The sequence below is a fragment of the Amycolatopsis sp. NPDC003861 genome, from assembly GCF_053605405.1.
This window is the reverse complement of sequence record NZ_JBSGJD010000024.1, coordinates 1-55,055: the sequence shown is the minus strand read 5'-3', so window position 1 is coordinate 55,055 and position 55,055 is coordinate 1. Positions and strand designations below refer to the sequence as shown.

47 protein-coding genes are annotated in these 55,055 nt (G+C 70.6%); 18 read left to right on the top strand and 29 right to left on the bottom strand.

Annotation, left to right across the window (positions count from 1 at the left end; all coding sequences use genetic code 11):
- Together ACWEVN_RS09500 and ACWEVN_RS09495 are read right to left on the bottom strand one after the other, a co-directional pair.
- On the bottom strand, nt 1–1,083 hold a 1,083-nt coding region (locus ACWEVN_RS09500), incomplete at its 3' end, for a TIM barrel protein (RefSeq protein WP_452050899.1).
- Nucleotides 1,073–1,921, bottom strand: coding sequence for a shikimate dehydrogenase (locus tag ACWEVN_RS09495; RefSeq protein WP_452050898.1), 849 nt, complete (start codon nt 1,919–1,921; stop codon nt 1,073–1,075). The genes ACWEVN_RS09495 and ACWEVN_RS09500, both read right to left, overlap by 11 nt.
- 116 nt (nt 1,922–2,037) lie before the next feature.
- On the opposite strand from ACWEVN_RS09495, the gene ACWEVN_RS09490 reads away from it, so the two are divergent.
- Nucleotides 2,038–2,682: a TetR/AcrR family transcriptional regulator gene (locus tag ACWEVN_RS09490; RefSeq protein ID WP_452050897.1), complete on the top strand. Its 645-nt coding sequence runs from the start codon at nt 2,038–2,040 to the stop codon at nt 2,680–2,682.
- A gap of 141 nt (nt 2,683–2,823) precedes the next feature.
- Complete coding sequence (locus ACWEVN_RS09485) at nt 2,824–4,137, top strand: MFS transporter (RefSeq protein WP_452050896.1); 1,314 nt, start codon at nt 2,824–2,826, stop codon at nt 4,135–4,137.
- Here ACWEVN_RS09485 and ACWEVN_RS09480 read toward each other — a convergent pair.
- The 3 genes from ACWEVN_RS09480 to ACWEVN_RS09470 form a co-directional block, all read right to left on the bottom strand.
- Nucleotides 4,134–4,505, bottom strand: a complete 372-nt coding sequence (locus ACWEVN_RS09480) for a hypothetical protein (protein WP_452050895.1) — start codon at nt 4,503–4,505, stop codon at nt 4,134–4,136. The genes ACWEVN_RS09485 and ACWEVN_RS09480 overlap by 4 nt on opposite strands.
- Nucleotides 4,505–5,266, bottom strand: a complete 762-nt coding sequence (locus ACWEVN_RS09475; protein WP_452050894.1) for an FHA domain-containing protein — start codon at nt 5,264–5,266, stop codon at nt 4,505–4,507. The genes ACWEVN_RS09480 and ACWEVN_RS09475 overlap by 1 nt, the downstream gene beginning before the upstream one ends.
- A gap of 123 nt (nt 5,267–5,389) precedes the next feature.
- A complete protein-coding gene (locus tag ACWEVN_RS09470) occupies nt 5,390–6,211 on the bottom strand; it encodes a hypothetical protein (RefSeq protein ID WP_452050893.1) in 822 nt (273 codons plus the stop codon).
- Between the two features lie 15 nt (nt 6,212–6,226).
- Here ACWEVN_RS09470 and ACWEVN_RS09465 point away from each other — a divergent pair, with 15 nt between their 5' ends.
- Nucleotides 6,227–7,012: an SMODS-associated NUDIX domain-containing protein gene (locus ACWEVN_RS09465; RefSeq protein WP_449684596.1), complete on the top strand. Its 786-nt coding sequence runs from the start codon at nt 6,227–6,229 to the stop codon at nt 7,010–7,012.
- Nucleotides 7,009–8,145, top strand: coding sequence for a hypothetical protein (locus ACWEVN_RS09460; RefSeq protein ID WP_452050892.1), 1,137 nt, complete (start codon nt 7,009–7,011; stop codon nt 8,143–8,145). Before ACWEVN_RS09465 ends, ACWEVN_RS09460 begins: the two co-directional genes overlap by 4 nt.
- 5 nt (nt 8,146–8,150) lie before the next feature.
- On the opposite strand, the gene ACWEVN_RS09455 is transcribed toward ACWEVN_RS09460, so the two are convergent.
- The 7 genes from ACWEVN_RS09455 to ACWEVN_RS09425 all read right to left on the bottom strand — a co-directional run bounded on the left by ACWEVN_RS09455 (nt 8,151) and on the right by ACWEVN_RS09425 (nt 18,980).
- The gene (locus ACWEVN_RS09455; protein WP_449684594.1) at nt 8,151–9,404 is read right to left on the bottom strand and encodes a CHAT domain-containing protein; all 1,254 of its coding nucleotides are present in this window, start codon (nt 9,402–9,404) and stop codon (nt 8,151–8,153) included.
- Nucleotides 9,401–9,661 (bottom strand): hypothetical protein, encoded by a 261-nt coding sequence (locus ACWEVN_RS09450; RefSeq protein WP_449684593.1) that lies wholly within the window; start codon nt 9,659–9,661, stop codon nt 9,401–9,403. The genes ACWEVN_RS09455 and ACWEVN_RS09450 overlap by 4 nt, the downstream gene beginning before the upstream one ends.
- Before the next feature lies 1 nt (nt 9,662).
- Nucleotides 9,663–11,558, bottom strand: a complete 1,896-nt coding sequence (locus ACWEVN_RS09445) for a hypothetical protein (protein WP_449684592.1) — start codon at nt 11,556–11,558, stop codon at nt 9,663–9,665.
- 30 nt (nt 11,559–11,588) lie between these two features.
- Complete coding sequence (locus ACWEVN_RS09440) at nt 11,589–13,088, bottom strand: hypothetical protein (RefSeq protein WP_452050891.1); 1,500 nt, start codon at nt 13,086–13,088, stop codon at nt 11,589–11,591.
- A gap of 82 nt (nt 13,089–13,170) precedes the next feature.
- Nucleotides 13,171–13,863 (bottom strand): Crp/Fnr family transcriptional regulator, encoded by a 693-nt coding sequence (locus ACWEVN_RS09435; protein ID WP_449684590.1) that lies wholly within the window; start codon nt 13,861–13,863, stop codon nt 13,171–13,173.
- Between the two features lie 60 nt (nt 13,864–13,923).
- Nucleotides 13,924–14,607: a Crp/Fnr family transcriptional regulator gene (locus ACWEVN_RS09430; protein WP_449684589.1), complete on the bottom strand. Its 684-nt coding sequence runs from the start codon at nt 14,605–14,607 to the stop codon at nt 13,924–13,926.
- A gap of 86 nt (nt 14,608–14,693) precedes the next feature.
- Nucleotides 14,694–18,980: a hypothetical protein gene (locus tag ACWEVN_RS09425; protein WP_452050890.1), complete on the bottom strand. Its 4,287-nt coding sequence runs from the start codon at nt 18,978–18,980 to the stop codon at nt 14,694–14,696.
- On the opposite strand from ACWEVN_RS09425, the gene ACWEVN_RS09420 reads away from it, so the two are divergent.
- The gene (locus ACWEVN_RS09420) at nt 18,961–19,488 is read left to right on the top strand and encodes a hypothetical protein (RefSeq protein ID WP_449684586.1); all 528 of its coding nucleotides are present in this window, start codon (nt 18,961–18,963) and stop codon (nt 19,486–19,488) included. The two genes, ACWEVN_RS09425 and ACWEVN_RS09420, sit on opposite strands and share 20 nt — an antisense overlap.
- A gap of 99 nt (nt 19,489–19,587) precedes the next feature.
- Nucleotides 19,588–22,755 (top strand): CHAT domain-containing protein, encoded by a 3,168-nt coding sequence (locus ACWEVN_RS09415; RefSeq protein WP_452050889.1) that lies wholly within the window; start codon nt 19,588–19,590, stop codon nt 22,753–22,755.
- Nucleotides 22,756–22,768: 13 nt separating this feature from the next.
- Here ACWEVN_RS09415 and ACWEVN_RS09410 read toward each other — a convergent pair whose 3' ends face one another.
- Nucleotides 22,769–24,871, bottom strand: coding sequence for a (Fe-S)-binding protein (locus ACWEVN_RS09410; RefSeq protein WP_452050888.1), 2,103 nt, complete (start codon nt 24,869–24,871; stop codon nt 22,769–22,771).
- Nucleotides 24,872–24,902: 31 nt separating this feature from the next.
- Complete coding sequence (locus ACWEVN_RS09405; protein WP_176169908.1) at nt 24,903–25,319, bottom strand: hypothetical protein; 417 nt, start codon at nt 25,317–25,319, stop codon at nt 24,903–24,905.
- 221 nt (nt 25,320–25,540) lie between these two features.
- On the opposite strand from ACWEVN_RS09405, the gene ACWEVN_RS09400 reads away from it, so the two are divergent.
- A complete protein-coding gene (locus ACWEVN_RS09400; protein WP_452050887.1) occupies nt 25,541–26,203 on the top strand; it encodes a nitroreductase family protein in 663 nt (220 codons plus the stop codon).
- A gap of 5 nt (nt 26,204–26,208) precedes the next feature.
- Here ACWEVN_RS09400 and ACWEVN_RS09395 read toward each other — a convergent pair whose 3' ends face one another.
- From ACWEVN_RS09395 to ACWEVN_RS09385, 3 genes are all read right to left on the bottom strand, one after another.
- Nucleotides 26,209–28,305 (bottom strand): diguanylate cyclase domain-containing protein, encoded by a 2,097-nt coding sequence (locus tag ACWEVN_RS09395; RefSeq protein ID WP_452050886.1) that lies wholly within the window; start codon nt 28,303–28,305, stop codon nt 26,209–26,211.
- A gap of 81 nt (nt 28,306–28,386) precedes the next feature.
- On the bottom strand, nt 28,387–29,478 hold the full coding sequence (locus ACWEVN_RS09390) for an alpha/beta hydrolase (protein ID WP_449684624.1): 1,092 nt from the start codon (nt 29,476–29,478) through the stop codon (nt 28,387–28,389).
- A gap of 78 nt (nt 29,479–29,556) precedes the next feature.
- Entirely contained in the window at nt 29,557–30,888 is a 1,332-nt protein-coding gene (locus tag ACWEVN_RS09385) for a cytochrome P450 (protein WP_452050885.1), read from the bottom strand.
- A 123-nt stretch (nt 30,889–31,011) separates the two neighbouring features.
- Between ACWEVN_RS09385 and ACWEVN_RS09380 the strand changes: the two genes are divergently transcribed.
- Nucleotides 31,012–31,833, top strand: a complete 822-nt coding sequence (locus ACWEVN_RS09380; protein WP_449684579.1) for an SAM-dependent methyltransferase — start codon at nt 31,012–31,014, stop codon at nt 31,831–31,833.
- A gap of 1 nt (nt 31,834) precedes the next feature.
- Here ACWEVN_RS09380 and ACWEVN_RS09375 read toward each other — a convergent pair whose 3' ends face one another.
- Nucleotides 31,835–34,762, bottom strand: coding sequence for a glycoside hydrolase family 3 C-terminal domain-containing protein (locus tag ACWEVN_RS09375; protein WP_452050884.1), 2,928 nt, complete (start codon nt 34,760–34,762; stop codon nt 31,835–31,837).
- A 350-nt stretch (nt 34,763–35,112) separates the two neighbouring features.
- On the opposite strand from ACWEVN_RS09375, the gene ACWEVN_RS09370 reads away from it, so the two are divergent.
- From ACWEVN_RS09370 to ACWEVN_RS09350, 5 genes are read left to right on the top strand one after another with little or no spacing between them, the layout of a single operon-like run.
- On the top strand, nt 35,113–36,120 hold the full coding sequence (locus tag ACWEVN_RS09370) for a LacI family DNA-binding transcriptional regulator (RefSeq protein ID WP_310976287.1): 1,008 nt from the start codon (nt 35,113–35,115) through the stop codon (nt 36,118–36,120).
- A 36-nt stretch (nt 36,121–36,156) separates the two neighbouring features.
- Nucleotides 36,157–37,401 carry a sugar ABC transporter substrate-binding protein gene (locus tag ACWEVN_RS09365; protein WP_452050883.1) on the top strand — a complete coding sequence of 415 codons (1,245 nt, stop codon included), beginning with the start codon at nt 36,157–36,159 and terminating at the stop codon, nt 37,399–37,401.
- Nucleotides 37,398–38,336 carry a carbohydrate ABC transporter permease gene (locus tag ACWEVN_RS09360; RefSeq protein ID WP_452050882.1) on the top strand — a complete coding sequence of 313 codons (939 nt, stop codon included), beginning with the start codon at nt 37,398–37,400 and terminating at the stop codon, nt 38,334–38,336. Before ACWEVN_RS09365 ends, ACWEVN_RS09360 begins: the two co-directional genes overlap by 4 nt.
- Nucleotides 38,333–39,148 carry a carbohydrate ABC transporter permease gene (locus ACWEVN_RS09355; RefSeq protein ID WP_452050881.1) on the top strand — a complete coding sequence of 272 codons (816 nt, stop codon included), beginning with the start codon at nt 38,333–38,335 and terminating at the stop codon, nt 39,146–39,148. The genes ACWEVN_RS09360 and ACWEVN_RS09355 overlap by 4 nt, the downstream gene beginning before the upstream one ends.
- A gap of 20 nt (nt 39,149–39,168) precedes the next feature.
- Complete coding sequence (locus ACWEVN_RS09350) at nt 39,169–41,169, top strand: glycoside hydrolase family 31 protein (RefSeq protein WP_452050880.1); 2,001 nt, start codon at nt 39,169–39,171, stop codon at nt 41,167–41,169.
- Here ACWEVN_RS09350 and ACWEVN_RS09345 read toward each other — a convergent pair whose 3' ends face one another.
- A complete protein-coding gene (locus tag ACWEVN_RS09345) occupies nt 41,170–41,778 on the bottom strand; it encodes a hypothetical protein (RefSeq protein WP_452050879.1) in 609 nt (202 codons plus the stop codon). It lies immediately after the preceding gene.
- A gap of 44 nt (nt 41,779–41,822) precedes the next feature.
- Here ACWEVN_RS09345 and ACWEVN_RS09340 point away from each other — a divergent pair, with 44 nt between their 5' ends.
- Nucleotides 41,823–42,425 (top strand): TetR/AcrR family transcriptional regulator, encoded by a 603-nt coding sequence (locus ACWEVN_RS09340; RefSeq protein ID WP_452050878.1) that lies wholly within the window; start codon nt 41,823–41,825, stop codon nt 42,423–42,425.
- A gap of 22 nt (nt 42,426–42,447) precedes the next feature.
- On the opposite strand, the gene ACWEVN_RS09335 is transcribed toward ACWEVN_RS09340, so the two are convergent.
- Nucleotides 42,448–43,005 (bottom strand): YceI family protein, encoded by a 558-nt coding sequence (locus ACWEVN_RS09335; RefSeq protein ID WP_449684571.1) that lies wholly within the window; start codon nt 43,003–43,005, stop codon nt 42,448–42,450.
- A gap of 107 nt (nt 43,006–43,112) precedes the next feature.
- Here ACWEVN_RS09335 and ACWEVN_RS09330 point away from each other — a divergent pair, with 107 nt between their 5' ends.
- The 3 genes from ACWEVN_RS09330 to ACWEVN_RS09320 all read left to right on the top strand — a co-directional run bounded on the left by ACWEVN_RS09330 (nt 43,113) and on the right by ACWEVN_RS09320 (nt 46,027).
- The gene (locus tag ACWEVN_RS09330) at nt 43,113–43,589 is read left to right on the top strand and encodes a MarR family winged helix-turn-helix transcriptional regulator (protein ID WP_449684570.1); all 477 of its coding nucleotides are present in this window, start codon (nt 43,113–43,115) and stop codon (nt 43,587–43,589) included.
- An 8-nt stretch (nt 43,590–43,597) separates the two neighbouring features.
- A complete protein-coding gene (locus tag ACWEVN_RS09325) occupies nt 43,598–44,581 on the top strand; it encodes a glutathione S-transferase family protein (protein WP_452050877.1) in 984 nt (327 codons plus the stop codon).
- A gap of 315 nt (nt 44,582–44,896) precedes the next feature.
- A complete protein-coding gene (locus tag ACWEVN_RS09320) occupies nt 44,897–46,027 on the top strand; it encodes an epoxide hydrolase family protein (RefSeq protein ID WP_452050876.1) in 1,131 nt (376 codons plus the stop codon).
- Here the strand turns inward: ACWEVN_RS09320 and ACWEVN_RS09315 are convergent.
- A complete protein-coding gene (locus ACWEVN_RS09315) occupies nt 46,024–46,572 on the bottom strand; it encodes an LmrA/YxaF family transcription factor (protein ID WP_449684623.1) in 549 nt (182 codons plus the stop codon). The genes ACWEVN_RS09320 and ACWEVN_RS09315 overlap by 4 nt on opposite strands.
- Complete coding sequence (locus ACWEVN_RS09310; RefSeq protein ID WP_452050900.1) at nt 46,475–47,014, bottom strand: N-acetyltransferase family protein; 540 nt, start codon at nt 47,012–47,014, stop codon at nt 46,475–46,477. Before ACWEVN_RS09310 ends, ACWEVN_RS09315 begins: the two co-directional genes overlap by 98 nt.
- 219 nt (nt 47,015–47,233) lie before the next feature.
- Here ACWEVN_RS09310 and ACWEVN_RS09305 point away from each other — a divergent pair, with 219 nt between their 5' ends.
- Nucleotides 47,234–47,833 (top strand): hypothetical protein, encoded by a 600-nt coding sequence (locus ACWEVN_RS09305; RefSeq protein WP_452050875.1) that lies wholly within the window; start codon nt 47,234–47,236, stop codon nt 47,831–47,833.
- 71 nt (nt 47,834–47,904) lie between these two features.
- Here ACWEVN_RS09305 and groL read toward each other — a convergent pair whose 3' ends face one another.
- The 7 genes from groL to ACWEVN_RS09270 are packed head-to-tail and all read right to left on the bottom strand — an operon-like array spanning nt 47,905 to nt 54,968.
- The gene (gene groL / locus ACWEVN_RS09300; RefSeq protein WP_452050874.1) at nt 47,905–49,596 is read right to left on the bottom strand and encodes a chaperonin GroEL; all 1,692 of its coding nucleotides are present in this window, start codon (nt 49,594–49,596) and stop codon (nt 47,905–47,907) included.
- 10 nt (nt 49,597–49,606) lie between these two features.
- The gene (locus ACWEVN_RS09295) at nt 49,607–50,632 is read right to left on the bottom strand and encodes an NAD(P)-dependent alcohol dehydrogenase (RefSeq protein WP_452050873.1); all 1,026 of its coding nucleotides are present in this window, start codon (nt 50,630–50,632) and stop codon (nt 49,607–49,609) included.
- Nucleotides 50,629–51,324, bottom strand: coding sequence for an iron-sulfur cluster assembly protein (locus ACWEVN_RS09290; protein ID WP_452050872.1), 696 nt, complete (start codon nt 51,322–51,324; stop codon nt 50,629–50,631). The genes ACWEVN_RS09295 and ACWEVN_RS09290 overlap by 4 nt, the downstream gene beginning before the upstream one ends.
- Nucleotides 51,321–52,358, bottom strand: a complete 1,038-nt coding sequence (locus ACWEVN_RS09285; RefSeq protein ID WP_449684563.1) for an amidohydrolase family protein — start codon at nt 52,356–52,358, stop codon at nt 51,321–51,323. The genes ACWEVN_RS09290 and ACWEVN_RS09285 overlap by 4 nt, the downstream gene beginning before the upstream one ends.
- 36 nt (nt 52,359–52,394) lie before the next feature.
- Nucleotides 52,395–52,766 carry a propane 2-monooxygenase effector subunit MimD gene (gene mimD / locus ACWEVN_RS09280; protein ID WP_449684562.1) on the bottom strand — a complete coding sequence of 124 codons (372 nt, stop codon included), beginning with the start codon at nt 52,764–52,766 and terminating at the stop codon, nt 52,395–52,397.
- Nucleotides 52,763–53,932: a ferritin family protein gene (locus ACWEVN_RS09275; protein ID WP_310975743.1), complete on the bottom strand. Its 1,170-nt coding sequence runs from the start codon at nt 53,930–53,932 to the stop codon at nt 52,763–52,765. The genes mimD and ACWEVN_RS09275 overlap by 4 nt, the downstream gene beginning before the upstream one ends.
- Nucleotides 53,933–53,939: 7 nt before the next feature.
- The gene (locus tag ACWEVN_RS09270; RefSeq protein ID WP_449684561.1) at nt 53,940–54,968 is read right to left on the bottom strand and encodes an FAD-binding oxidoreductase; all 1,029 of its coding nucleotides are present in this window, start codon (nt 54,966–54,968) and stop codon (nt 53,940–53,942) included.
- Nucleotides 54,969–55,055 lie beyond the last annotated feature (87 nt).

Sequence of the window (55,055 nt, the reverse complement as noted above, 5' to 3'; positions counted from 1 at the left end):
CTTCCGATCTGCCTCGGCCCGGCGGGCGGAGCGGGCCGGGTCGGTGCTCGCCAGCGCGACCGCCCCGACGGCACCGTGGGCCGCGCCGCCTTCGTTGACCACCACCCGCGCGTCGCCCTGCTCCCACAGCTCGACCGGCTTGGTCCGGTGGACGCCGGTGCGGGCGAACCCGAGCGACGCCAGGATCCGGCCCGCGCCCGGGTCGGTGACGACCTCGGCGAACGCGTGGCCGGTCAGCGCGGGCGCGGCCGGCAGCTCCCGCACGCCGAGGGATTCCTTCAAGGCCAGCAGCGAGCGCAGCGCGTCGACCGCGGCCGGACGCGGGTCGGCCTGGCGGAAGACGTCGTTGAAGACTTCCAGGGACAGCGGCCCGCGGTAGCCCGTGGCGAGGACGTGCCCGGTGAACGCGGTGAGGTCGAAGTCGCCCTGGCCGGGGAAGAGCCGGTGGTGGCGGCTCCACGGCAGGACGTCCATCGGCAGCTTCGGCGCGTCGGCGAGCTGGAGGAAGAAGATCTTGTCGCCGGGGATCGCGCGGATCGGCGCCGGGTCGTGGCCCTTCGACAGGATGTGGAAGCTGTCCAGGCAGACGCCGAGCGCGGGGTGCGCGGCGCGGCGGACGATGCGCCAGGCGTGCTCGTACCCGCTGACGTGCCGGCCCCAGGCCAGGGCTTCGTAGGCGACCCGCAGGCCGCGCGTACCGGCCAGCTCCGCCAGCGCGTGCAGCTGCTCCGCGGCCAGTTCGTCGTCGTCGATCGCCTCCGGCGAGACCGACGAGCAGGCCAGGATCGTGCCGGCACCGAGCTCGGCCATGACGTCGAACTTGCGCGCGGCCCGGCGCAGGTTGGCCGCGTGCTGCGGCGGCGGGACGGCTTCGAAGTCACGGAACGGCTGGTAGAGGTCGACCGAAAGGCCGAGGTCGGCGCACCGCCGGCGGATTTCGGCCGGGCTCGACGGGGAGACCAGCAGGTCGTTCTCGAACAGCTCGACGCCGTCGAACCCGGCCGCCGCGGCCGCGGCGAGCTTGTCCTCCAGGGTGCCGGACAGGCAGACGGTGGCGATGGCGGTGCGCGGTTCAGGCGGCACGGGCGGCCTTCCCTTCCAGGGCGTCGAAGTGGCGCAGCATCCGTGCCGGGTCGGGTTCCGCGCCGGTGAACAGCCGGAACGATTCGGCGGCCTGGAGCACGACCATGCCGCCGCCGTGCAGCACCCGGCAGCCGCGGGCCCGCGCGGCGGCCAGCAGCGCGGTCTCCAGGGGTCGGTAGACGATGTCGGCGACCCACAGCCCCGGGTGCAGCAGCTCGGCCGGCACCGGCGAGCCCGGGTGGGCCGCCATCCCGGTCGGGGTGGCGTGCACGAGACCGTCGGCGCCTTCGAGCGCGGTCAGGTCGCCGGTTCGCGCGCGGCCGGGGCCGAACCGCCGCTCGAGCGCCCCGGCCAGGCGGGCGCTCCGGTCGCCGTCGACGTCGTGGACGGTGAGCCGGCCGGTGCCGAGGGAGAGGAGGGCGTGCGCGACCGCGGCGCCCGCTCCCCCGGCACCGAGCAGGACGACGTCGTCCAGCGGGGCGTCGGGCAGGCCGCGGGTGAGGCTGCGGGCGAACCCGGTGGCGTCGGTGTTGTGGCCGATCGCGCGGTGGTTCCGGAAGACGACGGTGTTGACCGCGCCGAGGGCTCCGGCCTCCGGCGAGAGCTCGTCGAGGTGCGGCAGCACGGCTTGTTTGGCCGGGTGGGTGACGTTGAGGCCGTCGAACCCGGCGAGCCGGGCGGCGGCGAGGACGTCGGCGACCGGGCGGCGCAGGACGTCGAGGTCCAGCAGCCGGTAGACGTAGCGGAGGCCGAGCTCGTCGGCCTCGCGTTCGTGCAGGGCCGGGCTGGCGGACGGCCCGATGCCCGTGCCGACGAGTCCGATCAGGTAGCTGGTCACGCGGCGCCCTCCGGCCATTAATGTACGAACTAGTCCGTTCACGGTAGCGCGGCGTGCGGCCGGGCGGAAGGGCTGGGCTAGAGTGGGGCCCGTCGACCTGCGCGGGAAGGAGCCCGGTGGCCGCACCATCGTCGGAGGCCGAGCGCCAGCGGGACAAGGAGCGGACCCGCGCCGACATCCTCACCGTGGCCACGCGCGAGTTCGCGGACAAGGGCTACACCGGCGCCCGGGTCGACGAGATCGCCGCCCGCACCAGCACCACCAAGCGGATGATCTACTACTACTTCGGCGGCAAGGAAGGGCTCTACATCGCCGTACTGGAGCGCGCGTACTCCGCGCTCCGGGCGCTGGAGCAGCAACTCGACGTCGAGCACCTCGAGCCGGAGGACGCCCTGCGGCAGCTGGCCGCGCTGACCTTCGACCACCACGAGGCGAACCCGGACTTCATCCGGCTGGTCAGCATCGAGAACATCCACCACGCGGAGCACCTGTCGCAGTCGGAGATCCTGGCCGGCCTGGCCGACCCGGCGCTCGGCGGGATCACCCGGATCCTCGAGCGCGGCCGGGCGGCCGGCCTGTTCCGGGAGGACGTCGACGCGCTCGACGTGCACATGGTGATCAGCTCGTTCTGCGTCTTCCGGCTGGCGAACCGCCACACGTTCCAGGCGATCTTCGGCCGCGACATGCTGGACCCGGCCCGCCGCGACCACTACCGCACCATGCTGGGCGACTTGCTGATCGAGTACCTGACGGCTCGCTGAGCCCCCAGCCGCCCACCAGGGAAAAAAGGATCTCTTGACACCCGGCGCCCCGGTCTCGCACTCTTTATTAACTAACTAGACCGTACATTGCTTCCCGCCGCAGTCTGAGCAACGAAGCACGGACGTCAGGAGCACCTCCCCGTGACCGGATCGATGCCCCGCAAGGCGGCGCTGGCCGCCTGGATCGGCAGCGCGCTCGAGTACTACGACTTCTTCATCTACGGCACCGCCGCCGCGCTCGTGTTCGGCAAGGTGTTCTTCCCCGCCTCCTCCCCCGCCACCGGCACCCTCCTGGCCCTGGCCACCTTCGGCGTCGGCTACCTCGCCCGGCCGGTCGGCGCGTTCGTCCTCGGCCACGTCGGCGACCGGTTCGGCCGCAAGCGCGTGCTCGTCTTCACCCTGCTGCTCATGGGCTTCGCGACGTTCTGCGTCGGCTGCCTGCCGACGTACGCGAGTGTCGGCGTGCTCGCCCCGGTGCTGCTGGTCGTTCTCCGGCTGCTGCAAGGCCTTTCCGCGGCCGGCGAGCAGGCCGGCGCGAATTCGATGTCCCTGGAGCACGCCCCCGAACACCGGCGCGCCTACTTCACCAGCTTCACCTTGAGCGGCACGCAGGCCGGCCAGATCCTGGCCACCGCGATCTTCCTGCCGGTCGCCGCACTCCCCCAGGAGGATCTGCTGACCTGGGGCTGGCGGCTGCCGTTCTGGGGCAGCGCGCTCGTCGTGGTCGTCGGCTTCGTGATCCGGCGCAAGCTCGACGAGACGCCGGTGTTCGAACGCACCGAGGTCGCGAAACTGCCGGTCGCACTGCTGTTCCGGCACCACTGGGCGGACGTGCTGCGGGTGGTCGTCGCGGCCACGATCGCCTCGGTCAGCACCATCTTCACTGTCTACGCGCTGAGCTACGCGGTCAACACGATCGGCCTGTCCCGCACCCCGATGCTCTGGGTCGGCGTGCTCGCGAACGTCGTCGCACTGGCGGCGATCCCGCTGCTGGCCGGGCTCGCCGACCGGGTCGGGCGCAAACCGGTGTTCATCACCGGCTGCCTGGCCTGCGGTGTGCTGATCTTCCCGTATCTGTGGTCGATTTCGATCGGCTCGTACGCGCTGCTGTTCGTCCTCGGCATCGTGCTGTTCGGGGTGGCGTACTCCGGGATCAACGGCGTCTGGCCGTCGCTGTACGGCGAGATGTTCAGCGCGCGGGTCCGCCTGTCCGGCATGGCGATCGGCACCCAGATCGGCTTCGCGGTGGCCGGGTTCGCGCCCAGCGTCGTGGCGGCGATCGGGTCCGGCAAGGAGGACTGGCTCGGCGTCGCGATCTTCACCGCGGCGGTGTGCGTGGTCGCGGCACTGGCCGCGGCGACGGCCCGGGAGACCTACCGGGTGCCGACCGCGCAGCTGGGCGGCGTCGCGCCCGCGGCACCGTCCACTGTGGTCGCGTCCGCTGTGGACGGTTAGAAGGGGACGCCGGCCGCGGCGGCGAGAGCCCGCACCGCGGTCCACAACCCGGCGCCGGCGGTCGCGAGGCCGCCGGCGTCCCGGAGCAGATCCCGGGCCCGGCGCACCTTCGCGCCCACGCCGGTTCCGCCGTGCACGACGTCCCGGTCGACCTCGTCGAGGGCGTCGTGCACGGCGTCCTTCGTGGCCGGCGGCAGCCGGGCCGCGTCGAGTTCCGCGCGGACCGACCGCACCAGCGACGCGACCTGCCGCGCGTCGAGGCCCCGGTGGATCTGCTGATGTCCACCGTGGGCGGTGTTGATGTCGCCGTGGACGGCGTTGTTGACCGTCCCGGCCCGGACGTCGCCGTGGAAGTGGATGCCGTCCACTACCGCCTCCTGTTCCGGCGCCGCTCGCGCGCCGCCTTGGCCATGACCAGCCCGATCATCGCCACCACCCCGCCGAGCCCGAAGAGCGCGAAGCCGATCGCCCCGAGCGGCACGCCGTCGAAGACCTCCGGGCCGAGCAGCGGCGGCGGCGCGTCGAACGACCCGGACGAGACCGAATCGGACCCCGCCTTGACGAACCGGAAGATCACCGACGCCCAGATCGCAAACCCGGCCAGCACCATGAGCAACCCGAGCACCATGACCGCGCGGCCGGCGCCCCGCCCGGTGGCCAGTTCCGAGATCAGCTGTCCCTCGGGGGTGCTGAACTCGTATTTGTGGTGCTGGCGGTTGTCGTAGCTGTTGTTGACATCGCGCCCGGCGTTGTTGATGGTCCCCGCGGACACGTCGCCGAACGAGACCCCGCCGGACGACCGCTGCCAGCTCCGCGTCTGCTGCCCACCGCCGTCCCCCTCGGAGTAGACCGCGGCGACCGGGCCGAACTCGAGCCGGTCACCGTGGCGGAGCGGGTGGTCCTGCCGCGGTGCCAGCCGCCGCCCGTTGACCCAGGTCCCGTTCCGCGACCCGGCGTCGGCCACCCAGGTGCCGCGCGCGTCCTGGCGGATCCAGGCGTGCCGCAGCGAAACCTGGTCCGAGGGCAACCGCAGGTCCGCGTCGGGCCCGCGCCCCACCAGCCACGAGCCCCGGCGCACCACCAGGCGCACCCCGGACCCGCCGACCGTCTCGATCCTCGCCCCGGCCATCGGCTCTCCTCCCGCCGCACGGCTCCCTGCCTCTCAAGGAAGAGCCGCGCGGCGGCCGGGGGATATAAGGCGAACGGGTGAACCCGTTCAGACCTTCGGGGCCGGAACTCGAATCCGACGCTTTCAGCCTTCCTGGTACTCGGCCCACGACGGCACCCGGCCGTTCCCGGTCCGGAGGAAGCTGTGCGGCTCCAGCAGGAGCGCCTGGATCCGGGGGAACAGGTGCGTCAGCGGCCCGTGGCAGCGGGGATTCCAGTCCCACAGCCAGTCGACCATGTCGTCCACGGAGTTCAGGACCCGGTCCTCCGGGCCACCACCGTCGAACCGGTCGTGGAACCGCCGAGCCGCATCGTGGTCCCCGAGCTGCCCGAAGTACTCGTCGGCTTTCCCCATCACCATCACGAACACCCGCTCGATCAAGTTGACGACGTTCTCCGGCGTCGCCGGGACGCCCGTCTCGGTCAGCAGGTCCAGGTAGAAGCCGGGGTACAGGATCGGGACGGCCCGGCCACCCGCCGTCGCGAGCTCCGAGGGGAGTCCCACCGGCGGGCGGCGCCGGGCCAGCTTCTCGATCGCCTCCCCGACCGAGTATGCGACGCCGGGGCGCTGGAACTTGACCACGGTCCCCGGACCCTCGACCACGAGGTGGAACGACCCCGTGCCGCTCGGGCGCACGTCGACGTCCCGGATCTCCTCCGGCACGACCGTGCGATCCAGCACCCGGCCACCCTTCCGCGTGACAAGCAAACGGCGGTCGGTCACCACGAGGGTGTGCGTCGCCGTGAAGTCCTCCACAGCGATCAGCCGGACGGTCTCACCGTCCTCGAGGTACAACCGGATGTCCTGCTCGCCCTTGGCGACCATCCGGCGGTGGTGCGACGCGTCATCGGCCAACGCGGCACGGAAGTCCTCCGACAACGATTCTCCGCCTCCGAAGAGTCCCACGACCATTCTCCTTCCTTGGACAAGCCGGGCAAACCACTGATCAGTCGATGTTTCGGCGGGAGCTGTTACGATCACGTGGTTACGATTCCGGACGACGAGAGGGCTGTGATCGTGAAACCTTCGTCCGCATTCCTGTCCGGCCGCCGGGATCAGGTCCGGATCTCGTTCAGCGTCCTGCTCCGCATCGTCGATGACGACCGTTTCGTGCTGTTCGACGCCCCCAAACGCCCGGGCGCCTACGGACCACCGGGCGGGGTGATCAAGTTCTTTCCCCCGGCCGCCCGGATCCTGGACGAGCTCGGATTCCAGGCGGAGCGCACCGGATCCCCACACCGCAAACTGAAAGCGGACCTGCGCGGCACTCTCCCGGCCCGCGCGCTGCGCCGGTTCCGGACCTGGTTCGCCTCCGGGGCGTACCGCGAGACCGCCGACGAGTGCTTACGTCGCGAACTGCGCGAAGAGCTCGCCGAGGTCGGCGTCGACGGATGGGACGACGTGGTTTCGGAATTGGACTTCACCTCCGTGCGCTCAGTGCGCGAGGGTCCGCTGGCCGTACCCGGAAAAAATTACCGGCAAGTGCGCGGATTCGACGTTCGCGCGTTGGCGATGACCAATTCCGCCGCCCGGCGTCTGAGCCGGCACCTGACCGAAGCCGGAGAAGACGACGCATATCCGGGCGTCCTGCTGGCCGGTTTGGCCGACATCACCCACGGCCGCCTCGGTCGAGCTCTGATCGCCCCGCAGACCGCGCTCCTCGCGGGTCCGTCGCGGCTCGCCCCGGACCTGCCGGCGCTGCGATGACCGCCTCCGCACGGCGCGTCGCCGAGCTCCGCACCCCCTCGCGAAAACGTGCCCTCGGCGAAGTTCGGCTCGACTTGCCGACAGCGCACCACGCGACGCCAGACGAGCTGGCCGACGAGATGCCCGACGGCATGGGGCTGGTGGAGTTCCGCCAGCGGTACGCACTGGAACCTGTCGCCGGCCGCGCCAGGATCGCCGCCACGTATCTGATCGCCGAATTCTCCGATCCCCGGGTGCGCATCCACGCGCTGTCGGGCGTGACCGCCGAGCCCGTCACGGACATGGTCGTTTCCGACCTGCCGCAAGGGTGCGGCTGGCTGGTCGGCGATCCGGTCGGCGTGACCGCGGCGCCCCGGACCGGCGAAGTCCGGGCTACCCTCTGGGTTCCGCAGGACCACGCAGAGCTCGCCGGAGTCAACCGCTTCGACAGCACCATCCTGCGCCCGGCTTGGCATCGCCGACGGCTTCACGCCGGCATCGATCCGGTTCAGTTCGCCGTCGCGCTGCCGGCCGGGTGGGCACGGCACCCGCCGCCACCGCCGCACCCGGTCAGCCACCGGAAGCCGGCTGTGCGCCTGTGCATGGCTGCCGACACTGTCGCCTACGGCCGGCTCACCACCAGTGAAGCCGCGCGGACGCAGGAACGGCTCGTGGGGGTCCTGGCCGAAGCGAGGCGGGCTGCCGGAATCACGGAACGTGAGGTCGACCTCCAACCTTCCGGCGACGGCCAGTTCGCGATCCTGCCGACCGGGCTGGACGAAACGGTCGTCATCCCTCGGCTCGTCGAGGGCGTCCGGTCCGCGCTGGCCACCGCCAACGCGGACCTGAGCGACCGGGCACGGCTGCGGCTGCGGGTCGCGCTGCACCGAGGCCACGTCGCCCCGGGCGTGAACGGCTGGGTCGGCACCGCGACCATCGCCGTGCACCGGCTGCTCGACTGCGCGCCGCTGCGCAGCCGGCTCGCCCGGGACCGCTCGGCCGATTTTGCGCTGATCGTCGCGGACGTGGTCTTCAGGGACGTCATCGCGGCCACCGGAGGCGAGCTCGATCCGGCGGAGTTCGAGCCGGTCGACGCAGTCCTTCCCGACAAGGGTTTCGCCGAACGAGCCTGGGTGCATGCACCACGGTCGTGACCCGCTCATGGGCCGCGGTACAGCACCGGGACGTTCCGCCCGTGGAGGCGTTCGTCGCCCATCGCCAGTGCGGCCCTGGCCATCCGGAACGCGGGCTCGATCGCCAAGCCCGCGGCCAGCGCCTGGTAGAACCCCACGCTGAAGTCCGTCGCCGAGCGGTCACCGAGCCAGCTGCGCATGCCGATGACGTAGCCGACGTGCTGGGCGAGGGCTTCGGCCAGCCGTGCGCTGTGACAAGCGTTGACGATCACGCACTCGACGGTGTCGGAGACTTCTTCGAACAAGGCGGCCAGACCCGGCACCGAGAGCAGCCGCCCTTCACCGCCCGCGGCCTCGGCGAGGAACTGCCCGTCGTCGCTGCCGTGCCCCGAAAAGTGGACGATCCGCGGCGAGAAGTCCAGGAGAGCCTGCGTCAGGTCCCGCACTCGCAAGGCACCGCGTTCGTGAAGCACGAACCGCTCCCGGTGCTCGCCCATCCGGAGCGCTTCCCGCACGTCCCGAAGTTCGGCGTCCCACCTGATCCGCTCGGTGTCCGTCGGGTTCGCCGCGAGGTAGAGGATCTCCACGCTACCGGACCGTTGCTGGCCGACGTGCCCCACGGCGACCGTTCGCCGGACCCCGCGCTCGACCCGGCCGCCGGCCCCGTTCGCGCACTCCGCCGTGAGGTGGACGGGTACGGCCCGCCCCGGTTCCCTGGCCAGAACGTGGAATTCGAACGGTTCCCGCTCCGCGGGCGGGAGGTGGCCGAGTGAGACGGCGACTCCCTTCGGGTCGACCGAAAACGGCCCCTGGAGGCCGAGTCGGCCCCAGGTGATGGCCGTGGCTCCGGTATTGACGATCTCACCCTTGATGGCGTCCCACTCCCCGCAGGCAACGCGCACGGTCGACAGTTCGATCTCGAACTTCGGCGGTTCCTCGGGCGGCTGCACCACGGCCTCCGAAACTTCGAGCACCGCCGCGAAGTCGGTGATCCGGTGACCGTTGCCGACTTCGTCGCGGAAGGAGAAGTTCGTGCTGGTCGCCGTCCACGGCCCCGCGCGCAGCGGCCGGACCTTGACCGTCGTCGTCCACTCGGTACCGGCGTCGAGCCGGGGCACCGAGAACTCCTTGTTGCCTCGCAGGGCCGGGATCTGGGCGGGCAGCCGCAGGGCGAAGTGGATGTTCGTGCACATCCGCGGACCGTCGTTGCGCAGGTGCACGACGATGTTCGAGTCCTGGCCGGCGTAGAGGCCGTCGGTGGTGATTTCGGCGCGGATCATCGCGGCCTCCCGTTCATGAGCGCGGCCCGGGGGTGGTGGTCCCGGCGGCAGCTTTCACAGTGGACGGCGATCCGGTCCACCGGGATCAGGCCGATGGAGTCCATCGCCGCGGAGGTGTCCACTGCGAAGGCGTCGTCGAGCACGGCCTGCTGGTGCAACCGGCAAAGCGGTTTCCCGCAGTGATGGCAGACAGCGTCGACCACGACCTTTCCCGCGCTGTCTTCTTCGGCGTCGCAGTCACTGCACTTCCACGCCATTTCACCCCTCCCAGCTCTGCTTACCGCCATAGCCGTCGGCCAGGTCGGCGATGTCGCGATCGATGCGGGCGATGAAGTCCCGGCAGGCGTCTTCGGAAATCTGCCGCTCCAGCAACGCGTCCTCGAATCTCTCGCGCCGCTGGTTCAATTGTCGAATCCGCGCGTCCGACGCCGGCTGCCCCGTTCCGATGCGGTGCTCGTCGGGCGGCCGGCTCGCCCTGCGCTGCTGGAGGGTCTCCGAGATGATGCCCTGCAACCCGTACCAAACGGACTCGATCTCGTCCTCCATTTCCTTGCTCGCGAATGCGCCTTTGACGTACAACCGCACCTTGGTGTTGCCGGCTTCCGCGCGGATGTCGCTGCCGTAGACCTCCTCACCGGTCAGCACGAGGTGGAAGTCGACCGGGTAGACGCCGAAGTAACGGCGGCCGGCGACGTCCCAGGCCCGGTTGACGAGGTCGGCGCGGCCGCGATCCCGCGGCGGGCTCTCGATGACCCGCTTGACGTAGTACCCGTCCGCGCTCATCGCGTCGGTGAGGGCAATGAGCGTGTCGTGATCCGGGATCACGCCGGGGAACTCGTGCGTTTCGGGGATCCGTACCGGGTCGTCCTTGCGGGGATCCGGGACGACCCGGATGTCCTGGTAACGGACGCCGTTCAGGCTCAGTTCGACATCCGCGGTGACTTCGGTCTTGACGTCGGTGTACCGGCCGCCGCGCCGTCGTCCGCCGAGCGGCTCGAACAGGTCCACCCCTTCCAGCCCGGAGAGCGCCCCGCGGAACGAGACGACCAGCGATCCCTTGATCACATCGGTCAGTCTGATCTGCTCCTCGAAGTGGGCGGCGAGCGTCAACCGGCGTTTGTCCTGGTCCAGGGGAAGCTGTTTCCACTCGATGAGCCGGCGTCCGCTGTCCGGATCGACCCGGCCGCCGACCGTCGCGCCCTCGACGTATTCGACGTTCCCCCACGCGGCCGGTACGTAGAGCGTCAGTCGTTCGACGCGGTCGGCATCGAGACCCGACTCCGCTGAGGGCCAGTTGCCCAGCCACTGCAGGTCCAGCTGAAGGGTGCGCTGGTCGGACTCCGGCATGAGCGCCGGGGTGAGCCACAACGGGATCTCGCTCCGGCCCGGCACCCCCGTGACGCGGTGTCCCAGCCGTACCTGCCACTTGGCGCTCACCGGTACGTCCTGGGAAGTCAGGAACCGCTGCGTCCCCACCAGGCCGGCCAGCGGGACGACCGGACCGCCGACCCGGTCGGTGAACTCGAGTCCGACCGGTCCGCGAAGCACCAGGAAGCCCGCCGAGAACGGCACGCCCTCGCGGCTTTCCAGCCGGAACTTCTTGCAGTACTCACGCAACCGGTCCTGGTCCGGGCGACCGAAGGTCATCTCGACTTGGATGTGACCGTTGACCGGCGTCACCGACGTCCGGTAGGTGCCGTCCACGTCGAGGACCAGTTCACCACGGAGGACTTCCCGTACTTCGACCGAGTCGATACTGGGCACGACCGGCAGCGAAGGCCGGGCCAGCAGCGCGGCTCGATCGCGGCGCCGATCCACGTACCGGATCAGACCGGCAGCGCCGACACTTCCGAGCACGAGGACGACTCCGGCGAGCGGGAGCACGAACAGCAGCAGCGAACCCGCCGCCGCGATACCACCCACCACGTAGTACATCTGCCGGAGTGACGCCCGCACGACGTGGTCGTGGGCAGCGCAGTGATGTGGCTGGATCCGGCGCAGTCCCAATCCCTCGAATTCACTCGTGACCGCCGGTTTGCGAACGTGCCGCCGGCACAGGGGCCGGCCGCAGTGGTGGCAGACCGCGGCGATCTTGACCGAACCGCAGCTGTGGCAGCGGACGCGGGGCGCCCGTTCGCGGAGTTCATAGGGCATTCGGTGGCACTCCTCGTCGAGTCCCGGGTTTCACCGCAGTGCCCGGATCCGGTCGAACCGGTCGCGGACCGCGGCGTGCAGCGCGTTCATCTCGCGCGTCACCGCACGGCTGGCCCGCGGCAGCTCGCCGTACATGAACACCTTCAGCTCCCCGCTGGGCAGCTTGCTGGTGTAGGAATGGCCACCCGGCTTGTGCACCGTGCGCTCGGTCTCGTGGTGGCTTCCCTCCACGAGGATGATCAGGTTCATCGTCTCCGGCCCCTCGGCCCGCTTGGCCCGGCCGTGCCACCGGCTCGCGCCACCCGGCTCGGACATCTCCCGGAACGTGACGTCGAATCCCCGGTCGGCGAGCGCGTTCTCGATGTCGGCGATGCGGCCCTGCTCCGGAATGACCTCGTCGAAGTGGAGGTGCTGATGAGGCATGAGCTTTCGCCGGGCGAAAGCCTCGCCCAAGATCACGTGGACCCGCGAGGTCAGCTTGCTGCGCTCCCGGAGACGGTCGTCGACCAACCGGCCGGCGCAGTCGAAAAGCCGGGTCCGCATGCCCGAGAGCAGGTAGTCCGGGATTTCGATCTCGACCGCGCCGTCGAGGCTCGGCTGCCGGTACAGTTCTCCGGGCTGGCGGATCGAGACGACCATGGCGTCACTGATGAACCGCAGCTCGTCGTCCCGCCGCTGGTCGTTCGCCCGCATGGGCACGTCCCGCCACTCGATGGTCCGGGCCACCGGGTTGTACGTGATGGGGCGCTCGCCACCGGCCGCGTCCGGCTCTTCGACCTTCAAGACGTGCAGGGACGTGATCGTGGGCCAATCGAGAGAGATCCGGTTGATGACCGGGGACGGCTCGGGCCGGTCACTCCGCCAGGGGATGGTCAGCGCGACCCGGACCCGGAGCCAGAGGAAGGGCCGGAAGTTCGGCTGCTGCGAAACGTGGACCAGGTCCGGCGCATCCTGGGTCGTGATCGCGCCCCCGAGCGTATCCGGGTCGAGCAGGTCGATTTGGACCTTCACCGGGTACACCTCGAGCAGCCCCGGATCGGGCCGGTATTCGTGCCAGATCACGCCGGCTTGGCGATCCCGGCGCAGCTCGTGCCGGCCGCCGGGGGCGTCGCGTCCGACGATCGGTATCTCGATCGGCAGGGCGCCGTAGCTGTCGTCCAGGCCCAGCACCGCTCCCAGATCCGTGTGCTGGTGCCCGGTGAAAGCCAGGTGACCGATCACCGCGTTCCGCGGGTCCTTTCCCCCGGCTTCGACTGTGGGTGCCACATCGGCACAGGCCTGACGGGTGAAGTGGTCGGCCCCGTCGAACGGCACGACGATCTCGATCCGCCCGGTCGGCGCTCCGACGCGGTCGATCGACGGATTCCGGGAGATCTCCTGCTCGTAGTGATGGCACTCGGTCACCGTGACGTGCTCCGGGTGTGCTCTCGCGAACAACCGGTCGCCGGCGGACGGGCCGGCGCGGCCCGTCGCGAGCACGCTGAACAGGGAGCGGAACTTCCGGCGGAACAGGTCGCGAGGCTTCGGCATGTGCACTCTTTCGGACGACTCTTTCGGGTGGCTCATGCTGACGCGGATCACTCTGTGACAGATCACGACGGGCGACGCCGTACTAGTACGGGATTCCGCCAGGAAGTTCCCCGAATCGGCGGAGGCCGGACAGGTCGGTGATCAGCACGCGCCGGTAGCGGCGGCCCAGTACCCCTTCCGACTCGAGCCGCCGGAAGGCCTTTTCGACCGTGCTCAGCCCGGTGCCCGCCATCGAAGCGATCTCCGCCTGCGACAGCGGGATCCCGAGTTCCTGCCCCGTGGCCGTACCGTGCTGCTGCACGACGTCGAGCAGGACCCGGACGACCCGGACCGGTGCGGGACACACCACGAAGTCGATGCCCCTGCGGTCCGCGGACCGCAGGCGCTCGCTGAGCATCCGGGCCACCGCGAGGCTCACTTCGACGTTGCGGCCGAGGAAGTCGGCGAGCTGGGGACTGTGGATGATCCGGGCCTGCACGGCCGAACAGGTGACCACGTGGGCCGACCGCGGGCGGTGCTCCAGCGTCGCCATCTCGCCCAGCAGGTCGCCCGGACCGCGCACCGCGATGACGACGTCGCGGCCGCGTTCGGTGTCCACGACGACTTTGACGGCTCCCTGCAGGATCAGCAGCGAGTACCGGGCCGCGTCACCCTGCCGGATGACGCGCTGCTGAGCCGGGTAGCTGACCGGTGTGCCCAGGTCGAGCATGGCCTCGACATCCCGCCTGCGGAGACGGCCGAGGAGGGACGGGGGCGGCCAGGACGGGGCGTTCACCGGACGGACTGTGCCGGTCCCGGACGCGGCGGACCCCGTCCAAGAACGGGATTGCGCAGCTCAGTCCGGCAGGCCCGCGAGGAGCCGGAGCCGGGGCAGGTCCAGGATCGTCATCTTCCGGTAACCCGTTTCCAGCACCGACTTACGGCGCAGCTCGGTCAGCGACTTGTGCACGGTGGGCTCCGCCGCGCCGATCAAAGCCGCGAGTTCGGGCTGTGACAACGGGAACCCGATCTCCCAGCCTCGTGCTGTGCGGGTCCCGTGGGACCGCACGAGCGTGGCCAGTACGCGGGCGACTCGGACCGGGACGTCGTACCCGCTGAAGTCGATCCGGCGGTCGGTCGCCCATCGCAGCTTCGCCGCCACCGATCGGCTCACGGCGACCGCGGCATCCGGATGGTCTTTCAGGAATGCCTGGAAGACCGCTTGGGTCATCACCCGCGTGTTCACCAGGCCGACCGCCGTGACGGTCGCCGAACGCGGCCTGCCGTCCAGTCCGGCCAGCTCGCCGATCAGCTCGCCGGGAAACCGGACGGCCAGCAGGGCCCGGCCGCCGTCGGCGGTGTTCGCAGTAACCTTCACGCAGCCGGAGAGGAGCAGGATCACGTGCGTGGTCAGCTCCCCTTCCCGCACCAGGACGTCTCCGGCGCGGAACCGGCGTTCGGCCCCGACTCCCAGCAACGCCTGGACGGTGATCGCCGGCAGTGCGGCGAAGAGTCCCGGACCGGCCGAAGTCGTGTCCACCGCCGTCACACCTCCCCCACCGCTCCGGCTAACCCCAACAGGCCCGGCGGCACCACCACCAGGCCTCGTACCCGTTCGGCGTAGCGCTAGTCCGGGAGCAGCGCGCCGTGCCGGGTCTCCATCTCGAAGAGCAGCTCCTGGGCGAGGGAGCGCGGCCCGGCCGGAAGCGCCGTGTCCGAGAGCCGGTGCTTGAGCCACGACGCGATCGCGCCGGGCTCTCGAAGGTGTGCGGGCGTCGCAGGCCCGGGCACCCACTTGCGCAGTGTGTGCCGGGCCGCGGTGTCGAGCCGTCCGCCGTCGCCCGGCGCGGCCTCGACCACCGCGACCCAATCGCCCAGGTACCCCAGTGCGACGGCCTTCCCGTCCGCGACGCTGGGGTGCAGACCGGCGGGATCCACCTCCGCCAGGACCCGGAGCGCCGCGTCGGCTTCCCCGGCTTCGCGGGCCAGCTGGCCGTACGCCGACAGCATTTCCGCCAGTGGCGCCAGTTCCAGCGGACCGTACCGGCCCGAGGAAATCGTCGACGCCGTCGCGCCCTGGCTCCGGTCGGAGAGCAACCCGGCTATCTCCGGTAGCCCCTCGGTGAGCCCGGCCGCACACAGGGCGAGAGTCCGGACAACGGGTTCCTCGCTGCGATCGGTCAGCAGAAACCGGCGGGCGTCCTCGCCGAGGGGCGCGGGGTCGGCGCGGGCACCGTCGAGCGCCGTGCACCGGATGGCCAATTCGGCCACCGCGTCGGCCGCACCGCCGGCGAGGAGGGTGTCCAGTTCCCGGGAGTCCGGACGGGTGTAGGCGAGCATCGCCGTCCACGGCCAGTGCAGGCGTGCCGGGATCGCCCGCTCCCGCAACCTGCGCGCAGCGCTTCTGCTGACCTGGAAGCCACGGGCCGAGTCGGCCTGAGCCACTGCGTGGGCCAGCGCCGTCAAGCCCTCGATCCGCTCTCCCGTTTCCCCCTCGGCGAGCCGGATCACGAGCTCGGCGGCGTGCTCGACCGCCGCCACGGACCCCACGGCCGCTGCCGCGATGAGCAACACCGGCGTCGGTGATCCGACGTCAGCGGCGAACACTAGTTCGTCGCGCAGCCGAGGGTGCTCCGCCATGATCCGGTGGGCGAGGGCATTGGCGGTGCTGACGTCCAAGGCGGCCAACCGCCGCCGTTCACCGAGGTCGACCACATCACCGAGGTCGCCCTTCAGACGGTCGGCCACGTCGTGCCGGATACCGTAGGAGTACAGGCGCGGCAGCCAGAACGCCAGGTCGTCCAGCCGCCGCAGCAGCTGGAGCCGTTCCGTCCGGGCCGCGCGGATCTCCCCGTCCTTCCACAGAGTGGGAAGCACCCGCTCGACCTCGGTCAATCGCGCCGACACGAGCCGCGGACGCTCGGTGCGGAGCGCACTGGGCAATACCACGTTCAAGGACGCCAACGCATCGTCGGCGGCCTGCGCGACAGCCGGGTCGGCCGCGGTGACGAGTTGAGCGAGCATCAGATCGAGGCCGCGCACCACCTGGAACTTGACGACGCGGATGACCACGCGGAGCAACTCGGGCGGCCGTCCCGCATCCAGGAGCCCGCCGAGGAGCTCTCTCAGCCACCGCTGCGGCACCGCGGACTCTTCCAGCTTCGACGGCCTGCGTGTCACCGCATTCAGCGCGGCTCCCAGGAGCCCGGACGGCATCGACTCCTCGGTCAGCCGCCACTTGAGCTGACGCAGCGCCTCCGGCGTACCGACGGTCTTGAGGGCTTCGACGGCCCGGAGCACCGCGAAACGGCCCTGCTCCGCGTCTCCGAGGATCGCCGATTGGGTGGAGACGAATTCGGAGCAGCAGGACACCGAAGGCCGCAGGTGCAGGAGCCTCGCGGCGAACTCGGGGTCGGCGGTGGCCACCGACCGGACGACCGTCTCCACCACGGCGTCGGGCACCCCGGGCAGACGGGCGGCCAGCAAGGTCACCGGTCGCCAGGCGAACTGTCGGGCGCGCTCGCGGACCAGGTCCTCCGACGCCAGGGTGAGGGCCATCGCGGCGAAGAAGTCCCGTTCGATCCCGTGGGTGAACAGCACCTTGTCGCCTTCGCGCCGTAGCACGCCACGCGCGAGGAAGTCCTCGATCGCTTCGGGCGGTGACGCAGGACCACCGCTATCGACACTCGCCTCCGCGGCCTCGACGAGACCGACCGGGTCGAGGCCGTCCAGCAGGGCCGCGAAGTAGTCGTGGTAGACCCCGGCCAGCGGAACCGTCCGGCGTAGCCTGCGGACGACGTCCAGGTACATCATCAGCATGCCCGGGGTCGCGCCTCCGAGTGCGCTGAGCTCGCGGTGCAGGTCCGGGAAGTCGGTGTCGGGGATCGGGCACCGCGCTCGGCTTTCGGCGACGAAGCGCAAGGCCCGCTCGGGCGACCACGGACCTGCCTGCCACGCCGGCAGCCCGGCGCGGTCCGCCTGGTCCCGGTCCCTCGACGCCACGACCACCGCGACGCGCGGGTACCGCTCGTGCAGCGCAGTAACGCAACCGAACAGCTTTTCCCGTTCCGCCAACGGGACGTCGTCGACACCGTCGACCAGCAGCCGCACCGCACCGAGGACGAAGGCTTCCCGCGGTACTCCCAGACCTTCCATCCCCTCGGCGAGCAGCCGACGAGCCTCGACCAGCCGAGGCACCCTCAACCCGGCCGCCCCTCTTCGAGGTCGGGCGATGTCCATCGCGGCCCGGTAAGCGAGCTCGCGGAGAATGCACGTCTTGCCGCTGCCGGGGCCGCCGACGAGGACGAGCGGCTTCGCTTCCTCCTCCGGAACGACGGCCAGGAACTCGTCGTGCTCCCGCGACAGATCGATCACCACTTCGCGAGCCTCGGCCGAGAAATGCCTGAGCACGTAGCGATCGCTCAGCTCGCGCAGGCTCAGGTCCTCCGCCTGCCCTCCGGCGCGGTCGACTGCCGTCACCAGCCCGGCGATGACGTCGATGGCTTCGGGATCCGCAGGATCGGCGAAGCCCGCCACGCATCCGAGCACCTCACCGGGATCCTCCCAGTGCGCGAACGGATCGTCGTCCACGAGCCACTCGGTGGCGACCGCGGCCGCGGCGTGTACCGCGCGGAGCTTGCCCGCGGTCTGGACTGCTCCCTCCCATTTGGCGGTCCGGTAGGCGGCGAGATGCACTTGGGCGAGGTAGTCGCGCCACGCGACCACGTCCCGCGGGTACGAGCGAGCCGCGCTCGACCGGATCGCCGCCAAGATCTTGAAGACGGTTTTCGCCTGTCCGCGGAGCAGTTCGGCTAGCCGGTCGTCCGCGCTGGGGACCTGCAGGCGGGTGGCCACCGCGAGGAGCCGCTGCACCTGGACGAGATCGTCGTAGGCAAGCCCGGCGAAGACGTCACGGGCGAGGCTGAGTTCCAGCCACGCGGCATCGGCGAAGACAGGCCGGTCGTCGGTGGTTTCGGCGAAGTCGATCAGGACCGGGCGGCCGTCCACGCACATGACGTTGCGGGCGTTCAGGTCGCCGTGCACGACACCACGGACCCGGCCGAGCTCCGGGTCGGTCAGCACGCGCCGCAGCCCCCGCGCGGGATCGGCCGTGCGTACCCCGTCGGTCTCGACCGCGCCCGCCACGCGCGCGACAGCCTTGAAGGCCTGGTCGAAGCGGGCCCGCCGGTCGTCGAACCTCGTGCTGACGACCACGCCCGAGATCGGTCCGTCGGCCGGTGGGCGCAGGACGACACGCACGGCGGAGTGAGCCGGATCGGCCAGCCGGATCGGATCCCCGGGCGCGAATCCCCCGCCCGCGAGGGAAGCCTGCAGGACATCCTCCGGGTAGGACAGCTCCGCGCTCACCGCACCGGGTTCCACCACGAGATCAGGTCCGAGGGCGGCGTTGAGGTCGCGCAGGCTTCGTTCGGCACGCACGACCCGCCGGTTGTGGAACGGCGTGGCCATCGCGTCGAACAGCGCGCTGATCAGCCCTCGGGCGAGGGTGGGCTCGGCCTCCCCGTTCTCGAACGCCGCTCTCACGATGTCCTCGAGGGTCACCGCGGGCACCTCCGACCTCCCGGCGTAGTCCTCCACATGCGCGTAGACGACCGCCTCGGTCTCGGAAGGACTTTCGCCGTCGTCCTCCCGCACGCCGTCCGTCACCTCTTGAATGGGCGCACACACCGCAGCCGGGTAATCGCCGAGAATCCGGCGGAAATTCGCGAACTCCCCCGCCACCTCGGCCGACGGCCCGATTTTGACGACCCGTTGCCGGCGCTCGGAACCGGCCCGCAACACGACGTCGAGCACCAGGGCGCCACTGCGCCCGCCGCTGATGACCCGCCGTATCCCGACCGATTCCACCGGGCCGTACCAGCCTTGCCGGGACGTGGTGATCCGCAGGACCACGTCGTGGACCTTTCCCCGAGTGCCCTCGGGGAAAGGAAAATCCCCGGGAACGATCTCCGGAACCGAGGACATCGACACCTCCCTGCGTGATGTGCCACCTTACACACCGGAGAACCGCCATCCCGTGATCGGAGACGAAATGCCCGGCGACAACCGCGAACTTTGGGCCGATATCTGCATCCGCCTGCCACGGATTCTCGAGGAAGCCACCGTGGTGGAGGAACGCGACCGGTACGCGAAACTGCTCGCCGATACCCGGGCGGGGTTGGACACCCTGGACGACTGGACCGCACTGGCGCGGAAGATCGACCGGCTGCTGCGGAACGCGGCGACGCAGGTGATCCGCGAGGGTGACACGACCGGCAAAACGCCACCGTGGCTGCGCGGGCAGTTCCGCGTCACCCACCGGTGCCCGCTGGACCACTGCGATCGCAGTGTCGTGGCCCCGCCCGGCAGCGCTCCTCGGTGCGCTCTCTTCGCCGTCGAAATGGAACCTGGCGACTCTTGACCGATGCTCCGATCGAGTGAGGCCGGCCGGAGTCCGTTGCATCGCGGGCGAAAGCAGCGACTGGGAGCCGCGAACACCTCCGTCGAACCGAGGAGTCCCGTGCCGGACAGCGTCGACCCCCTCGAGGAACTGATCCAGGCGTTCCGCGCCACGGGCGATATCCGGTATCTGCTGCGGGCGTGCGAAGACGCCCGCGCGATGATCGCGGTGACGCCGGCCTCCTGGTTCCGCAACCACCTGCACAACCAGCTCAGCCGCGCACTGCGTGACCTGGCCGAAGCCACTTCCGATCGCGGGCGGCTGGAGGAGGCGATCGCGGCGGCCCGGGTGGCGGTCGACGGCGAGCCGGGCGATCCGTGGCGCTACGTCCAGCTGAACAACCTGGCCCAAGCGCTGGGTGACCGATTCGACCGGACTTCGGAGCCGGCCCACCTGGACGAGTGCGTGCAGGCGTACCGGGAAGCGCAGAAGGAGGTTCCCGAGGCGGACCTCCACGGGCGAGCCACCATCCACAGTGGACTCGCCACGATGCTGACCCGCCTCTTCGACCACACGGGTGACCTCGGAAACCTTGCGTCGGCCATCGACCTCTGCCGTCCGACAGCGGCGGCCGGTGAGCCCCGCAGCTCACAGCAGCTGGCCGCCCTTCTCGGTTTGTGGTTCGACCTCGACCCCGACCCCGCGGTGCTCGCCGAGGCGATCGCCGCGGCCGAGCACGCCACGCGAGCGACCCGCGAACCCGGCTTTCTCGTCGTCGCGCTGACCACCCTCGGCGAACTGCGTACCAAGGCGGCGATCGTCTCGGACGAACGGGACGCTCTAGACCGTGCCGCGACGGACCTCACCGAGGCGGTGCGGCTCACCCCGCCCGGAAGCACCCACTATCCCGGCCGGCTCACCAGTCTCGCCAACGCTCGGCACCAACAGTTCCGGCGCAGCGGCGAGCGGGCCCTGCTCGAAGAGGTGACCGCGCGGTTCACGGAAATCCTGGCCCTGACTCCGGCCGGCGACGTCAACCTGCCCGGACGGTACGCCAACCTCGCTTTGGCCCTGATCGACCAGTTCCGGTTCTTCGGGATCACCTCGGCGCTCGACACGGCGTCCGGGCACCTCCACAAAGCACTCGGCTCGATGGCGCCGCACGACCCGTTCCGGCCGATGCTGCTGTCGATCCTGGGGTCGGTCTACCTCGAGACGGCGACCGGGCTGGCCGGGAGCGAGGAGCGCCAGTGCCTCGACGTCGCGATCGAGACCCTGCGGGCAGCGGTTTCCGCCGCGCCGGAACGCTTCTCGACCCGGGGGCTGCTGGTCAACAACCTTGCCGTCGCCCTGCGGCGACACCCGGACCAGGCCGTTCGCGCCGAAGCCGAGCCGTGTCTCCGCACCTGGCTGGCCACGGCCGATCCCGCTGCCTCCGGATACGACCTGGTGCGTTCGACACTGGTCGCCGCGCTACTCGACCGGCTGAGGGCCGAGCCCGACCGCGCGACCCTCGAGGAAGGCGAGCACTTGGCCCGTGCGCTCGCCGCCGCGCAGGCGGGAGATCACCGGGTGCCGGTCACGAACCGGCTCGCCCTGGTACAGCTGCTGAAGATTCGTGCCGACCGGTTCGACGCCCCCGCGGCCCGCACCGAAGCAGTCACCGTCCTGCGATCGGTGCTGGACGCGCCGATGGCCCCGGACGACCGGATCCGAGCCCACATCGCACTCGGCGAGCTGCTCGCCGGTCACGATTGGCCCGGCGCCTGCCAGGCCTACCGGACGGCGGTCGACCTCCTGGTCCACATGGTGCCCCGCACGTGGCGCCCGGTCGATCGCGAACTCGGCTTGAGCCGGTTCTTCGCCCTGGCATCGGACGCGGCCGCCGTGGCACTGGCCGCCGGCGAGCCGCACCTCGCCGTCGAGCTCCTCGAGAGCGGCCGCGGCATCCTCCTCGGCACGAACCGCACCGCCGACCTCGATCGCCTGCGAGCCAGATACCCGGACCTGGCACGGCGGCTTGAAGAGGTCGACGTCCGGATCGCGGCCCTGCGCACGAGCGCCGACTCGCCGACCACGCACGCCGAGCTCTCGCTGCGCCGCAGGCTGGAGACCGAGGAGTCGGAAGTCCTCGCCCGGATCCGCGCCGAGCCGGGGTTCGAGCGGTTCCTCAAGGGTCCTTCGTGCGCCGAGCTCCTGGCCCGGCTGCCCGGTCCGGCCGTTGTCGTGAACGCCAGCAAGCACCGCTCCGACGCGCTTGTCCTGGCCGATGGCGAACTCGCCGTCGTGCCGCTCCCCCGGCTGCGCCGCGAGCACCTGGTCGACCAGTCGGCCCGCTTCCTCCAGCACCGGGACCGGTTCGTCCTGGGCGACGAGCTCGCGGCGGTCGACGAGGCCACGATCGATCTCCGGGTCCGCTCGCTGCACAACACGCTCAGCTGGCTGTGGGAAAGCGTGGCCTCGCCGGTGCTGGCCGCCCTGGGACCGCGGCGGCGGGTCTGGTGGTGCCCGACCGGAATGGTCACGGTGCTCCCGATCCACGCCGCCGGCCGGTACCGGAAGACCACCGGCGACGAGCTGCCCGAAACGGTGCTGGACCACGTCGTGCCGTCCTACGTGCCGACGTTGCGGACGTTGCTGGAGCCCCCAGCAGCGCCCGGGAACCAGCGGATGCTGGCCGTGGGGGTCGCCGATACCCCGGGGCAGGCGTTCCTCGAAGCGGCGACCGACGAGGCGCGAGCCGCGGCGGCGGTCTTCCGGGACAGCACTTTGCTCCTCGACGCCGACGCGACCCGTTCACGGCTGCTGGCGGAACTCACGCGACACGATTGGTTTCACTTCGCCGGGCACGGCCGGCAGGACACCTACAGCATGGAAAGTGCCTGCCTGATGAGTCACGACCACGCTCGCACCGGCGGAGTCGGTTTCGCCGACCTCCGCGCGGCCCGAACCGGCCGGGCGCAGCTCGCCTACCTCGGTGCGTGCGAGTCGTCGTCGGGCAGGCTGACGCTGCCCGACGAAGCGATGCATCTCGCCGGCGCCCTGCTGGCAGCGGGTTTCGACCGGGTCGTGGCGGCGAACTGGCGTGTCGACGACCGCATCGCGAAGAACGTCGCGGACCTCTTCTACCGGTTTCTCTCGGATCCGTCGCCCACCGCGGATCGCGCTGCGGAGGCGCTGCACGCGACGGTCCAGCTCACGCGCAAACGACTGGCACGTGAGCTGGCCGGCGCGGACCGCGACCTGGCCGTACTGCTGTGGGGCGCCTTCGTCCACTTCGGCCGCTAGCCCCCGCGATCATTCAGACCTTTGGGGCCGACGTGTCCGTGGCCTTCACCCGCTCCAAGAGCAGCTGCGCCACATCGCGTACATCGACGTTCTCCGCCTTCTGCTCGCTCTGGCGCTGGACCAGGCCGTCGGTCAGCATCACGCGGCAGAACGGGCAGCCCGTCACGATCGTTTCCGCGTCCGTGGCGATCGCCTCGTCGACGCGCTCCAGGTTGATGCGCTTGCCGATCTGCTCCTCCATCCACATGCGGGCGCCACCCGCGCCGCAGCACAGGGCCCGGTCGGCGTGGCGGGGCATCTCGGCCAGCTCGGCGCCCGTCGCCCCGACCAGCTCGCGCGGCGGGGTGTAGACCTTGTTGTGGCGGCCGAGGTAGCAGGGGTCGTGGTAGGTGACCTTCGGGCCGTCCTCGACCGGCTTCACCGGGGTCAGCTGGCCGCCACGGACCAGGCGGTTGAGCAGCTGCGTGTGGTGCACCACCTCGTAGTGCCCGTCCAGCTGGGGGTACTCGCGGCTCAGCGTGTTCAGGCAGTGCGGGCAGGTCGTGACGATCTTCCGCAGCCTCGGCTCGCGGCCCTCGAACACGGCGTTCAACGTCTCCGCCGTCTGCTGCGCCATCATCTGGAAGAGGAACTCGTTGCCCGCGCGGCGCGCCGGATCACCCGTGCACGACTCCTCCTTGCCCAGCACCACGTACTTCACCCCGGCGATGTGCAGCAGCTCCGCCGTGGCGCGGACGGTCTTGCGGGCCTGGTCGTCGAACGCGCCCGCGCAGCCGACCCAGTAGACGTACTCGACGTCCTCGGCCAGCTCGCCGTCGAACACCGGGACGTCGAAGCCGAGGTCCTTCGTCCAGGCCAGGCGCTCGGAGTTGTTCTGGCCCCACGGGTTGCCCTTGGTCTCCAGGTTCTTGAACAGCCCGCCCAGCTCGGTCGGGAACGCCGACTCGATCATCACCTGGTAGCGGCGCATGTCGACGATGTGGTCGACGTGCTCGATGTCCACCGGGCACTGCTCGACGCACGCGCCGCAGGTGGTGCACGACCACAGCACGTCCGGGTCGATGACGCCGCCGTCGTCCTCCGGGCCGACCAGCGGGCGCGCGCCCTCGTGCTCGGTGCCCGCGAGGATGTAGGGCGCTTCCTCGAACAGGTTGTCGCGCAGGTTCATGATGACGAGCTTCGGCGACAACGGCTTGCCGGTGTTCCACGCCGGGCACTGCGACTGGCAGCGGCCGCACTCGGTGCACGTGGCGAAGTCGAGCATGCCCTTCCAGGTGAAGTCGCCGATCTTGCCGCGGCCGAACGTGTCGTCCTCGCCCGGGTCCTCGAAGTCGATCGGCTTGCCCGCGGACTCCATCGGCAGCAGCGGGCCGAGCGCGTCCGGCAGCCGCTTCGCCGAGACGTTGATCGGCGCCACGAAGATGTGCAGGTGCTTGGAGTAGAGCACGATGCTGAGGAAGACGAGCATGACGCCGATGTGCAGCAGCAGGCCGATGGTCTCCAGCACCTCGGTCGTCGAGTGCCCGAGCGGCTCGAGCAGGTTCCCGACGCCGAGCGAGACGTACGCGCCGTTGTCGTAGGGGAAGTTGCCGGACGCCGACGAGGCGCCGCGGAAGAAGAACATCGTCCAGACGACGTTGAAGATCATGATCAGGATCAGCCACGCGCCGCCGGTGTGCGAGCCGTAGAAGCGGGACGCGCGGTCCTTGCGCTCGGGGGCGTTGCGGATGCGGATGATCGTGAAGACGCCCAGCGAGACGGCGACCGCGACGGCGATGAAGTCCTGCAGGAAGCCGAGCACCGCCCAGTGGCCGATCCACGGGATGGCGAACTTCTCGTCGAACAGCGCGCCGTACGCCTCGAGGTACACCGAAGCGAGGATCACGAAGCCCCAGAACGTGAAGAAGTGCGCCAGTCCGGGCACCGACCACTTCAGCAGCTTGCGCTGGCCGAACACCTCGCGCACCTGCGCGAAGACCCGGGCGCCGAGCTCGTCGGACCGCTTGGCGTCGGGCTGGCCGGCCTTGATCAGCCGGTAGAGGAACGCGACCCGCTTGCCGGCGACGGCGAGGCCGACGACCGTCATGAGCAGGCCGAGGATGAGACGAACGAGCACGAGTCCTCCGCGTCGTGATGGAAGGACCGGCTCAGTGCGAGCCGGTGTAGTACCGGCACGCCTTGCACGCGTACCGCATCTTCGCGATCCGCCAGTGCTTCCGGTACAGATCGAGGTCGGGCGAGCGCCGGACGCCGAGGCGCTGGTAACGCCCGGGCCGCCGGCCGGTTTCGTACTGCTCGGTCGCTCGGCCGAGGTGGGCGCGCCGCAACACGCACCCCCGCGTCCGGCACCGGCCGAGCGCGGCGCGGCAGAACCGGTGCAGCAGCACGAGATCGCCGGTCACTTCTTCGACCACGCCGTAGCCGGGGTGGTCGCCCGGCCCGGTGAGCCGCACCGGCAGCCCGCAATACGCGCATTTGAGCGTGCAGGGAAGGCAGCCGGTGAGGTGCCGGATCCGCAGTTCGCGCCGGTCTTCGGAGCCGGGTCCTCGGACGCGCGACGCCATGAAGCCTCCCGGAACGACTGTGATCGGCACCACTGTCTGCTACTGGAGGGTAATGAGGAGATCACTTCGCGCGACAGGACCGTTCGGCCTAGTTTCCCTGGACTGTTCGGCGCAATTTCGCAGGCAAGGATTACCTTACTGTCCGTACAGCGGACGCTTAACACCGCGAATCGTACGTTCGGCCCTGCTGAACACAGCGTGTCCCCCGCCACAATCCGGGCATGACGTATCACCCGGTCCCCTACCGCCCCGCCCGGCTGCCCGACGCCGAAGCGCTCGCCCGCGCCGCCGCGCTGCGCCGGCGGATGGAAGCCCGGCGTTCGGTGCGGATGTTCTCCCCCGACCCGGTACCCGAACGCGCGGTGCTCGACGCGATCGCCGTCGCTTCGACCGCGCCGAGCGGGGCGCACCAGCAGCCGTGGACGTTCGTCCTCGTCACCGATCCCGCGGTGCGCCGCCGGATCCGCGAAGCCGCCGAGGCCGAGGAGCGGATTTCCTACGAAGGCCGCCTCGGCGAGGCGTGGCTCGACGCGCTCCGGCCCCTCGGCACGGACGCGGTGAAACCCCACCTGACGGACGCGCCGTACCTCATCGTCGTGTTCCAGCAACGGTTCGCCCTCGACGAAGACGGCGGTGTCCGCAAGCACTACTACGTCGACGAGTCGGTCGGCATCGCGGTGGGCATGCTCCTGACGGCGTTGCAGGTGGCGGGCCTCGCCGCGTTGACGCACACGCCGTCGCCGATGCGCTTCCTCGGGGAACTGCTCGGCCGCCCACGCAACGAAAAGGCGTTCGCGGTGATCCCGGTCGGCTACCCGGCCGACGACTGCGTCGTGCCGGACCTGCAGCGCAAGCCGCTCGATGAGGTCCTCGTGCGGATCTGAGCTCCTCAGCCGGGGAAGCCGTCCGGCAGGTTCGGGAACGCCGGGCCCGACAGCAGGTCCACACCCCGCTCCCGCCACCACGCGGCCTCCTCCGGCGTCCGCACCCCGGCGACCGACACCGCGGACCCGGCCGCGTGGGCCGCGTCGATCAAGGCCGACAGCGGGCCGGCCACCAAGGGGTGTTCGCGCTTGGCCGCCAGGTTCGGTGCGATGCGGACCGCGGCGGCCGGGAACTCCGTCAGGCACGTGATGTCGCCGAGGCCGTGGATCTCCGCCCGGACGCCGATCTCACCCAGGACCCGGAAGTTGTCGGCCGTGTCGCTGACGTCCAGGGCCGCGGCCGCCGGGAAGCCGGGGCGCAGGCGGTCCGGCGGCAAACCGGTGTCGTCCAGGATGCGGCGGATTTCGCCGACCAATTCCGGGTCCGCCGCCTGCTGGGCCGTCAGCTCGACGACCAGGGGCACGTCCGGCCCGGATGCCGCCAGCCGCTCGGCCGCCGTGCGCAACAGCCACGTGCCCAGCGGGAGCGCCAACCCGATCTCCGCGGCCAGCCGGACGCAGGTTTCGTGCGGCAGCACGCCTTCCGCCGGGTGGTTCCACTGCAGGCGCGCCTCGACGGCCTCGGCCGCGCCGGTCGTCGCCGACGTCAGGACCTGGTAGCGGGCTTCGATCTCGCCGTTCTCCCACGCGCCCGCCATCGACGCGGCCAAGCCGAAGTCGTGCCGGTCGCGGCGGTCCAGCTCGCGGTCGAACAGGCCCCACTGGCTGCCCGTCCGCTGGGCGCGCCGCAAGGTCAGGTCCGACGCCTGGAGCAGCTCCGCGGGCGTGATGTCGCGCGGCGGGCGGTGGACCACGCCGATCGCGGCCGGCACCGCGACCCCGCGCTGCCCGTCGACGTACTCCGCTTCGGCGAGCTCGTGGGTGATCCGGCGGACGAGCGTCACCACGCCCGGCGTGTCCGCCGTGTTCTGCACCAGCACGCCGAATTCGTCGCCGCCGAGGCGGGCCACCAGCGCCTTCTCCCCGTCGAACACCAACTTCAGCTTGGCGGCGACCCCGCGCAGGAGCCGGTCGCCGAGTTCCTGGCCGAGGCCGCCGTTGATCTGGGAGAAGCCTTCGAGGTCGAGGTGGAACAGGGTGACCCCGCGGGCGGGGTCCGCGTCGCGGAGCAGGGTTTCCAAGCGGGTGCTGAAGAACTGCCGGTTCGGCAGCCCGGTGAGCACGTCGTGCAGCGCCTGGTGGCTCAGCCGCCGCTGCAGTAGCGACACCTCGGTGTCGTCGTCGACGATCGTCAGCAGCTGGCGGGGGGCGCCGACCGCGTCGCGGATCACCGACGCGGCGAACGTCGCCCACATCGGTTCGCCGTCCTTGCCGAGCAGGCGGCGGCCGGCGCGCAGCCGGTGCAGCCGGCCGGCCACCAGCTCGCCGTAGCTTTCCCGCAGCTGCTCGACGTCCTCGGGATGAACCAGGTCGAACAGCGTCATCGCGCCGATCTCGGCCGGCGTGCGGTTGAGCGTCTTGGCCAGCGCCGCGTTCGCCCGCAGCACCCGGCCGTCCAGCTCGGTGAGCGCGACGCCGCTGGCCGAGCCGGCGAACACCTCCTCGAACTGCGCGCGGGAGATGACGTGCTTCTGCCGCGTCTCCTGCTCGACCTTCAGCAGCGCCCGGCTCAGGCCCTCCTGCCGCTTCTGGATGTCCTCGCGCAGCATCTCGCCGTACCCGGAGCTGAACGCGCCGAGCACCAGCACGACCCGCTCGGCGAGCCGGTCGATCCCGCGCAGTTCCGGCTCGCGGACCAGCGCCTTGCCCAGGACTTCCAGGCTGCGGCGCAGGCTTTCGGCGCCGACGCAGCGCAGCTCGACGAGCCGCCCGCCGGCGGTCGCGGCCGCCGGGAGGTCCGGTGGTTCGCTCGCCACCGCCTCGAACAGCCGCCCGGCCAGGCCGGCGAGTTCGCGCTCGATCTCCTCGGGCGTGTGCGGCAGGTACGCCGTGGTGCTGATCAGGTAGCCCCACTTGCGCGCGAGCGCGGCCAGCCGTTTCGCCGCGCGATCGGCGTCCGGCTTGTTCCGCGGGGCGTTGCCGCGGGGTTGGGGAGCAGTCACCTCAGGCTGTCCAAGGGTTCAGTACACACCGTTCGGGTCAATCGATATATCTTGGCCCGGAATTGTGCGACACGCACGGGTTCAGTTTCGTCCGATCGAGTGATAACCCTGCGGAGCGATCCCCAGGCGGCCCTGCAGCCAGGACCGGGTCGCACTGCGGTATTCGCCCGCGTTTTCGTGCAGCGCCACGGAATGCCCCGCACCGGGCAGCACGTACGTCGACAACTTCGCCGGGTCGGCGTAATAGGGCGCCTCCTGCGCCCGCAGCACCGCCGCGTCGGAACAGTCGCGCAACGCCAGCACCCCGCAGAAAAGGACGTCCTTTTCCCCGACCACCTGCAAAACCGGTACGGAGATTCCCCACGTCGCGGGCAACACGATGCCGAACAACGCGACCGTGCCCATCCCCGGCACCGAAACCTGGTCCTTCGTCGCCTCGTCGGCGGCGATCACGGCCGGGTCGGCGTCGCCCGCCGCGTAGAACAGCCCGGCGCGCGCTCCCGGCCTCGTCGTGAAGTACAGCGGGTCGCTGCCGAGGGTCCCGAGCTGCCCGTCGAGCAGCGCCGGCTGCAGGCCGAGCGCCGCGCCGAGGGCGAGCACGGGCAGGGCCGGCAGGTGCGTGATGCCGGTGAGGACGACGCCGTCGACGTCGCGGTACGTGGACGCTTCCACGGCGACGACCCCGGAGCCGACCGAGTGCCCGACGATGACCACCTTCGCGAACCGGACGCCACCGGCCCGGCCGGCCCGCAGGTGCCCGACCACCTCGTGCATCGACTCGGCCGCGGCCCAGACCGACAGCGGCAGGCTCAGCGGCCGGCTGCTGCGCCCGGCGCCGAGCTGGTCGGCGGCGAAGGTCGCGTAACCGTGCGCGGCCATGTCGCGCTGGTAGGAGTAGCGCTGCGGCTCGTAGGGCAGGTCCCAGTACGCGCTGTTGTACGTCCCGCCGTGCACGAGCAGCTGAACGGTGTCCGGGGCGGCCCCGGCGGGCAGGCACAGCCGGCCGTGGACGGTCGCGGGCGCCCCGGGCACCAGCGGGGGCAGGCCCGGGCCGGAGACCGGCAGATCCGTGTCGCTGCAGGAGATCGCGGCGGCCTCGGCGGGCACCGCCGCGGTCAGCGACGCGAACAGGACACCGCACGCGAACAACGCCGACGTCACCTTGACGGGCAGCTTCACGCCGCACTCCCTCTGGACTCGGACAGGTGAAGGAACTCCGGAACACTACACCCGGTAGCCGGACGGGTACCGTCAGGTCGCGCGCGGCACCAGCGTCATCGGCAGGCGGTTCGGCTGCATGGTGGCCTTGATCTGCGCGTACACCTTCTTGCCCGGTACCGGGACCAGGCGCCAGCGCGCCCCGATGGTCGCGGCGACGATGCCGATCTCCGTCGGCGCGAACACGTGCCCCGGGCACAGCCGCGCGCCCGCGCCGAACGGGATGTACGCCCCCTTCGGCAGGTCCGCGGTGCGGCCGGGGGCCCAGCGGTCCGGGTCGAACCGGTCCGGCTCGGGGAACCAGCGCGGATCGCGGTGCAGGGTGTGCTGGCTGACGGCGACCTCACTGCCGGCCGGGATCGCGACCCCGCCGAGCTCGACGTCCTCCCGCGCGCGGCGCATCAGGATCAGCGGCGGGGTGCGGCGGACGATCTCGTTCACGATCTGGTGGGTGTAGACCAGATCGGGCAGGTCTTCGAAGCGCGCGGCACGCCCGCCCAGCACTTCGTCGACTTCGGCGTGGAACCGCCGCTCGACGTCTGGGTGCTGCCCCAGCTCGTGGAAGAACCAGGCCAGCGCGACGGCGGTGGTCTCGGCGCCGGTGGTCAGGATCGTGATGACCTCGTCGTGCACCTGGCGATCGGACATGCCTTCGCCGGTGTCCTCGTCGCGGGCCAGGAGCAGCATCGAGAGCAGGTCGCCGTGGTCGGCACCGTCTTCGCGGGCCGCGACGACGGTTTCGCCGATCACCTCGCGCAGGCGCGCGGCCGCGGTGTCGAACCGCCGGTTCGCCGGGATCGGCAGCCTCTCGACGAACTTCGGCGAGAAGGCCCGGATCAGCACGTATTTCAGCATGACCGGGATCGAGTGCCGGATCTCCGCCAGCGCCTCCTCGCCGAGCGCGGTGGAGAACAGCGTCTGCCCGGCGATGGTCAGCACCAGGTCCTGCATCCGCTTGTCGAACTCGACGACTTCGCCGGGCCGCCACGAACACACGAGGTCGTCGGCCAGCGTCGTCATGGTGTGTTCGGCGTAGCCGGCGATCCGCGTGCGGCCGAAGGCGGGCATCACCAGCCGGCGCTGGCGGCGGTTGAGCTCGCCGTTCGAGGTGGCCAAGCCGTCACCGAAGAGCGGGCGCATCTTGTCGAAGACCAGGCCCTTGTCGAACTTGTCGGCGTCGGTGGCCAGCACCTGCCAGGCCAGTTCCGGGGTGGTGACCACGTGCACCGGCAGCGGCCCGAGCCGGATTTCGACGACTTCTCCGTGCGCGGACAGGGAAGTGAAGAACTTCAGCGGGTCGCGCAGCAGCGGCACGGTGTGCCCGAGCAGCGGGACCCGGCCGGGCACGGGACGCGGGTTCGTCATGGCCTCGCCTCCCTCGCGACCGGGCCACCTTAGCCGGACGCCGGGGCGGCGGAGCGCGAGTCCACACGAACGGATGAGGGGCTAAGCTCCGGTCCCGCAGCGTCCGCGAGGGTGGGAGGTCCCGTGACCGGAGAACTGAGCTGGGTCCCGCCGGAGATCGACACCTCGGTGCCGAACCCGGCCCGGGTGTACGACTTCTGGCTCGACGGGGACCACAACTTCGCCGCCGACCGGGCGCTCGGGGAGCAGATCCTGAAGATCATGCCGGGCATCCGCGACGCCGCCCGGCTCAACCGCGCCTTCCTGCGCCGCGCCGCGCGATACATGGTGAACGCCGGGGTCCGGCAGTTCCTCGACGTCGGCTCCGGCATCCCGACCGTCGGCAACCTGCACGAGATCGTCCAGCAGATCGACCCGTCGTGCCGGGTGGTGTACGTCGACCGCGAATCGGTCGCCGTCGCGCACAGCGAGCTGCTGCTGCAGGGCAACGACAACTGCGCGGTGATCCAGGCCGACCTGCGCGACGTCAACGACATCTTCGACGCGGAGCCGGCCCGCCGGCTGCTCGACCCCGAGCAGCCGACCGGCGTGTTCATGTTGTTGCTGCTGCACTTCGTGCCCGACTCCTGGGACCCGGTGGGCATCCTGGCCCGCTACCGCGAGCGGCTCGCGCCGGGCAGCTTCCTCGCCGTTACGCACGTCGCGGCGGACTCGGGGTCGGAGGGCCTCGACGAAGCGATCGAGGTCTACACGACCCGGCAGAACCAGCAGAACCAGCCGTTCCCGCGCACGCACGACCAGGTGCTCCGGTTCTTCGAGGGCTTCGACCTCGTCGAACCGGGCCTGGTCGGCTGCGCGATGTGGAACCCCGAGGGCGCCGGCGACATGTCCGACGACCCGTCGGTCAACTCCCTGCCCTATGCGGGGGTGGGCCGCAAACCCTAGGTCACCGCAGCGAGAACGTCGCCAGGTTCACCGGGCCGTCGAAGGTCAGGTACACGTCGTGCCGGCCGCTCGCCTTGGCCAGCACCGCCGTCACCGTCGTGTACGCGTACCGGTCACCCGTCGACGACACCGGGACGGTGCCCAGCACGCGGCCGGTCGGCGAGTCCAGGCGGACCGTGACCTTCGACGCCGCCGTCGCGGACACCGAGGCCGAGAAGCGCCCCGGGCCGTTCAGCGCCACGTTGCGGTACGCCACCCAGCTGCCGGCCGCGGTGGCGACCGACGTCCCCGAAACCTTCGACGTGTCCGTCAACGTCGTGCCGGAGTAGTCGTCGAAGTTCTGGGCCTGGGTCGGCCGGCTCAGGTCGCGCGGCTGGGGACGCTCCCCCGGCACGTAGACCGGCTGCGGTGCCGAGAGTTCGGAAGCGTTGCGGCCCACCGAGAACTCGTACACCCCCGCCGCCACGACGGACCGGTCGCGGGCGACGTCCCACGACGCCAGGTCCGCCACCGGCACGTCGAACCGCACCGTGCGGGTCTCCTTCGGGGCCAGGGTCAGCTTCGAGAAGTCCCGCAACCGCTGCACACCGGAGTTCTTCGAGTAGAGCTGGACGACGTCGGACCCGCGGCGGGCGCCGGTGTTCGTCACGTCGACGCTCACCCGGACCTGGCCGCCGGCCTGGAACGCGCGGACGTTGTCGTAGCGGAAACTGGTGTAGCTCAGCCCGTAGCCGAACGGGAACAGCGGCTTCCCGCGGTAGTACTGGTAAGTCATCCCGGTCTTGGCGATGTCGTAGTCCAGGATGCTCGGCAGCCCGGCGTCGGAGGCGTACCAGGTCTGCGTCAGCCGCCCGCTCGGGTCGGTGTCGCCGAAGAGGACGTCGGCGACCGCGTGCCCGGTTTCCTGCCCCGCGTGGCTGGTCCACAGGATGCCGGGTACCGGCAAGGTGTCCCAGCCGGTCGTCGGGTAGCTGTTCTCCACCACGACGACCGTGTGCGGGTTCGCCTTCTGCACCGCCTCGATCAGCGCGCGTTGCGCCGGGGCGAGCTCGGTGCTCGTGCGGTCGTTGGCTTCGCGGCCGTTGATGAACGGCATGCTGCCGACCACCACGACCGCGGTGTCCGCGTCCTTCGCCGCGGCGACCGCGCTGCCGACCCCGCTGCTCAGCACGTCCCGGCCGAACTTGGTGGCGTGCGCGGCGTCCGGCGAGGAGATCGTCAGGACGCCGTCCGCGCCGACCACGGCGAACTTGTTCGGGCCGAACCACGGCTCGTTGACCTCGTTGCCCGCGTACTCGAGCACGTAGCTGCCGTCGGGCTGGGCGTCGAGCTTCAGCTGCTGCTGCACGAACCAGCCGGCCGGCTGGTCGACGTCGTTCACCAGCGCGCCGCCGGAGTAGCTCAGGAACTTGCCGTTCGCGGCCGCGCGCAGCGTGTTCTTGCCCGCGCCCCAGTCGTAGACGTCGAAGGACTCGGCGGTGCCCGCCACCGCAGGACCGGCGGTGATCTTGCCGGTGGTCGCGGGGGCGGTCAGGTACCGGCCGGTGCCGAGGTCCTTCAGCGCGATCCGATCCACCCCTTCGGACGACGCGACCGTGCCCGCCGAGCCGAGCCGTTCCTTGATGCCCTGCAGCGGCGTGACCTTGTACTGCATCGCGCCGGCGTACCAGTCTTCGTACAGCGTGTTCGAAAGCGGGCCGACGACCGCGACCTTTCTGTTCTTCGCGGCGTTCAGCGGCAGCGCGCCGCCGTTGTTGCGCAGCAGCACCATCTGCGCGTCGGCGGCCTTGCGCGCCAGCGCCTGGTGCTCCGGCGAGCCGATGACGGCCGGGGTGATCTTCGCGTACGGGTTGCGGCCCGGCGGGTCGAACTCGCCGAGCCGGAACCGCAGCGACAGCAGGTGGCGGTCGGCGTTCTCGACGTCGGCCATGGTCAGAAAGCCCTTGGCGAGCGCTTCCTTGACCGCGGCGACGGTGATCGAGCCGTCGGTGTCGTTGTCGGTGAAGCTGTCGAGCCCCGCCTTGATCGCCGCCGCGTCGCCTTCGGCCTTGGTGGCGTAGTACTTCTCGGAGTTGACCAGGTTGGACGGTGCGCCGGCGTCGCTGACCACGGCGATGTCGTCCGGCGCCCACTTCCGCAGCTTGCCGTCGAGGTCCGGGCTGACGTGGTTCGGCCGTCCGTTGACCAGGTTGTACGACGGCATCACGGCGTTGGCCGCGCCCGCCTCCAGCGGGATCTTGAACGCCTGCTCGTCGTAGTCATGCAGGATCTTCGGCGGCACCGAGGAGCTCGTCGTGTCGCGGTTGACCTCGTTGTTGTAGGCCAGGAAGTGCTTGAGCGTCGGCGCGGCCTGCAGGTAGCGCGGGTCGTCACCCTGCATGCCGTGGCCGTAGGCCTTCGCGAATTCGCCGGTCAGGTACGGGTCTTCGGAGTAGCCCTCTTCGTTGCGGCCCCACCGCGGGTCGCGCAGCAGGTTCACCACCGGGGCCCACAGGTTGAGGCCCCACAGCGTCGGGTTGCGGGCGTTGAAGCCGCGCGCCTCCTGCCCGACGGCCGCGCCCACCTGCTTCACCAGCGCCGGGTCCCAAGTGGTGGCCAGGCCGATGGCCTGCGGGAACACCGTGCCGTCGGCTTTGACGACGGCACCGGAGTTGTCGTAGTCGGTCGACCAGGCGACACCGTGCAGGGCTTCGGTGCCGGTCTTGAAGACGCCGATGCCGAGCCGCGGGATGGCCGGCTGGTACTGGTGCAGCAGCGAGATCTTCTCGTCCGCCGTCAGCCGGGACAGCAGGTCGTCGATCCGGGTGGCCAGGGGCCGGGACGGATCGCGGAACGGGGGTGGCGGCGCCGCGAGCGCCGGCGACGAAGCCAGCAGCAGGGTCGCGGCCACCGCCGGGACGAGGGCACGGCGGAAGAGGGACAAGCGCACGGACGGCCTCCGATTCGTCGAATCGTTTCGACGGCGCGGCGCGGAACATTCGCGTCGAACGGCGGGGAACCCGACGACTATTACAGCCGCGTGAGCAGAAGGTCAAGACTTCCTGGGAACGCTCCCAGGTCTCTTTGAGGACGGCTTGATCGTGGCACTGAGCTGCAAAAAGAACGTTCAACAGGGACCTTCGACGATTTCGACGAACACCTCTGTTGTCGAATAACCATCGAATACCGGCAAACGGTGAATGATGCTTGTGTTTCCGGCGGGTGTCACTTACCTTCGTGCCATCGTCGATGCGCTTCGACACAACGCTCGTCCCCCTCCCCGCCTTCAGGAGGCCGCCCGTGGTCACGATCAACGACGTCGCCAACGCGGCCGGGGTCGCCCCCAGCACGGTGTCGTACGTGATCAGCGGCAAACGCTCGATCTCGCCGAAGACCCGGCGGCTGGTCGAGGACAGCATCCGCAAGCTCGGCTACCACCCGCACGCCGGGGCCCGGGCACTGGCCAGCAGCAAGACCAACGTGCTCGCGCTGGTGGTCCCGCTGCGCACGGACCTCAACGTCGCCGTCGTGATGGAGTTCGTCGCGTCGGCGGTCACCGCGGCCCGCGCGCACGACCACGACCTGCTGCTGCTCACCAAGGACGAGGGGCCCGCCGCGCTGCAGCGGGTGGCGTCCTCGGCGATCGCCGACGCGCTGATGGTGATGGACGTCGAAACCGCCGACCCGCGGGTGCCGATGCTGCTGGCTCTCGACCTGCCAGTGGTGCTCATCGGCGTGCCCGACCACCCGGCCGGGCTGAGCTGCGTCGACCTCGACTTCACCGCGGCCGCCTCGGCCTGCGTCGCCCACCTGGCCGACCTCGGCCACCGCTCGATCGCGCTGATCGGCCCGTCCCCGGCGGTCTACCGGCGCGGTACGAGCTACGCGACGCGGTTCCTGCGCGGCTTCGACGAAGCCACGAAGAGCCGGGACGTGCGCGCGGCCTCCCACGCGTGCGCCCACTCCTACGAAGCGGTGAGCGCCTGCCTCGACGAGCTGCTCGCCGCCGATCCCGGCCTGACCGGCCTGGTCGTGCACAACGAGGCCGTGCTGCCCGGGCTGCTGTCGGACCTGCGCCACCGCGGCCTGCGGGTGCCCGAGGACATCTCGGTCATCGCCGTCTGCCCGGACAGCATGGCCGAGCAGCACGCCGTCGCGCTGACCAACGTGGCCATCCCGGCCGAGGAGGTCGGCACCCAGGCCGTCGAAATGACCATGCGCCGGCTCGCCGGCCACACCACCCCGGAGGTCCGGCTGCTCGGGCCCCGCCTCACCCGGCGCGAAAGCACCGCCGCGCCCCGCGCCTGACCCCCGGTTCTGCTCCGCTGCCGAAGGAGAATCACCATGCCCGTAGTCCGTCGCGCCCTCGTCCTCTCCGTGTGCGCCACGAGTGCCGTGCTGCTGGCCGCCTGCAGCCCCAGCCCGACGGCCCCGGCCGCGCCCGGCGGCGCCGACGCCCCGGCCGCCACGTCGATCACCGAGCTCGACTACTACGCCGACGAGCAGGGTTCCGCCGCGTGGCAGAAGATCCTCGACACCTGTGCCGGGCAGACCGGGATCAAGATCGAGCGCCAGAAGGTGCCGACCAACCAGATGCTGCCGAAGGTATTGCAGAGCGCCAGCTCGAAGACGCTGCCGAACCTGCTCTTCACCGACAACCCGACGCTCCAGCAGGTCGCCGCCACCGGCGCGCTGACCCCGCTGAGCGACTACGGCATCAGCACCGACGGCTACTACGACAGCATCGTCAAGGCCGGGACCTACCAGGGCAAGGTGTACGGGGTCGCGCCCGGCGTCAACGGCCTCGCGCTGATCTACAACAAGGACCTCCTGCAGGCCGCCGGGGTCGAGCCGCCGAAGACGTGGGACGAGCTGAAGGCCGCCGCGGCGAAGCTGACCAAGGACGGCAAGTACGGGCTCGCCTTCTCCGCCATCCCGTCCGAGGAAGGCACCTGGCAGTTCCTCCCGTTCTTCTGGAGCAACGGCGCCGAACTGTCCCAATTGGACTCCCCCAAGGCGGCCCAGGCACTGCAGTACGTCACCGACCTGGTGAACTCGGGTGCGGCGTCGAAGTCCGTGGTGACCTGGAACCAGAACGACGTCGCCGACCAGTTCGTCGGCGGCAACGCGGCGATGATGATCAACGGGTCGTGGAACATCGCCCGCCTCGACGAGCAGAAGTCCCTGCACTACGGCGTGGTGCCGATTCCGGTGCCGCAGGCCGGCGGCAAACCGGTGGTCGCCCTCGGCGGCGAGGTCGGCACCATCCCGGTGACCGGCGGGCCCGCCCAGCAGGCCGCGGGCAAGGTGCTCTCCTGCATCCTGTCCGAGCCGACGATGGTCGAGTGGAGCAAGGCGCACGCCTACATCCCGTCGAAGACGGCCGTCGCGGAGAAGTTCGGCAAGGACCAGCCCGCGATGCAGGCGTTCGTCGACGAGGTCGGCACCGCCCGCTCCCGCACCGCGGAGCTCGGCGAGAAGTACCCGAAGGTCTCGCAGGCCCTGGCCGACGCGCTCCAGGCGGCACTGACCGGCAAGACCCCGGTCGACCAGGCCCTCAAGGCCGCCCAGCAGGCGAGCGGCTCGTGACGCTCGCCGCCGCCCCGACGGTCTCGGCGGCACCCCGCGCGAACCGGAGGTCCCGCCGGGACAACCGGTTCGCCGCGTGGGCGTTCCTGCTGCCCGCCCTGGCCTACATCATCGTGTTCTTCGGCTACCCCCTGGTCGCGAACCTGGTGATGAGCACCCAGAACTACACGGTGAAGTCGTTCTACACCGGCGAAGCGCCCTTTGTCGGCATCGCGAACTACTCCGCCGTGCTGAACAACCCGCTGTTCTCGACGGCGGCGCTCAACACGGTGCTGTTCACCGCCGGGTCGCTGGTCTTCCAGTTCGGCATCGGCCTGGCGCTCGCGGTGTTCTTCAACGGCCGCTTCCTCGGCAGCGCGCTGCTGCGGTCGCTGCTCCTGCTGCCGTGGCTGCTGCCCCTGGTGGTCAGCGGCGCGGTCTGGCGGTGGATGTTCGACCAGGACCACGGCGTGCTCAACGCCGGCCTGCGGTTCCTCGGCTTCGCCGCGGTGCCGTGGCTGAGCAGCACGAGCTGGGCGCTGCCGGCGGTGATCCTCACCAACATCTGGATCGGCATCCCGTTCAACCTGGTGATCCTGCACGGCGGCCTGCGCGCCATCCCGGCGTCGCTCTACGAAGCCGCGGAGCTGGACGGCGCCGGGGCCTGGGCGCGGTTCCGGCACGTCACCTGGCCGCTGCTGCGGCCGGTCACCGGGATCGTGCTCATGCTCGGCCTGGTCTACACGATCAAGGTGTTCGACGTGATCATGGTCGTCACCGGCGGCGGGCCGGCCAACGCGACGCAGACGCTGACCACGTGGTCGTACCGGCTGTCCTTTCAGGACTTCGCGTTCGGGCAGGGCGCGGCGGTCGGCAACGTCCTCATCGTGGTGGCGACCGTCTTCGGGTTGCTGTACCTGCGCTCGGCCAAGGCGACCCTGGCGGAGGCGGCATGAAGACGGCGAACTGGCCGCGGACCGTGCTCGGTGTGCTGATCGTCGCGGCGCTGCTGTTTCCGCTGTACTGGATGGTCAACGCCTCCCTGCAGCCCAGCGGCGCGCTGCTGCGCCCCGACCCGGCGTTCTTCCCCGCCGGCGGCACCCTGGACGGCTACCGCAAGGCCGTCTCGACGCAGGGGCCCAACCTGCTCTCCAGCGTCGTGGTCGCGCTCGGCACGGTGGTCGTGTCGCTGCTGGTGGCGGCACCGGCGTCGTACGCGCTGGCCCAGCTGAAGGTGCGCGGCGGGCCGGCGCTGGTGTTCGTGCTGCTCATCGTGCAGATGATCCCGGGCATCGTGATGGCCAACGCGCTCTACACGGTGTTCAGCAACCTCGGCCTGATCGACAACTACCTCGGGCTGGTCCTCGCCGACTCCACCGCGACCATCCCGTTCGCCATCCTCCTGCTGCGGGCGTTCATGATCTCCGTGCCGAAGGAGCTCACCGAAGCGTCCCGGGTGGACGGTGCCGGGTACTGGCGCACGTTCTCCTCGATCATCCTGCCGGTCAGCCGCAACGCGCTGGTCACCGCCGGGTTGTTCTCGTTCCTGTTCGCCTGGGCGGACTTCCTGTTCGCGGTCACCTTGACCACCGGGCAGTCGTTCGAGCCCATCACCGTGGGCATCTACCGGTTCGTCGGCAACCAGTCCGCCGACTGGAACGGGATCATGGCCACCGCCGTCCTCGCCGCGATCCCCGCGGCCGTCCTGCTGGTCGTCGCCCAGCGCTACGTCGTCGCCGGGCTGACCAGCGGCGCCGTCAAAGATTGACCTCTTCCAAGGAGACCCGCGTGATCACCACGACCGAAGACGGCCGCTCGCTCGAAGTCAGCGTGCGGCACGAGGTGCTGCGCATCGAGCCGTGGGGCGAGGGCAGCCTGCGCGTGCGGGCCGGACGGCACCGCATCGCCGAAGACGTCCCGGGCGCGCTGCTGCCCGCCAAGCCGTCGGCGGCGACCGCGTCCGCCGAGGGACGCACCGGCCGGGTCGTCAACGGCCCGCTCACCGCGATCGTCGAGATCGCCGACACCGACACCGGGATCGACGCGCAGCTGAAGTTCGTCCGCACGGACACCGGTGAGGAGCTGCTGTCCGAGCAGCGCGCGCACTTCTGGTGGCCCGGCGCGCGGCTGTTCATGCCCTCGCGCAACGGGTACGGCCGGCTCGAACAGCGGTTCAGCGCCTACGAGGGCGAGCGGCTGTTCGGCCTCGGGCAGCACACGCACGGCCGGCTCGACCAGAAGGGCCTGGTGCTCGACCTGGTGCAGCGCAACGCCGAGGTGTCGGTGCCGTTCCTGCTGTCCAGCCGCGGCTACGGGTTCCTCTGGAACAGCCCCGCCGTCGGCCGGGTCGAGCTGGCGGAGAACGGTACCCGCTGGGTCGCCGACGACGCGCGTCAGCTCGACTACTGGATCACCACCGGCGACGGCCCGCGGCAGATCCTGAGCCACTACGCCGACGCGACCGGCCACGCGCCCATGCTGCCCGAGTGGGCGGCCGGGTTCTGGCAGTCGAAACTGCGCTACCGCACGCAGGAGGAGCTCCTGTCGGTCGCGCGGGAGTACCACGCGCGGGGGCTGCCGCTGTCGGTGATCGTGGCGGACTTCTTCCACTGGACGCACCTCGGCGACTGGAAGTTCGACACCGCGGAGTGGCCGGACCCGGCCGGGCTGGTGCGCGAGCTGGCGGACCTCGGCGTCAAGCTGATGGTCTCGGTGTGGCCGTCGGTCAGCCCGCTCTCGGAGAACTACCAGGAGCTGCACGAGCAGGGTCTGCTGGTGGCCGCCGAGAGCGGCGTCCCGGCGCACGCGCCCTGGAAGGACAAGGGGTTCGGCGTCGAGATGCCGGTGGCGTTCTACGACGCGACCAACCCGGAGGCGCGGCGGTTCGTCTGGAGCAAGGTCAAGGAGAACTACTACGACCTGGGCGTGCGCGCGTGGTGGCTGGACGGCGACGAGCCGGAGATCCAGCCCGGCCACCCGCACAACCTGGGCTTCCACGCCGGCCCGGGCGCGGAGGTGTTCAACCTCTACCCGCAGGCGAACGCGCAGACGTTCCACGACGGCATCCGCGCCGAAGGCGACGACGAGGTAGTGCTGCTGTCCCGGTCGGCGTGGGCGGGCAGCCAGCGCTTCGGGGCGGCGCTCTGGTCGGGTGACATCGGGGCGACGTGGCCGTCGCTGCGGACGCAGGTCCGGGCCGGGCTGAACGTGGCGCTGGCGGGAATCCCGTGGTGGACCACGGACATCGGCGGCTTCCACGGCGGTGACCCCGACTCGCCGGAGTACCGCGAGCTGATGGTGCGCTGGTTCCAGTACGGCGTGTTCTGCCCGCTGTTCCGGCTGCACGGCTACCGCGACCCGCGCCCGGGGTTCGGGCCGGAGATGACCGGCGGTCCCAACGAGGTCTGGTCCTTCGGTGAAGCGGCGTACGAGTCGATCACGGCGTCGCTGCGCCTGCGGGAGCGGCTGCGGCCGTACCTGATGGAGCAGATGCGGGTGGCCCACGAGCAGGGCATCCCCCCGATGCGGCCGGTGTTCGTCGACTTCCCGGCGGACAGCGCCGCCTGGGACGTCGACGACCAGTTCCTCCTCGGCCCGGACGTGCTGGTGGCCCCGGTGCTCGAGCCGGGCGTCACCTCGCGGCGGGTGTACCTGCCCGCCGGCGCGACCTGGACGGACGCGGTGGCCGGCACCCGCCACGACGGCGGCGAATGGGTCGAGGCGCCGGCCCCGGCGGACCGGATCCCGGTGTTCCTCCGCGACGGGGCGGACCTGCCGATCCGGGAATAGTCACCGCTCCCGCAGCTCGACCCACGGCTGCGGCTCGGGCTCGCCCGGTGCCCAGCCCGGCGGCCAGATCCGGACGACGCCGGCGTCGATCCGGACGTGGGCTCCGGTGAAGTCGTATTCGGCGGCTGTCGCGCCCGTGAAATCGACGGGACCGGCGAAGGACGTCTCCACGAAGCTCGCCCTGCGGACTTCGCAGCCGCGCAGGTCCACCGCGTGGAGCACCAGGTGGTCGAGGTCGAGGTCCATCCCGGGCCAGAACCGCGGGGACGCGCGCCGCAGGTGGGGCCGCAGGAGCTGCCACAGCTCCGCCTGCCACGCGACCGGGTCCGGCCAGTCGTCGTCGAGCCGGGCGGTGATGGCGTGGACGCACTCCTGGCGCCGCTCGGGGTCGGCGTCGGCCTGCTCGGCGAAGGAGGCCAGCTCGGCCAGCCGGACGGTGTGCTCGTCGGCCAGCAGCCGAGCGGCGACCTCGTCGGGGACCGGCTCCGGCGGCGCCGACGGCGTCAGCACCTCGGCAGGCCGGTCCCGGCGCAGGAGCAGCCACGCCGTCACCGAGCCGGAGACGGCGCCGATCAGCGCCAGGACGGCGAACGGCGTGACGGTGGCCATACCCGGGATTCTCCCGGCCGCCGCCAGCGAATTAAAGTGGACCTGTGAGTCCAAAGCTGACCCCGAAGGGCGCGGCGACGCGGCAGCGGATCGTCGAGGGCGCCGCGGCCGAGATCCGCGAGCGCGGTGTCGCCGTCACGACGCTGGACGACGTCCGGGCGCGGACGGGGACGAGCAAGAGCCAGCTGTTCCACTACTTCCCGGACGGCAAGGAAGAGCTCCTGCTGGCGGTGGCGCGCTTCGAAGCGGACCAGGTCCTGGCCGTCCAGCAGCCGCAGCTGGGCCGGCTGACGTCGTGGGCGGGGTGGCAGCGCTGGCGGGACACCGTCGTCTCGCACTACGACAGCCGCGGGCAGCACTGCCCGCTCAACGTCCTGATCTCCCAGCTCGGCCGCGCGACCCCGGGCGCGCAGGCCGTGGTCACCGAACTGCTGCGGCGCTGGCAGGACGAAATCGAGGCGGGCATCCGCCACCTGCAGCGGACCGGCGAGGTCGGCGCGGACCTGGACGCCCCACGCGCGGCGGCCGCCCTGCTGGCGGGCATCCAGGGCGGGGTCGTGGTGATGCTGTCGACCGGCCGCATCGACCACCTCGAAGCGGCGCTCGACGTCGGCATCGGGAACCTGCGGGCGAGCGGGAACCGGTGAGCCCGGTTCCCGCTCCCGGAAGTCAGGCGGACTTGATCGCGGAGATCTCGAACTCCAGCGTGACCTTGTCGCTCACCAGCACGCCACCGGTCTCCAGCGCGGCGTTCCAGGTGATGCCGTAGTCCTTGCGGCTGATCGAGGTGGAGCCCTCGAAGCCGATCCGGTCGTTGCCGAACGGGTCCTTCGCCGAGCCCTCGAACTCGAACGGGACGGTGACCGAACGGGTGACGTCCTTGATCGTCAGGTCGCCGGTGACGTCGAAGCTGGTCTCGCCGGTCTGCTTGATCTCGGTCGAGGTGAAGGTGATCTGCGGGTACTCGTCCATCGACAGGAAGTCGTTGCTCTTCAGGTGCCCGTCGCGGTCGGCGTTGCGGGTGTCGATGCTGTGGGCCTGGATGGTCACCTGGACGCTCGACTTCTCCGGCGCGTCGCCGTCGATGGTCGCGGCGCCGGTGAACTCGTTGAAGCTGCCGCGCACCTTGGTCACCATCGCGTGCCGGGCGACGAACCCGATCCGCGAGTGGGCGGCGTCGAGGGTGTATTCGCCGGTCAGCTGGGGGTAGGTGGTCGCGCTGGTCATCGCTGTTCTTCTCTCCTCGTGGTGGCGCCCCCAGGTGATTGAGGGTTCAACGACACTGTACTCACTTTGGCTGGTTGCGCAAGCAAGCTTTCGGTAGTGTTGCCCGCATGGGTGAACTGTCCGCTCTCGACCTCGACGAAGCCGCCTTCTGGCGGCCGCTGATGCGCATCATGACGGCGCTGCCGCGCGCGCTCGAGGACCAGTTCCTGCCCGAAACGGGCCTGGCGATCACCGATTACGGCGTGCTGGTCGCGCTGTCCGAAGCGCCGGACCACCTGCTCCGCATCTCCGGCCTGGCCGCCACCACCGGGCTGTCGCTGAGCCGGATCAGCCGGGTCGTCGACGACCTGACCCGCCGCGGCCTGGTCGAGAAGCGCCGCTGCGCCGAGGACGGCCGCGCGTCCAACGCCGTGCTGACCGAGGCCGGATTGGCCAGACTGGAGGCGGCCTACCCGAGCCACCTCGCCCGCGTGCGGGCCGCGGTGTTCGACCACCTGAGCACCGAGGACATCCGCACGGCCGGGCCGGTGCTGGCCCGGCTGGCCGCGGCACTGGACACCGCTCCCCCGACCGACGACTGCTGAGGACGCCGATGAGCGACAAGGGCGAGTACAAGCGCGACCAGAACTACCTCCCGGACCGCATCACGGCCGACGGCCGCGACGGCTGGCCGGTCGAGCCGGGCCGCTACCGGCTGGTGGTGGCGCGGGCCTGCCCGTGGGCGAACCGCGCGGTGATCGTCCGGCGCCTGCTCGGGCTCGAGCCGGTCCTGTCGATGGGCATCGCGGGCCCGGTCCACGACGAGCGCAGCTGGAGCTTCGACCTGGACCCCGGGGGCCGCGACCCGGTCCTCGGCATCGAGCGCCTGCAGGAGGCGTTCTTCAAGCGCGACCCGGACTACCCCCGCGGCATCACGGTGCCCGCGTTCGTCGACGTTCCGAGCGGCCAGGTCGTCACCAACGACTTCGCGCAGATGACGCTGGACATGTCGACGGAATGGACGGCGTACCACCGCGACGGCGCACCGGAGCTGTACCCGGAGAAGCTGCGCGGCGAGATCGACGACGTGGCGCAGAAGGTGTTCACCGACGTCAACAACGCGGTGTACCAGTGCGGCTTCGCCCGGTCCCAGGAGGCGTACGACCACTCGTACCGGAAACTGTTCGCCCGGCTCGACTGGTTGTCGGACCGGCTGGCGGGCCGGCGGTACCTGGTGGGCGACACGATCACCGAGGCCGACGTCCGGCTGTTCACCACGCTGGTGCGGTTCGACGCGGTGTACCACGGTCACTTCAAGTGCAACCGGCAGAAGCTGACCGAGCTGCCGGTCCTGTGGGCGTACACGCGCGACCTGTTCCAGACGCCGGGCTTCGGCGACACGATCGACTTCGCCCAGATCAAGGAGCACTACTACGTGGTGCACCAGAACGTGAACCCGACGGGCATCGTCCCGCTCGGCCCGGACAACTCCGGCTGGCTCACCCAGCACGGCCGCGAGGAGCTCGGCGGCCGCCCGTTCGGCGACGGGACCCCGCCGGGCCCGCCGCCGGAGTCCGAGAGGGTGCCCGCGCTCTGAGAGCTTGGCTACGGTGATCGCCATGGAACGCCTGCGCGATCGCCGGGTCCTGGTCACCGGCGCCGGTTCCGGCATCGGCCGGGCCACCACGCTCCGCCTCGGACGACGGAAAGTTCATCACGTGCACGGAAATCCGCATCGAAGGCGGCATGCACACCTGAACAACAACGACGCCCCAAGGCAAGCAGCCGCCCCACCCGGCCACGCCCCCTGCCGACCCGATACGCGGCCGCTGAACAATCCGGCGTTCGGGCCGGCGGGAACCACGAAGGCAGAGGACATCACCTGTCCTATATCCAAGAGACCGTCGCCCCCATGGATCCCTTCCACATCGACATCCCCCAGCAAGACCTCGACGAGCTCCACCACCGCCTGGCCAAGACCCGCTGGCCGGGCGAGCTCCCCGACGCCGGCTGGGACTACGGCGTCAGCCAGGCCTACCTGGCCGACCTCGTCGGCTACTGGCAGCACGGCTTCGACTGGCGGGCCCAGGAAGCAAGCCTCAACCGGTACCCCCAGTTCACCACCACCCTCGACGGCCAGAACGTCCACTTCGTCCACGCCCGCTCCCCCGAACCCGACGCGACTCCGCTGATCATCACCCACGGCTGGCCCAGCACCATCGCCGACTTCCGGGACGTCCTCGGCCCCCTCACCGACCCGAAGGCCCACGGCGGTGACCCGAAGGACGCCTTCCACGTCGTCGCACCATCGGTGCCCGGGTTCGCCTTCTCCGGCCCCACCACCGAACGCGGCTGGAACACCCACCGCGTCGCGAAAGCGTGGGCCGAGCTGATGCAGCGGCTCGGCTACGAACGCTACGGCGCCCACGGCGGCGACTTCGGCAGCATCGTCTCGCCCGAACTCGGCCGCGTCGCTCCTGATGCCGTGCTGGGCGTGCACCTCAACGCCGTCGCCAATGCCGGGGTGCCGACCGCTCCCGGGGACCTCGACCGATTGTCCGAAGAGGACCGGAAGCGGGCGCGGGAGAACGAAGCCTGGTGGTACCCCCACTCCGGCTACGCCACCCAGATGGCCACCCGGCCGCAGACCGTCGCCTACGCCCTCAACGACTCCCCCGCCGGGCAGCTCGCCTGGAACCTCGAGTGGTTCGTCGACTGGGATCCCACCGCCACGAACCAGACCCCGGTGAGCCGGGACGCGATCCTGACCAACGTGACGATCTTCTGGCTCACCGGCACCGCCGGCTCGGCCGCGCGTCTCTACCTCGAGGCCGGCCAGGACGGCTGGGGCGAGCGGCCCGCGCCCTCCGGGGTCCCGACCGCGGTGGTGAACTTCCGCGGCGACCACGCGATCCGCGGCCTGGCCGCACTGTCCAACACGGTCACGCGCTGGACCGAGTACGACACCGGCGGCCACTTCGCGTCCCTGCAGGCGCCCGAAGCACTGGTGACCGACATCCGCGAGTTCTTCCGCGGCCTTTAGACCCGGCGGCGCCGCTTGGCCACGGCGCCGTCGAGCAGCGGACGCAGCTCCTCGACCACCGTCTCGAGGGGCGCGACGTCCTGGTGCGCCCGCGCCAGGACGATCGCGCCCTCCAGGGCGCTGAGCATCAGCACCGCCAGGGACGCGCTGCGGGCCGGGGGCACGCCCAGCTGCTCGAGGGTCGCCGCGACCGGGCGCTGCCAGCCCTCGAACGCCTTGCCCACCGCTTCGCGCAGGCTGTCGCTGGTGGCGGCCGTGTCCGCGACCGTCGCCACCAGGGGGCAGCCCGCGTCGAAGCCGGACGTCGTGAACTCGCCGGTCCACTGGGCGGCCATCGCCGCGAAGAGGTTCCCCGGGGTCGGGTCGGCGAGCTTGGCCGCGACGCGCGCCACGCGGCGGGCGGCGTAGTCGCCGGCCCAGGTGACGGCTTCGGCGATCAGCTGGTCCTTACCGCCCGGGAAGTAGTGCTGCAGGGACCCCCGCGGGGCTTCGGCGTGGGCGACCACGTCCCGCATGCCGGTCGCCCCGACACCGTGGATCCGCACCAGCTGCGCGGCGCTGAGCACCATCCGCTCGCGCGGGGTCCTGGTCATCGGCTGCCTCCTTCATGACGTCCGTCATGGTAGCCCAGTCCGGCACGACCAGCGCGAAGTCCCGTTCACCGCGCTCGTAGGACGGCACCGGCCGGAACCCCTGACCCAGCAGGAGCGCCTCGGCGCCGGTGTTCCCGGCCTGCACGGTGGCCCGCACGGTCCAGCCCGGCCAGCGCCCGGACGCCCACAGCCACCGGCTCAGCGCACTGGCGACTCCCTGCCGCTGCCACGCGTCGGCGACCAGGATCCCGATTTCCGCTTCCCCCGGCGTCTCCGAGACGAAGTTGAGCAGCCCGGCCGGAGTGCCGTCGCGGAAGGCGAGCAACGCGACACCGGCGAGCAAAAACCGTTCGTAACGCTGGAAAACCTCGGCGGGCCGGGCCGGACCGCCCATCATGAACCGGCGCCGGAGACTCTCCGGCGAGCAGGCCGCGACCAGCGCGGCGACCTGCGCGCGGTCCGCGACCTCTATGACAGTGGTCATAGTCCCATGAGAGCACACCGGACCGGAAAACGCCATGACGGGTGTCATAGGCCGCCGCGCCCGGTTCGCCCGGCCGGGACCCGGGTACGTTGCCGTGGCCGCGCTCCCCCACCGCGAAAGGCGTCCTCGATGCAGCTCTACGCCGAACGGCCGATCCGCCGGACCGCCCAGCTCGTCAGCGACCTCCTGGCCGTGCTGCTCGTCGTCATCGCGGTCTGGCTGGGGACGTCGGTGTACGACCAGGTCATGAAGCTGCGGGCGCCCGGGGACGGGCTCGTCGACGCCGGCACCGGCCTGCGCGGCACGTTCGACTCCGCGGCGAACTCCGCCGACGGCCTCCCGCTCGTCGGGGACGCCCTGGCCAAGGCTCTGCACGGCGGTTCGGACGTCGGCACGAAACTCACGGACGCCGGCCACTGGCAGATCGAGGCCGTCGAGAACCTGGCCTGGTGGCTGGCGGCGGTCATCATCGCCCTGCCCGTGCTGACGCTCCTGGTGTCGTGGTTGCCGCTGCGCTGGCACTACACGCGCCGCGCCACCGCGGCCGCGCGATTGCGGGCCCTCGGTGACGAAGGGCTGGACCTGCTGGCCCTGCGCGCCCTCACGACGCAGCCCCTCCACCGCCTGGCTTCGGTGGGCGAGCCGGCCACCGGCTGGCGGGAGCGGGACCAGGACGTCATCGCGAAACTGGCCGGCCACGAACTGGCGCGCCACGGCCTCGCTCCCTGAGCCGGAGGTCTTCCCGCCGGGGGCTCAGGACACCGGCGGGAAGACCTCCGCACTCCGCGGGCCGGGAGAGCTCAGCCGACGGAGGGGCCCATCCCGAGGGACTGCGGCGTGCTGGCGTCGGGCGACGGCTGGTGCAGGCCTTCGTCCAGCGGGCCGAACTCGGTCATCAGGGCCGGGCTGCCGCCCCACGGGGTCTGTTCCTCGGCGATCAGCGAGTTCGTCGTGAGCAGCAGACCGGCCACCGAAGCCCCGTTCTGCACGGCCGAGCGGCACACCCGCAGCGGGTCCACGACGCCGAGGGCGATCATGTCCCCATAGCGGTCGTGCAGGGCGTCGAAGCCTTCGTCGTCACCGAGTTCCCGGGTGCGCGCGACGATCTCGTGCGCCGGGTGGCCCGCGTTGTGCGCGATGAGGAACGCCGGTTCGGCCAGGGCCCGCCGGACGATCTCGACGCCGATGGCCTGGTCACCGTCCAAGCCGAGGCCTTCCAGGGCCTTTTCGGCGTGCAGGAGCGCCGCTCCCCCGCCCGCCACGATGCCCTCGGCCATCGCCGCCCGGGTCGCCGACAGGGCGTCCTCGACCCGGTGCTGCAGTTCCTTCAGCTCGGCCGGGGTGGCCGCGCCGACCCGGACCACCGCGACCTTGCCGGTCAGGGCGCCGATCCGCTCGGTCAGGACGTCCTCGTCGACGCCGAACTGCGCGCGCTCCAGCTCCGCCCGCAACTGCCCGACCCGGAACTCCACCGCGTCCGACGAGCCGGCGCCGCCCACGACGGTGGTGCGGTTCTCGGTGACCCGGACCTGCTTGGCGCGGCCGAGGTGCTCCAGGGTCATCGTCTCCATGGTGAACCCGGACTGCCGCGAGAGCACCGCGCCGCCGACGATGGCCGCGAGGTCCTCCAGCTTGTGCAGCCGCCGGTCGCCGAAGCCGGGCGCGCGGACCGCGACCGACTGGAACGTGCCGTTCATGTGGTTGTGCACCAGCATGGACAGCGCCGTGCCCTCGACCGTCTCGCCGATCACCACCAGCGGCCGGGGTGCCCGCATCACCTTGTCCAGCAACGGCATCAGCTGCTGCACCTTGGTGATCTTCTCCGCGCACATCAGGATGTAGGGGTCGTCGAGCACCGCCTCCAGCCGGCCCGGGTCGGTGACCAGGTACGGCGAGAGGTAGCCGTTGTCGAACTCGAACCCTTCGACGAACTCGACGCTCATCCCGATCGACGGCGACTCCTCGACGGTCACCACACCGCCGTCGCCGACGGTGTGCAGGGCCTTGGCGATGACCGCGCCGACGGCGTCGTCGTCGTTGGCCGAGATCGCCGCCACCCGCGCGTAGTCCTGTTCGGACACCACCGGGTGGGCCTGCTTCTCCAGGTGCGCCACCAGGAGCCCGACCGCGTGGTCGATGCCGCGTTTGACGAGCACCGGGTTGCCGCCGCTCGCGATCGCCCGCATGCCCTCGCGGACGATCGCCTGGGCCAGCACGGTGGCCGTGGTGGTGCCGTCGCCGACGACGTCGTTGGTCTTGATCGCCGCTTCCTTGACCAGTTGCGCACCCATGTTCTCGAACTGGTTCTTCAGGTGGATCTCGCGGGCGATGGTGACGCCGTCGTTGGTGACCACCGGCGAGCCGGTGATCTTCTCGATGATCACGTTGCGGCCCTTGGGGCCCAACGTGGACTTGACCGCTTCGGCCAGCTTGTCGACGCCCGCCAGCAGCAGGTCGCGGGCGTCCGAGCCGAACCGCAGTTCCTTCGCCATCTGCCCGCTCCTAGGGGGTGAGGATCGCGCGGCCGCGCACGCGCCCGGCGTCGAGGTCGGCCAGCGCGTCGAGCGCCGCGTCCAGGGGGTACTTCTTCGTGTGCAGGGTGACCTTGCCGGCTTCGGCCAGGACCATCAGCTCGACGAGGTCGTTGTAGGTGCCCACGAGGTTGCCGATGATGTTGCGTTCGGTGGAGATGATGTCGATCGTCGGGATCTCGATGTTCGAGCCGTAGCCGATGACGAAGTGCGACCCGGCGCGCCGCGTCATCGCGAAGGCGTCCTGCTGGGCGCCCTGCTCGGCGACGAAGTCGAGGACGACTTCGGCGCCGTTGCCGCCGGTCAGGTCGAGCACGGCTTCGACCTGCTTGCCGTCGGCCAGCACGGTCTCGTCGGCACCCAGGGTGGCCGCCAGGTCGAGGGCGTCGGCGTTGCGGTCGACCACGATCACGCGGGCGGCCGTCAGCGCGCGCAGCGACTGGATGCCGATGTGCCCGAGGCCGCCGGCGCCGTTGACGACGCAGGTGGTGCCCGGGTACAGGTGCGGGACGGCCTTGCGCACCGCGTGGTAGGCGGTGATGCCCGCGTCGGCCAGCGCCGCCACATCGGACGGCTGGGTCGACGGATCCAGCTTGATGCACGCCCGCGCCGACGTCAGCAGGTACTCCGCCATCCCGCCGTCGCTGCTGATACCGGGGAAGCTCCCGTTCGGGCAGTGCATGTCGTCGCCGGCCCGGCAGGCGTGGCAGAGCCCGCAGGTCGGCGTCGGGTGCAGGATCACGGTGTCCCCGACCTCGACGTTCGTCACCGCCGGGCCGACCTCGTGCACCCAGCCCGCGTTCTCGTGCCCGATCGTGTAGGGCAGCGCGACGCCGGACTTCTCGGCCCACTGCTCCTCGATGATGTGCAGGTCGGTGCGGCACACGCCGGCGCCGCCGATCTTGACCACGACGTCGAAGGGTCCGGTGGCGCGCGGCTCCGGGACGTCTTCGATCACCGGTTGCTCGTGGTACTTCTGCAGCCGCACGGCCTTCATCCCGTGCCCTCCTCATCGCTGGTCAAGGCGTACCGCGCGCGCAGCATGCCGCGGCAGACGCCCGAATTGGCCTCCATGCTCGTGCGGGTCAGCCGCGCGAACGCCAGGTGGCGCTTCGCGTCGGCCTCGGACACCGCTCGCCCGGTCGCCGGGTCGAGCAGCAGCGGGTCGCCGTCCTCGGCGGGCAGGCCGAGCTCGCGGCGGCGGGCCCGCAGCCGGTCGAGGTCCGGGCTCGGCGGGACGTCGCCGAGGGTCAGCGCCGCCGGGTCCCGGCCGAGGGACCGGCAGACGCGGTCGGTGCCGGCCAGGACGGCCTTGCGGACGAAGTCGTACCGCAGCGTGTCGAGCTCGTCGACGGCCTCGCCCTCGAAGGACGCGACGAACCCCCGCCGGGCCGCGACCCCGCGGTTGATGACGTCGGACGCGAAGTGGTCGTCGAGCCGGATGTCGAGCCCGGTCAGGCCCGGCACCCCGGCCACGGCGTCGTAGGCGTCCGCGACCATGAGGAACGCGAAGTTCGGCGCGCAGAAGTACGTCGGCAGCCGCAGCCGGACGACGGCGTGGCCCGCGTCACTCACCTCGCAGCGGGCCACGAACCCGAGGTCGGTGAGGGGTTCGTCCAGTTCGGGATCCCGGACGGTGCCCAGCGCCGCCCACACGGCGGCGCGGGCGCCGGTCACCAGCGTGGTCATGAGTTCGGCACGCCGACGGGCTCGACCTTCTCCGGATCCCGCAACCGAAGCTCTTCCGGCACGTCGATGCCGTAGAGGCGGGCCGCGTTCAGCCCGAGGATCTTCTTCTTCTGGTCGACGGTCAGCGGCGGGAAGTCCGACAGCTCTTCGTCGGACGGCATGTTCCAGTCGACGAAGCCCTCGACCTGCCACTTCGGTTCCCAGATGGCGTAGTCCGCGCCGAAGATCAGCTTGTCCTCCCCGAGCCAGAACATCAGCTCGCCCATGACCTTGGCGAAGAACTTCGGGCGGGCGTGCATCAGGCCGCCGACCACGACGGCCAGCCCCGCGTAGACGTTCCGCTCCTGGGTGGCCATGAAGCAGAAGTCCTCGATGCGCGGCAGGCCGACGTGCTCGACGATGAAGTTGAGGCCCTGGAAGTTCGTCGCCGCGTGGTCCACATCGGACACGTCGAACGCGTCCTTGTCCAAGGGCCAGATCGTCGGTCCCTTGTGGATGTGGACGTTCGTGACGCCGAGTTCCTCGCACTTCTCGAGGAAGCGCGCGGTTTCCGGATCCTTGAGGCTCCAGCCGCGGGAGTCGCCCCGCCACTCGGCCGTGTAGAGCTTGACGCCCTTGCAGCCGTACCGCTTGACGCGCTCTTCCAGGGCCTTCAGGCCTTCGTCGCCTTCACGCGGGTCGAAGGTCGTGTTGACGAGGAACTTGCCGGGGTGCTTCTCGGCCAGCGCCGCGTCCGCTTCGGTGGTGTTGAAGCCCGTCTTGTACCACTGCCGCAGGTTCGTCGGCTGGAAGATGGCCTGGTCGACGTGCCCGGCCTCGAACAGGTCGTGCATCATCAGTTCCTCGGAGTACTTCTGGAACCGGTCGATGGGCCAGTGCGTCTCCTTCGGGCCGAGCCCCTGGTAGGCGTGGAAGCACTCGATCCAGCCCTTGGCGTATTCCTCCTGCCCTTCGACCCAGTTCTCCGGGCTCGCGTCCCAGAAGTGGGTGTGGGCGTCCACCACGAAATACTTCTCGCCGTCTTTCTCGTACATTTCCTGATCCTCCTGAGCCGGATCGAGTGCTGGGTCCTACTTGACGGGCTTGAGGTCGAAGTCGAGGTATTCGGCCGCGTCCTCGGGGTTGGCGAACATGATCGTGCGGTCGTCTTCGTGGATCATCCGCCCGTAGTGGGTGGACATGCTCTCCTCGAACTCGGCCGCGTTGAACCAGCCTTCTTCCTCGCCGGCGGCCTCGTCGACCTCGGCGTAGACGACCTCCATCCGGCCGACGGCGTCGACCCGGATCATCGAAGGCAGCGGCGTGATGGTGACGTTGTCCTTCGTTCCCATCACTTCCGCGATGATCGCGCCCACCTGGTTGTTCATCAGGGTGAAGCCGCACATGTTGGACGCGGTGTTGTCGGCCTTGAACGGGCTTTCCGCGGTTTTGAAGATGGTCACTGGCCCAGCTCCTCGGGTGCCTTGAGGCCCAATTCGGACAGGATGCCGGCGAACCGGCTCTTCACGCGGTCGAGACCGTCCTCGAACCGGATCGGCTTGGCGTCGGGCTGCGACCACAGCGGCTGCAGCGCGCGGGCGGCGGCGATGCTCTTCGGCACCCAGTCCTCGAGCCACTTCTGCAGCAGCGCCTTGTTGTGGTCGGCGAACTCCTTGTCGTTGATCAGCAGGTGGAACAGCGGTTTCGTGTAGCGGAGGTCGCGTTCGGAGAAGTCGAACTCCTCGGCGCCGATCAGCGTCGGGGTGACGAAGTCGCCGTTCGCCGGCGCGGCCTGCTGCACCAGGTTGCTGCGGAACAATTCGCCGACGAGGGGCTCGAAGACGACGTTCGCGGCGAAGATCGCCTCGCCCCAGTCCCAGATCCCGGTCAGCTGCTCGGCGGTCTCCCGCACGCCCTGCCACGCCGGGTCTTCGTTCCACGTCGACAGGTGGGCGGTGCCGTCGAAGCCCTCGATCTCCTCGGTCAGCGTCAGGTTGTACAGCGCCAGGTCCTGGGCCGCGCGGATGCGGTGCATGCTGTTCACCGAGATGGCGTTGTTGTGCATGTTCGTCGGCGCGCGGCGGTTGGCGTTGGCGAACAGGTACAGGCCGAGGCCGTGGTCGACGTGCATCCACGCGCCGACGTGCTTGGCGACGAAGTCGACCCAGTTGCGGTTCCACTGCTCGAACGCCTTGGCCTGGCGGGCGGCGTCGATGTTCTGGTTCAGCTGGCGCACGACGTTCGCGTTGTACCGGTAGAGCGTGAGCTCCCATTCCTCGTTGGGGTCGCGGAACTCGTGCCAGCCGTGGGCCGGCCAGTCGTAGCCCTTGCCGCCGGAGCCCGGGCCGCGCTCGGGCAGCGGGCGGTCGGAGCCCCACGCCTTCAGCGCGGTCCACTCCAGCGGGTAGCCGCCCTGGCCGTCGGCGAAGGCGTAGAGCCAGCCCTGGGACAGGTAGTGCCGCGGGTCGGGCTGGACCTCGACGGTGACGTCCTCGTAGTGGCTCTGCTTGCGCTTGGCCGGGGTGAAGTAGTTGTACTGGCGGGCCGTGGAGTCCGGGAAGACCTTCGCGCCCGCCTCGGCGTCGGTGAACGCCGGCTTGGGCACGCTGCGTTCGGAGGTGGCTGTCATGGGTTTCCTACCCTTCGCCCGTGGTGGTGAACTTGTCGTAGAAGACGCGTTTGTCCGCGACACCGAGCGCGGGCAGCAGCTCCAGCGCGGCCTCCACCATCGGCGGCGGCCCGCAGACGTAGGCGTCGGCACCGGCGAGGTCGAGGCCGGCCCGGCGCAGGACGTCGGTGACGAAGCCGGTTTCGCCGGTCCAGTCGGCGTCGCCCGGCTCGGACAGCGCGGGGACGTAACGGAAAGACGGCAGCTTGTCTTCGAGCGCCCGCAGTTCGGCCTCGAAACAGAGGTCGTGGCGGCGGCGGGCGCCGTAGTAGAAGACGGCCTTCCGATCGATCCCGCGCTCGGCCATCGACCGCAGCAGGGACAGGATCGGCGCCATACCGGCTCCGCCGCCGACGAAGACGAGGTCCGCGCCCGGGTTGTCCCGCAAGGTGAACACCCCGAACGGGCCGGTCACCCGGAGCCGGTCGCCGACCGCGACTTCGGCGGCCAGGAACCGGGAGAACAGCCCGTCGGGGTAGATCTTGACGACGAACTCCAGGAGCCCGTCGCGCGCGGAGGTGTTGGCCATCGAGAACGACCGCGTCTCCTCGGTGCCCGGGATCGCGAAGTCCAGGTACTGCCCGGGGAAGAACTTCAGGTCGCCGTCGAGCCGCACCACCAGGTGCCGGAGGTCGTGCGTCACGGGATCGTTGGCGACGACCTCGACCTCGGCCTCCTGGATCGGCAGGCCGGACTGGATCATCTCCTCGTCGTAGTTGAGCAGCTCGATCGTCAGGTCTTCGTAGGCGTGGGCCCGGCACAGCAGCGTGAAGCCTTCCTCCTTTTCGTAGTCGGGGAGCGCGAAGGTCGAGTACCGGTCGTGTTCGACGTCGTCACCGTCGAGGAGGAACGACTTGCAGGCCGCGCACTGCCCTTCCTTGCAGCCGTGCATGAGCATCACGCCCTGCTCGGCGGCGGCGCGCAGGATCGTGGTGTCCTCGGCGACGTCGATCTCGATCCCGACCGGCTCGAACCGGACGCGGTGTTTCTCTGCCATGGATGCCCCGTCTTGCTCGGTGCGGGGTGGGGGGGGGGGTTTGGGGGGGGGTGTAGCCCTAGTTAAATAAAACCACTTGAGCGGGGT

What these genes read in the sequence shown, in the direction of transcription:
- ACWEVN_RS09285 (WP_449684563.1), bottom strand. Translation starts at nt 52,358, where the DNA reads ATGTACGAGAAAGACGGCGAGAAGTATTTCGTGGTGGACGCCCACACC.
- ACWEVN_RS09290 (WP_452050872.1), bottom strand. Translation starts at nt 51,324, where the DNA reads ATGACCACGCTGGTGACCGGCGCCCGCGCCGCCGTGTGGGCGGCGCTG.
- ACWEVN_RS09445 (WP_449684592.1), bottom strand. Translation starts at nt 11,558, where the DNA reads ATGCCCTATGAACTCCGCGAACGGGCGCCCCGCGTCCGCTGCCACAGC.
- ACWEVN_RS09310 (WP_452050900.1), bottom strand. Translation starts at nt 47,014, where the DNA reads ATGGGCGGTCCGGCCCGGCCCGCCGAGGTTTTCCAGCGTTACGAACGG.
- ACWEVN_RS09440 (WP_452050891.1), bottom strand. Translation starts at nt 13,088, where the DNA reads ATGCCGAAGCCTCGCGACCTGTTCCGCCGGAAGTTCCGCTCCCTGTTC.
- ACWEVN_RS09305 (WP_452050875.1), top strand. Translation starts at nt 47,234, where the DNA reads ATGCAGCTCTACGCCGAACGGCCGATCCGCCGGACCGCCCAGCTCGTC.
- ACWEVN_RS09320 (WP_452050876.1), top strand. Translation starts at nt 44,897, where the DNA reads ATGGATCCCTTCCACATCGACATCCCCCAGCAAGACCTCGACGAGCTC.
- groL (WP_452050874.1), bottom strand. Translation starts at nt 49,596, where the DNA reads ATGGCGAAGGAACTGCGGTTCGGCTCGGACGCCCGCGACCTGCTGCTG.
- ACWEVN_RS09275 (WP_310975743.1), bottom strand. Translation starts at nt 53,932, where the DNA reads ATGACAGCCACCTCCGAACGCAGCGTGCCCAAGCCGGCGTTCACCGAC.
- ACWEVN_RS09475 (WP_452050894.1), bottom strand. Translation starts at nt 5,266, where the DNA reads ATGGCCGGGGCGAGGATCGAGACGGTCGGCGGGTCCGGGGTGCGCCTG.
- ACWEVN_RS09270 (WP_449684561.1), bottom strand. Translation starts at nt 54,968, where the DNA reads ATGGCAGAGAAACACCGCGTCCGGTTCGAGCCGGTCGGGATCGAGATC.
- ACWEVN_RS09455 (WP_449684594.1), bottom strand. Translation starts at nt 9,404, where the DNA reads ATGATCCGCGCCGAAATCACCACCGACGGCCTCTACGCCGGCCAGGAC.
- ACWEVN_RS09385 (WP_452050885.1), bottom strand. Translation starts at nt 30,888, where the DNA reads ATGACGAACCCGCGTCCCGTGCCCGGCCGGGTCCCGCTGCTCGGGCAC.
- ACWEVN_RS09365 (WP_452050883.1), top strand. Translation starts at nt 36,157, where the DNA reads ATGCCCGTAGTCCGTCGCGCCCTCGTCCTCTCCGTGTGCGCCACGAGT.
- ACWEVN_RS09335 (WP_449684571.1), bottom strand. Translation starts at nt 43,005, where the DNA reads ATGACCAGCGCGACCACCTACCCCCAGCTGACCGGCGAATACACCCTC.
- ACWEVN_RS09460 (WP_452050892.1), top strand. Translation starts at nt 7,009, where the DNA reads ATGACCGCCTCCGCACGGCGCGTCGCCGAGCTCCGCACCCCCTCGCGA.
- ACWEVN_RS09450 (WP_449684593.1), bottom strand. Translation starts at nt 9,661, where the DNA reads ATGGCGTGGAAGTGCAGTGACTGCGACGCCGAAGAAGACAGCGCGGGA.
- ACWEVN_RS09400 (WP_452050887.1), top strand. Translation starts at nt 25,541, where the DNA reads ATGACGTATCACCCGGTCCCCTACCGCCCCGCCCGGCTGCCCGACGCC.
- ACWEVN_RS09345 (WP_452050879.1), bottom strand. Translation starts at nt 41,778, where the DNA reads ATGGCCACCGTCACGCCGTTCGCCGTCCTGGCGCTGATCGGCGCCGTC.
- ACWEVN_RS09330 (WP_449684570.1), top strand. Translation starts at nt 43,113, where the DNA reads ATGGGTGAACTGTCCGCTCTCGACCTCGACGAAGCCGCCTTCTGGCGG.
- ACWEVN_RS09405 (WP_176169908.1), bottom strand. Translation starts at nt 25,319, where the DNA reads ATGGCGTCGCGCGTCCGAGGACCCGGCTCCGAAGACCGGCGCGAACTG.
- ACWEVN_RS09325 (WP_452050877.1), top strand. Translation starts at nt 43,598, where the DNA reads ATGAGCGACAAGGGCGAGTACAAGCGCGACCAGAACTACCTCCCGGAC.
- ACWEVN_RS09355 (WP_452050881.1), top strand. Translation starts at nt 38,333, where the DNA reads ATGAAGACGGCGAACTGGCCGCGGACCGTGCTCGGTGTGCTGATCGTC.
- ACWEVN_RS09295 (WP_452050873.1), bottom strand. Translation starts at nt 50,632, where the DNA reads ATGAAGGCCGTGCGGCTGCAGAAGTACCACGAGCAACCGGTGATCGAA.